Genomic DNA, 57,671 nt, shown 5'->3' with positions numbered 1-57,671 from the left:
AGACAATTAGGTAATATCTGTCGTATTTCTCATTGCCAAAATTTTTTACATCAGCATTTTCACCTCAAAACAAAAAAACGAAAAGACAAAGCTTATTCTGCGCTGTCTTTTCGTTTTCTAAACACTCATATGCAACACAATCGCCAATAACGGGATTTATGTATATGAAATTTTTTTAATCATCAAGGCTTGCGTTGTACTCATCACGGAGCTTTTCCCAATACTTTATATCATCCTCGGTAATCTCTCTGATTACTTTGCATGGATTTCCGGCGGCTACTACGTTTGCCGGGATATCCTTTGTAACAACTGAGCCGGAACCTATTACGGAATTATCACCTATGGTAACTCCCGGATTTATGGTTGTGTCTCCTCCTATCCATACGTTGTTTCCCACGTTGATTGGCTTTCCGAACTCGAGACCGTCGGTTCTTATAACCGGGTCAATGGGGTGTCCTGCGGCGTACAAACTTACTCTCGGGCCTATAAGCACGTTATCGCCTATTGTAACCTTGCACACATCCAGCACGATGCACTCATAATTGCAGTAAAAGTTCTCGCCAACATAAATATTACAGCCGTAATCGCAGAAAAACGGCGGTTCAATGTGGAAATTCTCTCCTGTTCCTCCCAGAAGTTCTTTGAGGATTTTATTTCTTTTTTCTTTTTCGTCCTCTGTTGTCACATTGTATTCAGCAATAAGCCTTTTAGCTTTCTTAAAGTCCCCTCTAAGCTCCTCACCAAAGGCTCTGTAAAGCTTTCCGCCGAGCATTCTTTCCTTCTCAGTCATTTTATCGCCTCCTATTACAATTTTTATTCTCTTTTTAATCTCATAAGTGAACCTGCCGGAACAGGCTTGTCTGTAACCATTTCCAGCTGTTCCATTGCGTGGTTTGCGGCTTCCACATCTTCACCGTTTTTATTTATAAGCTTAATAACCTTTGTGTTAAAGGAAAAACCGTCAGGTGGCAAAATATCAAGTGTATCGCCTACAAAAAATCTGTTTCTCTGGGTAATATGAGCCACATTTTCAATGGAATCGTTGCATACCCCAACAAAGTCGTATTTTCTTATATATCCGCCGTTGTTTGTTACCTGTCCCGGCTCATTTCCGAAATAAAAACCTGTGCTGTATTCTCTGTGGCTGATTTTTTCCAGTTCCTCTTTAATCCATGGCTGTAAATGATAATTTTCGCCCATTGCCATGAAATCGTCCACCGCATGACGGTAGGCGTTTGTTGTAACTGCGGCATAATAAGCGGATTTTGCTCTTCCCTCGATTTTAAGGCTGGAAACTCCGGCTTTTACCAATTCCGGAATATGCTCAATCATACACATATCTCTGGAATTATAAAGATAAGTTCCGCCGTCCTCCTGCTCTACCGGGAAAAACTGACCTTCTCTGTTTTCCTCATAGAGATGATATTTCCAGCGGCAAGGCTGTGCGCAGTCGCCACGGTTTGCATCTCTTCCTGTAAGATAGGCAGAAATAAGACATCTTCCGGAAAAAGAAACGCACATTGCTCCGTGTACAAAACACTCTATTTCCAAATCATTTGGAATTTTGGCTCTAATCTGGGCAATCTCATCCAAAGGAAGCTCTCTTGCCAAAACTACTCTGGAAGCTCCAAGCTGGTGGAAGGCTCTGGCTGTTTCGTAATTGACAATTCCTGCCTGTGTGGAGATATGGCGGTGAACCTTTGGCGCATACTTTGCAGCCATATTAAGAACGCCTATATCAGCTATTATAAAAGCGTCAACACCTATTTCTCCGCAGTAGGTGAGAAAATGGGGAAGCTCTTCTATTTCATTGTTTCTTGGAAGAGTATTGCAGGTAACATAAATCTTTGCGCCCTTTTCATGGGCAAGTTTCACCGCTTTTTGAAGCTCTTCCTCTGTAAAATTTTTGGAAGCAGTTCTCATTCCAAACATATTTCCTGCAAGAAAAACCGCATCCGCTCCGAATTTCAGAGCGGATTCAAGGCATTCCATATCCCCTGCAGGTGAAAGTACCTCGGGTCTAATCATAGTTTATCTTAACCTTTCTTTATTATAGGGTTACTCTTCTACCAAACCTGCCTCAACAAGGTTTCTATTGTGGTCGTATGCATTAGTAGCATAGTAAGCCACAGATGGGCTGTCCTCAGTAGGAGCTGAATGGCAGAAATAATAATAGTTTGTATCATTAGGATAAAGAGCCGCCATAATTGCATCAAGACTTGGGTTACAGATTGCGCCTGCCGGCAAACCATAAATTTCATAGGTATTATAGTTGCTCATATAGTCGCCCATATCCTCAGGTACTGCGCTTTTTGAACGGTAAGGATAATAAACAGTAGAGTCGCAGTCAAGTCTTGAAAGACCCTCGTCAATGTGGGATTCAAGGCGGTTATGAAGAACAGAGGAAACATTGTACATATCCTCAACATCAGCCGCCTCAGCCTGAATGATAGAAGCTATTATCATTATTTCATCCATAGAATACTGACTGTCATTTATCATATCTTCTATGGTTACGTCTTTTTCGTAATTTTCATTTTCGTATTTTGTGTAACAAATTCGCTTTTCATAGTTGCTCAAAAAGCGTTCTATAGTTGTTTCCGGGTCCTCATTTTTGTAGAAATCGTAGGTATCCGGGAACAGATATCCCTCAAGGCGATAATATTTACCCTCGGAAGAAACATTTTGTAAGAAAGGATAGTCCTCGTCATATATATCGCTGTTTAAAAGCTCGAAGAACTTTTCTCTGTCTGTTAAAACTCCCTCTTCCTCAAGTTTGTCCGCTATTTCAAGGGCATTCATGCCCTCGTAAAGCTGAACTGTAACAATATCTGTTCTGTTCAGGTTGCTCTGCATGTAGTTTACTATCTGCTCGTAATCCATGTTTTGGCTCATATCAAAAGAGCCCTGTCTGAATCCGTCGGCAGAACCTGTAACGCTGACATAGAGCTTGAAAAACAGTTCGCTGTCAATTACATGATTTTCCTGCAATATTGAAGCCACTTCATCCAATGTTGGATTAGCTCCGATTTCAACATGAACTGTTGTGTCGTCCTGTCTGTTAACCGCCAGCATATCGTTGAATCCAAGAACCAAAAACTGACCTAAAATTATACCCATAACCAAAGTTGAAAGCAACCAAATATATTTAAAGGTCTTTTTATTCTTTTTCATTCGTTTCTTTTCCAGCTTTTGCATACGCTTCTGCTGTTTTTTTGTATAGCCTTCCTCATAAGAAACAGGGTCGTTGCTGAAATTCATATAATCGTTTTCGTTACGAATATCAGACACAACATCTACAGGTCTTTCTCCGGAATTAGATAATTGCTCACCGTATCCTGCACTGTAGCTGCTGTTATTGTATGAGTCATAATTCTGACCATAGTTTTCTACATATTCGCCATGATTTCCGCTGTTGCTGTAAAGATAATCTCCGCTGTCATATCTTTCATTATTAGGTTTTTCTGAAAAACTATTAAGGTCGTAACTATTCGAGTTAACACCGTTATCTGAAAAGTGTTCTCCTCTTTCCGGGAAATGACTGTTCTCTTCAACCAAATCCAAGGAAGATGAAGGGTTTATTTTCATTTTAAAATTTTCAACTTTTTTCCTTCTGTTCTCCATGAACATCTCTTCGGAATTGTTGTTTAAGTTTTTGTCCTCTGACATTTCTACACAGCCTTTCCTATTGTCTCCTGTTTGCTTTTCTTTTTCTTATGTTGCGGACAAACCTTTCTGTGATTATTAAATCCACAGGTCTGTCAAAAAAACCGTGGGGGAGCTTCCATTTTACGCAGCTGCTGTAGCAAAGTCCGATTTTATCACCCTGAAACAGGGATAAAAAACGGTCATAATAGCCCATTCCAAATCCAAGCCTGAATCCCTCAGAATCAAAGGCAAGTCCTGGAACAATGCAAACTCCCTTGGAAAAATCAGTGACCTTTTCGCATTTATCCGGTATAGGCTCCATAAGTCCGTAGGTGCTTTTCTCCAGCTGGTCAAAAGATTCGATAAAAAAGAAATCCATCTCCCTTTTATCTGTGACACATCTGGGAACAGCAACCCTTTTGCCGTCTTTCAAAACGGCTTCAATAATAGATATTGTGTCTATCTCAATGGGTTTTGATACAAAAGCAAAAACTATGTCGTTGTTTTTGTACTCCCTTGAAGCCAAAAATCCTTTTTTCAGAAGTTCGTCATATCTGCTTTTCTTCTGAGGACTCATATTTTCACGTATTTCTCTGTATTTTTTTCTAAGCTCCCGTTTTACAATTCTGATATCGTTTACGGGCATTGCATAGCACCTTTGAGCTTTTCGGCTCTGTCCTCTCCCAAAAGAAGAGAAACTATCTCAAGACCGAAATCTACAGCACAGCCCGCTCCTCTTGATGTTATTATTTTTCCGTCCCTTGTTACAGGCTCGCCTGTATGCTGGGCGCAGTCAAGTTCACTTTCAAAGCCCGGGAAACATGTGGCTTTTTTGCCCTTTAACACTCCAAGATGTCCCAGAACAGAAGGAGCGGCGCAGATTGCAGCAACCGGCAGGTCGTTCTGCACGCAGTAATTTACACTTGCCGCAACAATAGGAGAATTGTCCAGATTAAGTGTGCCGGGCATACCTCCCGGAAGAATCACCATGTCCATATTGTCTGTGATAACTTCACTTTCCTCAATATCAGCAATGACCTTTATTCCGTGAGAACCTCTGATTTCTTTTCCGCCTACACCTACGGTTACAACTTCAAGTTCAGCTCTTCTCAATATATCAACCGGAGCTAAAGCCTCGATTTCCTCAAATCCGTTTGCCAAGAAACAATAAATCATTGTCGTTTCCTCCTTTATTTTAATCTTTTGTAAGTCCTATATAAATCGTATGGGAAAACTCCACAGACTTATCAAGGACATTTATCATTCCAAATTTATTTTCAGAACAGCAGGGAACCCTTACTGTGATTTTCTTTATATCATCAAATTCAGAAAATACGCTGTTCAGCACTTCTTCCACAGGTTTTTCCGATATAAATTCGGTTGCTACAGTCTCTTTTGAACTGCTCTGAACCGTCATGTAAAAATCTTCACCGGAAACGGAAAAACCATTGTAAATGCTGTTGTATCCCAAAGCATTTTTAACTGTTTTATCGGGAAACTGCATAACCTGAACAGGCTGTTTTGCAGTTTTCCTCAGTTTAATTATATTATCTGTTTTTTCTTTTTCATCATAAATTAAAGGGATTTTTTCCGATTTATGATTTTTTAAAAGCTCATAATCTCTAATCTCAGTTCCGTATAAAGGAACATATCCCAGCTTGCCGTAATAGGAATAAAGACCCTCGTTTGCCGGAAGCAAAACTGAAGCCTTGTGGCCCTCTTTAAAGCTATCCATAAGAGCGTATTCTATAAGGGAAGACATTATTCCTCCTTTTCGGTATTCGGGCAATGTTGCCGCTCCGAAAAGATAATGAACCCTTTGAGAAATTCCATTTTTATCCTCTATTTCACCGTCAATAAGATAAAGAGAGGCACAGCAGATATCGTCTATAAAACAGCAGTAGCATCTGCTGTCAGGATAAATATTTTCAAAAACAAATTTTGTGCCCTCATCTGTATCGAAAAAACACTTTTTCCAGATATTTTCAAGCTGAGGTCTTAAAGCTTGTTTTTCACAGTCAGGTACTTTTCTGTACTGCCTTTCCATAACAATCATTCCTTTGGAATTGCGGCATATCTTGTCAAAACTCTTTCAGGGTAATAGGAAAGCTTTGCTTTTCTAAGTCCCTCAATTCCCATATCCTCTTCACGGTTCAAAAGTTCATAATCCGTATAGGTCTGGGCAAAGCAGTTGTTAATCATTGCATAAGCTCCGTCAAAATTGAGAGCTTTTTCAAAGTTTACGTCGCAAACCTTGTCGTTTATTCTGGACGCCGCAGTCATGGCAACAGGCTCGTCGTTTACATAAAGAACCCCGCCGAACATTCCCAGGGTATCAAAATTATAAAAAGCTCTGTTGATTGCGCAGTATTCAGCGCCGAGGCTTTCTCCGCCTGAACCGGTACAGCCGTTTACCGCACACCACTTAGCCGCAACTGTCAGTGCGTCATCAAAGGTTTCCTTGCCGAGCTTTTCAAAGCGATATTCCGGATAAAGTCTTTTAAACTTTGAGATATGGTTTCTCTTTGCGTGGTACTTCTTTCCGGGCAGGTCAGCCAAATTAGTTCTCAAATAGATATAATCGGCGGAACCGTCCATCTCTTCATAGGTAAATTCACCCGGGTAAAGCTGCTCAAGCTCCTCTTTATTCTCATCTGTGAGCATAGCAAGTCCGATAAATTTTCCGTATCTCTCAATGCTGTCCTGTTTTATGGTTTCGATTACGGATTTTATATCGCCTTTTCCGCAGGGGTAGCTGTATTTCTTGTCGTTTTCTTCTCCGAAAATCTTAATAACGAAACCGTCCTTTACAGCGGCTTTTATTCCGTATCTTTTACCCCACAAATACATTGTGGCAAATGAAGCGTCGGAACCCATATGGCCAGAGCTTTCAAAAATTTTTGTAAAGGCTTCTACATCTTCCAGTTCTATCTCTTTAAACTCAAGCAAACCTTTTTTTAATTCTGTCATAAATTTAAAAATCCTCTCTTGAACGATAATCGTTCGCTCTTTAGATGAAAATATATATCTGCTTTCATCAATCTCTTTTTATTATTAACATTTTCAGGAAAAATAATTGATTATTTTATCAATCATAAAACCGAGTCTTTTATAATTTTCATTATATCTTCGTTTATTTCTGAAATTCCTCTGATTTCACCGTCTGCACAGCAGTTAACTATTCTCCAGTCAAGCTTTTCTGCTGAATACATGGCGGATTTTCTACAGTTTAAAAGATAATTCATATTCTTTTCGTGAATATCTTTTTTAGATTCGTCACCTTTATATCTTTCACTGAGAAGCTTCTGAGAAACCTCAGGCAGTACATCCAGATATATAACGGCGTCAGGAGCCGGAAGCTTCAGCTTATTATATTCAAAATCCTCAAGCCAATAAAGATACTCGTCTTTTTCTTCGTCGGAAAGCTTTGAAAGCTGGTAAATCGCATTTGAAGTGGCATATCTGTCAGCAACAAACACCGTACCGTTTTCATAATCCTCTTTCCAAAATTTCAAAAAGCTTGCCGCACGGTCTACAGCGTAAAAGGATGACGCAGTATAGGCGTTTACATCAGTGGGTTTATCTCCGAACTCTCCCTTTAAATACATTTGAACAAGCACAGAGCTTGGCTGTTCATAGTCGGGAAAGGAAATTTTTCTGACATTTATTCCTGATTTTAAAAGATTATCATAAACCAGCTGTGCCTGAGTAGCTTTTCCGCTTCCGTCCAAGCCCTCTATAACAATAAGCTTACCTGCCATATTTTTTTCTCACTTCCTGCATTTTTCCGCAGCTCATTTTGCCCTCCGGACATTTGCCGAAAAGACATGGCGGTCCGCAGTGTTTAAACAGCTCGGGAGCAACCTCAAGGCACTGCATAAGCATCTGCTCAGCAAGACTTCTTATCTCCCACTGAGCTCTGTTGCAGCATCTGTGGGCAAAGAAGTTTTTGAGACTGCGTGCATTAAATGTGCAAATCATCTTTGTGCAGCAGGCGTTTGGAAGCACAAATCTTGCGTCCTCTATAGCCTTCTTTTCCGCCGCCTTAGCCGCAGCTTTTTCGTCCATACCGGAAGCAATAAACTCATCGTAAGCCTGCTTTTTAAGGATTTCTGCAAGCTTATCGTATTGTTCTTGGTCTCTTTTCATTGCATCAAGAAAGATTTCCTTTGCCTCAGGATTTTTCTCTATCTCAGGAGGCAGAACATATTCAAACTGCTTTTCTGCCACATACCTCTGGCTCTGAACGCTGTAGGAAGCTATTCTGTGTCTTGTTATCTGTGCCAGTAAAGCACGGGAAACTCCCTCTATTCCAAAGGTAAAGGATGCGTGTTCTATAGGGCTTTCGTGTCCTATTTCAGAAAGCATGTCAACAAAAGATGAAACCTTTTCATCGGTCAGTCCCTCTCCGATATCGGAAATCTTTGAGGGTGAGTAACAAAGTTTTGCCGCCATTGCAACCGTTTTTTGAGGGTCGGGAGTATATGCCAGCAATGTTACCTTTAATGCCATTTTTTAACCTCTTTTCTTAAATTTCGTCTGATTTTTCAGTCATACAAATACATATTAAATTTTAGCATATACGCCATTAAAAATCAAGACGACTGATATCCAAAAACAAATGGACACTATTATTAAGATTATATAACAAGCATTGAGTGACTCCATTCTTCAAGCCTCCTGCCAAAGGGACAGCAGTGCCTTGGTAATCCCATGTCTGCTAACATACAGGTTTTTCTTGAAAAATAAATTCATTGTGCATTGACGTTTTATATATTATTTTATATCAATGCCAAACGCATCATAACCAATCTCATTTATAAATCAAAACGTCTATCCCAACCTATAATAAAAGTTCATCTCCTTATGCTGCCCAATGCACGACAGATAAAAAAACAAAACCTAAATGAGAGCGAGCCATTCCAATTTACTCAACCAAAGGTCTCGCCCGACCTGAAACGACGTTTATTTCCAAAATAAACCCATGCAGGTCGGATATAAAAAAATCGGATATAAAAAAGAAACGGCGGTGAGATTAGTCACCGCCGTCGAAATTTATTTTATACAGTTAATTAAAGTCTTGTGATAACTTCATTTTTGAAGAAATCTTCTACAGTATCAGGGGATACTGAAAAAATCTCGTCGTCAATTTTAACGCTGACACCGTTCTGGCAGTTTCCAAGGCAGAAAGCTCCTGCCAATTCAACTTTATCAACCAGGTCGTTGTCATTGATGAGACGCTTAAGACCTTCTACAACTGCTCTGGAACCCTTTACGTGGCATGAACTGCCAATACAAGCCGTAATTTTCACAATGTTTTCCTCCGATTATTCGTAATCGCAAACATTTACCCAGCTGAGAAGGAATTCTCTCTCCTTCTCATTACCCTTTACGGACTGAGAAGCTGCTACGATTGGAAGCCACTGCTGTACATACTGCTTAGCTGTATCGCTCTTCTTGCAGAAGAGATCAAGATACATATCGCCCTCGGCAAATTTGCCCTCGAGATAGAACAGGAGATATGTTCTGGCTGCGTCTGCGGAAGCGTTACCCTGAGTAGCATGTGACCAGTCAAGGATGTACATTGTTCCGTCGTCTTTTACAATAATGTTGCTTGGGTTGAAGTCACCGTGGCAAACCTTATTGTGCTTAGGCATGGACTCAAGACGTGTATGAAGTTCATATCTTGTTGTTGCATCAAAGTCTGTCTCGGAGATCTTTCTCTGCATCTTATCCTTAAGCTTGTTGAGCAAAGGACATCTCTTTGAATGCATCTCAAGCTGAAGGTCAACGAACATGTTCATGTATTCCTCGAGCTTATCAGGATTCTTCTCCATAAGAGTTGCAAGAGTTTTGCCCTCGATAAAGTCGGAAGTGATTGCCCACTTGCCGTCGATTTTGCTAACTTCCTGAACCTTAGGAATGTTAAGTCCTGTTTCCTCTACACGAGCCTGGTTAAGAGCCTCGTTGAGGATGTTTGCCTTAGAAAAGTTCTCGTCGAAAACCTTTATAGCTTTGTCTCCATCCTTATAGACAGTTTTGTTGGTGCGAACGCCAATAACTTTCTCGAATTCCATTATAAATCCTCCCTTAAATAAACTTTTTATAGGGCTTATTTTATCGGGCTTAAGTCGATTGATTACTCGCCGTAATAAGCCTTAAGGTACATCTCCTTGATTTCGCTCATGAGCGGATATCTTGGGTTAGCACCTGTGCACTGATCATCAAATGCCTGCTCAACCATATTATCAAGAGTATCAAGGAAGTACTTCTCGTCAACGCCGTACTCCTTAATTGTCTTCTTAATACCAACCTTCTCCTTGAGTTCGTCGATTGCCTTGATAAGGTTATCAAGCTTCTCAGCATCGTTCTTACCCTTAATTCCGAGATAATCTGCAACCTCAGCATAACGAGCAAGTGTATGCGGATGATCGTACTGTGGGAATGTACCCATCTTTCTGGGAGTCTCGGCAGCATTGAATCTAAGAACGTGGTCGATCATCAATGCGTTTGCAATACCGTGTGGCAAGTGATGGAAAGCACCGAGCTTATGAGCCATGGAGTGGCAAACACCAAGGAATGCGTTAGCAAATGCCATACCAGCCATAGTAGCTGCGTTAGCCATCTTCTCTCTTGCAACAGGATCGTTTGGACCGTTGTCATAGCATCTTGGGAGATAATCAAAGATCATCTTCATAGATCTGAGAGCAAGACCGTCTGTGTAATCTGTAGCCATCATTGATGCATATGCCTCAAGGTCATGTGTCAATGCGTCGATACCGGAAGCAGATGTAAGTCCCTTAGGAGCATTCATCATAACGTCAGCATCGATAATAGCCATCTTTGGAAGAAGCTCGTAGTCAGCAAGCGGATACTTAACGCCTGTCTTCTCGTCTGTGATAACAGCGAAAGGTGTAACCTCGGAACCTGTACCAGCAGATGTTGGAACTGCGATGAAGTATGCCTTCTCACCCATCTTCGGGAATGTATATACTCTCTTACGGATATCCATGAATCTCATAGCCATATCCATAAAGTCAACTTCCGGATGCTCATACATTACCCACATGATCTTACCAGCATCCATTGCGGAACCGCCGCCCAATGCGATAATTACGTCAGGCTGGAATGCTGTCATAGCAGCAGCACCCTCTTTTGCACTTGCAAGTGATGGGTCTGGAGCTACGTTAAAGAATGTTGTATGTGTAATGCCCATTTCATCGAGCTTGTCTGTGATTGGTTTTGTATAACCGTTGTTGTAAAGGAATGAGTCTGTAACGATAAATGCCTTCTTCTTGCCCATTACTGCCTTGAGCTCGTCAAGTGCAACAGGGAGGCAGCCCTTCTTGATATAAACCTTCTCAGGTGCTCTGAACCAAAGCATATTTTCTCTCCTCTCGGCAACAGTCTTAATATTGATAAGATGCTTAACTCCAACGTTCTCTGAAACAGAGTTTCCGCCCCAAGAGCCGCAGCCCAATGTAAGGGATGGAGCAAGTTTGAAGTTGTAAAGATCGCCGATACCACCCTGTGAAGAAGGTGTGTTAACAAGGATACGGCAGGTCTTCATTCTTGCAGCAAACTTCTCGATCTTAGCAACCTCTGTTACCTTATCAAGGTATACAGAAGAAGTATGGCCGTAACCGCCGTCTGCAACAAGTCTTTCTGCCTTGTCAAGTGCTTCGTCAAAGTTAGCTGCCTTGTACATAGCAAGTACAGGAGAAAGCTTCTCGTGAGCAAACTCTTCGCTGAGGTCAACGCTTGTTACCTCACCGATAAGGATCTTTGTATCCTCAGGAACCTCAACGTTTGCCAAAGCTGCGATTGTGTGTGCCTTCTGGCCAACAATCTTAGCGTTAAGAGCGCCGTTGATGATGATTGTCTTTCTAACTTTTTCTGTCTCGTCTGCTGTGAGGAAATAGCAGCCTCTCTTAGCAAACTCTCTCTTAACCTGATCATAAATGCTATCCAAAACGATAACTGACTGCTCAGATGCGCAGATCATACCGTTATCAAATGTCTTGGAGTGAATGATTGAGTTAACAGCAAGAAGTATATCTGCTGTATCATCAATGATAGCAGGAGTGTTACCTGCACCAACGCCCAATGCCGGCTTACCTGAAGAATAAGCAGCCTTAACCATTCCAGGACCACCTGTTGCGAGGATGATGTCAGCCTCTTTCATTACCATGTTTGTAAGCTCGAGGGATGGAACATCGATCCAGCTGATGATGCCTTCCGGTGCACCTGCAGCAACTGCAGCCTCAAGAACAACCTTTGCAGCTTCGATTGTGCACTTCTTTGCTCTTGGGTGTGGGCTGATGATGATACCGTTTCTTGTTTTAAGAGAAATAAGTGTTTTAAAAATTGCTGTTGATGTTGGGTTAGTTGTAGGGATAACAGCAGCAACAACACCGATAGGCTCTGCAACTCTTCTGATGCCGAATGCCTTGTCTTCCTCTATAATACCGCAAGTCTTTGTGTTCTTGTATGCATTATAGATATACTCAGCAGCATAGTGGTTCTTGATAACCTTATCTTCTACAATTCCCATGCCTGTTTCTGCAACAGCCATCTTTGCAAGAGGAATTCTCTGCTGGTTAGCTGCAAGAGCAGCAGCCTTAAAGATCTCGTCTACCTGCTCCTGAGTGTAGGTAGCAAATTTCTTCTGGGCTTCTCTAACTCTGGCAAGAGCCTCTTCAAGTGTTTCAATGCTGTCAACCGTAAGATACTGATTATTAGCCATCAAATCGCCTTCCTTTTTATTAGTCATATGATGTTACCCGATTATATTTACACGGGAGTAGTCTTTGAGAAACTCATGAAAATCAGACACAATAAATCTCTCTTTAACCTTGTTAATATTTTAACAAAGTTACAAGTTGATTTAAAATGTAAAAAATGCATACCTCCATGTAAACACAAACATAAAGCCTAATAACAGATAACGTTCATACGCTGAACGTTGTAATAATTTTACATTTTATTTAGCTAAATGTCAATAGTTTTTATTGCTTTCATATTGAAATCATCGAAATTTTACGTTATTTTTTCAAAAGATGAAAATTCTACAAGAAACTATGAACTATTTTCCTGTTTTTTATTATGTTCATAAAAAATAAAAAAATCCGGCAAAGGCCGGATTTTTGTAGTCTGTTATTTTCAGATGAAAAATCAAACAGGACGAACGTGTGCTGCTCTGAGTCTGCCTGGATTTTTTGTATCTGATTCTGTTTCAAAAGTAACCTTCTGACCCTCTTTGAGTGTTTTGAAACCCTCAACCTCGATAGCTGAGAAATGTACGAATACATCGTCGCCGCCGTCGTCGTTAGAAATAAATCCGTAGCCCTTTGCTTCGTTGAACCACTTAACTGTTCCGTTGTTCATGAGTAGATCCTCCAATATGTAATAAAAATAATTATACTCTACTTTCCCTTCTGATAAAAAATCGCATACTCTTGTAAATCATGTGCCGCAAATGACTTACAAAAGCATGCGAGTTCAGTAAGCACTTTAGAATACAGGTGAATTATACCATGTTTTTCCTTGTATTGCAAGTTTTTTTAAAAATTTTTTAAAAATTTATCTCAAAATCAAAGCAACAGTCATTTTCGCTCACCAAATTAAACGAAAAATCAACAAGGTTTATCTAAATATCCCATTTAGGAACAAATTTTTTATCCGCCGATTTAAGCTCCTGGGCGAAACCATCTATTTCCAAATCATATAAAACATCCAAAACCTTGTTATACTCTCTCGGTGTTATCTTTCTGTTGAGCTTTTCAAAATCTTCGGCTTTTCCCATGGGGATGTACTGTCCCATAAGGCTGACAAGCACATTATCGCCGAATTTTTCCTTGATAATTTCAAGAACCTTTATACTGCTTTTTGTATGGTTTGGAAGTATCAAATGTCTTACGATTACACCGCTTGTTATCATGCCGTTTTCATCAAACTGCACTTTTCCCCTTTGACGAACCATTTCCCCTATGGCGTTTTCGGCTGTTTCAACATAATTGACGGCTTTTGAATATTTCTCTCCCAGCTCGTTAAATCCGTATTTAAAATCAGGAAGATAAACAGATACTATTCCCTCAAGCCTTTTAAGGGTTTCTACCTTTTCATAGCCTCCGCAGTTGTAAACTATGGGAATCTTAGGCATGTATATTTCAAAGCTTTTTATAATCTCATCTATAAAATGGGTTGCCGTCACAAGGTTTATATTGTGAACCCCTTTATCCTCAAGACTGCGGTAAATCTCCGAAAGCTCATAGGCGGTCACATATTTGCCCTGACCCATTGAAGAAATCTCGTAGTTCTGGCAAAATACGCATTTCATGGTGCAGCCGCTGAAAAACACTGTACCGCTGCCGTTTTTGCCGCTGATACAGGGCTCCTCCCAATAGTGAGGTGCCGCCAAAGCTATTTTCGGGATGGTTCCCATTTTGCAGAAGCCTTTTCCGCTGTATTCTTCCCTTTGGGCATTACAATTTCTCGGACATAAATTACATATCATAAAAATCACCAAGAGGATTATAGCATAAATACAATCAAATATAAACCGTATCGCAGTTTAATTTTTATATTGACATAAATTTTATACTACTGTATAATCAGACATATGGTATAGTGTGATATATTTTTATATTTTAACAACGCATTTATATGAATATATTATATTTTTATATCATCATTATTTTTAAAGGGGACATATAAAAATGAAAAGGGTATTGACATTATTTCTTGTGCTTGCAATGGCATTCTCTGCAACAGCTTGTTCGTTTTCTGATTTACAGAAAGAATTAGAAAATGCAATGAAGGAACCTGAGCAAGTATCAACCGACGGCGATTCTGAAGACAACACAAAAGACAATGCAGAAGAGCAGGAAACAGAAAAAGACAACAGCAATGCTTCATCTGATTTCTCAATAGATGAAACTGTTTTGCTGGATCAGGACAATGTTAAAATTACAGCTAAGAGCCTCGAATACGATTATTACGGCGATTTAATTCTCGATGTTCTTATTGAAAACAACACAGATCAAACTTTAAATTTCAGCATAGATCAGTTTGCCATAAACGGATATATGACTGAATACGCTTTCTTGTACGCTACTGTTTCAGCAGGTAAAAAATCCAACGAAACAATAGATATTCCTAAAGATGAATTGGATTTCCTGGATATTAAAACCGCAGCAGATATGACTATGACATTTTCTGTCAGCACAGAAGAATACGATGAATATCTTAGATCAGCTCCGGTTCAGTTAAAGACTTCTGCCGCTGAAACCTATGATTATAAATACGATGACAACGGTGAAGTTATCTACGACGGAAGCAACATAAAGATTGTTGCAAAGGGTCTTTTTGAAAACGCAAAATATGACACTCAGTCCATTTTACTTTACATTGAAAACAATAATGACTTTAACATCACAATGTCTACAGACGATGTTTCTGTAAACGGATTTATGATTGACCCATTCTTCTACTATGATATGCTTCCAAATTCTCACGCTTTGGCAACAGTTGATTTTGACAAAGAAGAACTTGCCAGCAACGACATTTCATCTATCAAGGATGTGACATTGTCATTCCACATAATCGACGATAACTGGGATACAGTCACCGAGTCAGGCGAAATAAACATTACATTCTAATGAAAAAATAGTTTTTCTATCAAACTAAAACTCCGGTAAAAATCATTTGCCGGAGTTTTATATTTTTGCAGTTAAAAAACAAAAATTTATTATTGACAAAAGCTTTATATGGGTGTATTATCAAACTAACATATGAACAGTTATTCATATGTTCAGATACAATTCATTTACGAAAAGGAGGCTGTATTGTGGCTAACCATGAAGAACACAAAAACAAGGTTATGGAAACCATAAAAAATATGCCGGACACCGACACTCTTTTCGAGCTTGCGGATTTATTTAAAATATTCGGAGATACCACAAGAATCAGAATTATGTGCGTTTTATTCCAAGGCGAACAGTCCGTCTGCTGTATTTCCGAAATTTTAGGTCTTGAGCAGTCAACTATTTCCCACCAGCTTAGAATACTCAGACACAACAAGCTTGTTAAGGTGAGAAAGGACGGAAAGCAGAGCTTCTACAGCCTTGCAGACGACCATATACACAAAATATTCAGTTTAGGTCTTGAACACATTAAGGAGTGACAATTATGAGCGGAACAAACCACAATCATCATCACCACAGCTGCGGCTGCAAAGCATGTTCAGCATCACAGGGTTCGGTTTTTACAAGCCATGAGGAACCCTGCTGTTCTCACAGCCACGAACACGAAAGCGATTCGGAAGAAAAACATCATCACAGTCACAGCCATGACCACAGCCATGGAGAAGAAAAACAGAATTATAAATGGCTGATTTTATCTCTTCTGCTTTTTGCGGCAGGAATTGTTTCAAGTATTTTTAATGCCCCTATATATGTTTTGATACCGATTTACGCATTAAGTGCATTGGCGGCAGGACACGAAATTTTTCTTGAGGGCGTAAAAACAATAGTAAAATTAAAAATTGACGAAACCACACTTTTAACCATCGCTGTTATCGCCGCTTTCTGTATAGGTGAATACCCCGAAGCGGCTATTGTAACAATTCTTTTTGAAATAGGCGAGATACTTGAAGCCAAAGCTGTTGCACGTTCAAGAAAAAATATTGCCAAGCTTTCAAATATCAGACCTGACACGGCTGTTGTAATTAAAAACGGAAAGGAAACAACTGTAGCCGCAGAGGAAGTTCTCACTGGAACTGAAATAATTGTAAAGCCACACAACAGAATACCTCTTGACGGAATAATCACCGAGGGCTTTACAACACTTGATTCCTCTGCAATTACCGGAGAAAGCATACCTGTTTCCGGAGAAAAAGGAACTGAGGTTCTCAGCGGTATGTTAAACGGTGACGGCCTTATAAAGGTTAAAACCACAAAGGAGCTTTCACAAAGCACCGCTTCAAGAATTTTAAAGCTTGTTGAGGATGCGGAAAAATCAAAAAGCAATGAGGAAAAGTTCATAACACGCTTTGCCGCTGTCTACACACCTATTGTTCTTGTTGTTTCACTTTTGATAGCTGTTATCCCAATTATTTTAGGCGGCGAACCTTCAGTATGGATATACCGTTCTCTCACCTGTCTTGTGGCTTCCTGCCCATGTGCTATTGTTATTTCGGTTCCCTTGGCTTTCTATGCCGGAATAGGAAGAGCCACTAAGGAAGGCGTTTTAATCAAAGGCGGAAAATATGTTGAAGCTATTTCAAAAGCAGACTGCTTTGCTTTTGACAAAACAGGAACAATAACCACAGGCAAACTGTCTGTATCAAAGGTTATCTCCCATGTACCGGAAGTTACGGAAGATGATATTCTTGCTTTGTGCGCCGCATGTGAGGTCAACTCCTCTCACCCAATGGCAAAGGCTATTTTAGAGTCCGCAAAAAACAAAGGTCTTGTTCTGCCTGACCTGGAAAATTACAAGGAAAAACCGGGATTCGGCGTATACGCAGAAAAAGACGGAAATGTCCTCATCTGCGGAGGAAAACGTATACTTGGAAATCACAATACACCTGCCGATAAAAATTCAAAAGTCTTTCTCATTGAAAACGGAAAGCTGCTGGGTGAAATCAGTTTGTCCGATGAAATAAGAGAGGAAGCAAAATCCGTTATCGGCGAGCTTAAAAGCTTAGGAATAAAAACCGCCGCAATGCTCACAGGAGATTTTCAGAGTTCGGCAAAGCCTATTGCAGAGGCGGTTGGAATAAATCTTCTGAAAAGCGACCTGCTCCCCCAGGAAAAGGTCGAGGAATTTTCTAAAATCAAAAATAATCGTGTCTGCTGTTATGTAGGCGACGGAATAAACGACGCTCCTGTTATGGCGGCTGCCGACTGCTCCTTTGCAATGGGTCTTGGAAGTGAAGCCGCAATCGAAACAGCCGACGCAGTTCTTTCAGGCGGCAACCTCTCACCTCTTCCAAAGACAATAAGGCTTTGCCGAAAGGTTATGAACACAGCAAAAGCAAATATTATCTTCGCTATAGCTGTTAAAGTTATAGTTGTTTCCTTGGGCGTTGCGGGATTTGCTCCAATATGGCTTGCGGTTCTTGCAGACACAGGAGTAAGCATACTTTGCATATTTAATTCAATCAGGCTTTTAAGGACTTAAAAGTCATCCATCCAAAAGCTTTTTACTGTACTTTTCTTTGATTTTCAAAACATTCCTGCAAAAGAAATCAATAGGCAGGCACAAAAGTCCCCAAAGGGTGCTGTACATCACGCACACCTGACCCAAAAGGTTAAAGGGCAGGTTTGAGTAGTTCCAAACCTCCATTCCCAGCCAAATGTTAACTATACAGCCCGCCGCAAACTCAATGGCTGTAATAATTGCGCTTCCTATTACGCATTTTTCAGGAATTGTCAAATCCTTATTTTTGCCGGTGTAAAGTTCAAAGAGAATTACAAAACATATACCGCTTACAAAAAACATTGACCAGTGGGAATAATGGCGCCAAAGCAGTTCTATGCCCACATAGGCACTTCCCCCCGATGTCATAAGCAAAATTCTTTTCAGTGTTTTTTTAACAATAACCATAGGAAATCACCCCGCCATGTTATTATTGCCACTGTCAGATTATTTATTTCATTTATTTTCTTAAAATCTTTCAAAACCCACAGCGATTTATCATTGCCGCTGTGGGTTTATTTTTTGCACAGAAAAATTTTTAAAACCTATTGACAACAGAAAACAATCTGATTATACTATAGGCAAGATAGTTAGTTACTAAAGTAACTAACTAACAAGGAGTGATGTGGTTGAAGATAAATACAAATATAGATAAACCCATATTCATACAGATTGCAGAACAGCTGGAGGACTCAATATTTACAGGTATTTTTCCTGAGGAAACAAAAATCCCCTCCACCAACGAAATCTCCGCTCTGCTGAACATAAATCCCCACACGGTTTTAAAGGGAATGAATATGCTGGTTGACGAAGAAATCATTTACAAAAAGCGAGGACTGGGTATGTACGTAAAGGACGGGGCAGTTAAAAAAATCAGACAGAAAAGACAAAGTCAATTTTACAATCAGTACGTCGCCGCCCTCATCGAAGAGGCTTCAAAGCTTCAGATGACAAAGGAGGACGTAATAAAGCTTATAGAAAGGGGTTACGAGGATGGACTCAATTCAGATTAAAAACATTACGAAAAGATACAAGGACGTCACAGCTCTTGATAATATCTCTTTTTCCTTTGAATACGGAAAAATATACGGCTTGCTTGGAAGAAACGGCGCCGGCAAGTCCACCTTGATAAATATAATCGCCAACAGAATTTTTCCTGACAGCGGCGAAGTCCTCATCGACGGTATTCCCACAAGGGAAAATATGGCGGTACACGAGAAAATCCACTGCATGAGCGAACAGGATTTATACAACACAAGTCTTAAAGTAAAAGAGCATTTTATGTGGATGAACCGTTTTTACTCATGCTTTGATATTGAAAAGGCTTACGCAATAGCTGAAAAATTTAATTTAAACACAAACAAAAAATTCAAACAGCTTTCAAAGGGATATCAGTCCATATTTAAACTCACTGTGGCTATTGCCTTAAACGTCCCCTATCTCATCTTTGACGAGCCTGTACTGGGACTTGATGCCAACCACAGAGAATTGTTCTACAACATTCTTTTAAACGATTACGAGGAAAATCCAAGGACAATAATTTTTGCCACACATCTTATCGAAGAGGTTGCAAACATCATTGAGGACGTTGTTATAATCGACAAGGGAAAAGTTCTTTTACAGGATTCAGCCGAAAATCTTTTGGAAACCGGCTACTGTGTTTCCGGCGTTACAGCAGAGGTTGACAAATTCTGCGCAGATAAAAAGGTTATCGGTGAGGATATACTGGGCGGTATGAAGCTTGCCTATATTTTAGGCGAACGAGAAGAGCTGCCGCAGAACAGCAATCTCCAGATTACAAATATGAATTTACAAAAGCTCTTTGTAAAGCTTACTGAGAAAGGTGGTATCTGACATGAAAAAACTTCAAACCGCTATACGCTATGAATGTTTAACCTCAGTGAAATACATATGGATTTTTTACACAATAATGCTTTCCATTGTAGCGGCTGTTTTTATTACTCTGAAGCTGTGCCTTGGAAACAATGAAAATATAAGTATGAGTGCACTGGAAAACAGCAGTATTATATATATAGGCATACTGGGAGTTATGGGGTTTACAGAAGACTTTAAAATGCTTATACAAAACGGATTTACCAGAAAATATATTTTTATTTCAACAATTTCCATGTTCATGTTTATAGCTGCGGTGCTGGCTTTTTTTGATACAATCATCGGTTCGGTAGCCCCTCTTGTGATGACTGAATATAAAAATTTTTTCGGTTTAATTTACGGCATTAAAAATCAGTATCTTTTGAACTGGCTTCTGCTGTTTTTAACCTACACCTTTGTTTCAAGCGTAACCTACTTTTTCGTAGTGCTCTTTAACAAAATAGGAAAGTATTTCTTTATCGCTTTTATGGTTGCACTTGGTATAATTCTTGGTTTTATAGTTCCTTTGCTTTTTGTCTATGTTATTCCGGAAAATGTAATCCAAAATATTTTTACTTTTCTTTCAAGAATAGCAGGATTTACCTCCGACGGAACAATAAACTATCTCTACCCAATAGCTTCATTGATAATAGGAGCTGGAATATTCGGAGGAATTACATATCTTATTTTAAGACGCACAGAGCTTAAAACCTGATGAAATCTCTGTATCTTCTACAAAAACTCACATAAGAAAAACGACCGTTTCCCTTTTGGGGATAACAGTCGTTTTCTGTTTTGTATTAAAATACGCAGTCAGGTCAAATCAATAGTTGGTAGCCTTAATTCTGAAATATGCCTTTGGATGGAAACATACTGGGCATACCTCCGGAGCTTCTTCGCCAACGTGGATGTGACCGCAGTTGCCGCATTCCCAAATAACGATGCTGCCTTTCTTGAATACTTCGCCCTTCTTTACATTGCTGAGCAATGCTCTGTAACGCTCTTCGTGCTCTTTCTCAATCTTAGCAACGCCTTCGAACTGCTCTGCAATCTCGATGAAGCCTTCTTCTCTTGCCTCTTTAGCGAATGTTGCATACATGTCTGTCCACTCGTAGTTCTCGCCGGCTGCTGCATCCTCAAGGTTCTCTGCTGTTGTGCCGATTCCGTGGAGAAGCTTAAACCAAAGCTTTGCATGTTCTTTCTCGTTGTCTGCTGTTGCAAGGAAAAGCTCTGCGATCTGGTTGTAGCCCTCTTTCTTAGCCTTTGATGCATAGTATGTGTACTTGTTTCTTGCCTGTGACTCGCCTGCGAATGCAGCCATCAAGTTAGCTTCTGTTTTTGTTCCCTTTAAGTTCATGTGAAATTCCTCCTTAACATTGGTTGTAATCTTTAAATATCTGATAAATTGGTTCCTAAAAGTCTGACAAAAACGGTTATCCGTAAGAAAAATGATAATCATTCTTGTTTCTGTTAATATAATACTATATTTCCCTTAAAATGTCAAGCAAATCTTTTTTGGAATAGAAACAATTTAACACTGCAAGAAAAGCGTTTGCGGAAAGATAAGTGGGCATACCAAGCTTCTTTAAAAGCTTTTCTCTGAGCTTTGCGGAGTTCTCTTTTCCGCTGAGTCCCAGCTCGTAAAAATCCGCCTTGGTAATCTCTTCAAATTCAGTTTCGGCAGATTTTGAACAAATATTCACTCCGCTTCTCTCCAAAGCTTCAATAATTGTTTTTTCGTCCAGACCCTCAACGCCCAGATATCCCTCTTTTGACACTTCAGCCTTTCGTTTTTCCTTGCCTCTTATCTGCGGGATATAGCAGTGCTTTATTTTTCCGGCAGGCACAATTCCCCTTAAAAAGTTTCTTATTACAAAACCTGCGGAATCGCTGTCTGTCATTATTATTATACCACGGGTTTCTGAAAGCTTTCTGATAAGCTTCTGTTTTTCTTTGTCTTTAAAGACACGAAAACCGCCTGTTTCGATTATTGGCGCATCTATAAAACCACGGAGAAGAATTTTATCGTATCTCCCCTCAACAATAACCGCTTCATTAAGCTTTATCATCTTTCAGCCCCCTTATTCGTACTTTGCAGAAGCTATGGAAAGCAGCTTGACCACAAGCTTTTCCGTAAGGATTTTTTCGTCTATTGTAACTGTTCTCATAGCCGAGGAGGTTTTCATTATCTCTTCCAAACTGTCACGCAGTGCGTCTGTTGAAAGCTTTGAGGTTTTTGTCTGAGCCTTTCCCAGCACAAAAGCTCTGTTTCTGTAGTTAAATATTTCTGCGGCTGTGGTTGTTGGCTCTCCGCTTTCGGCGCATACCCTTGCCCTGTAAAAATCCGTATAGGCTGTGGCAAGGGTTGCCACAACAGAGCTTGCCTCAACTCTCTGATAAAAAAGTCCGTTTAAAAGCTTTAAAGCCTTGTCGCTGTTTCTCTGAACAATACTGTCAGCCAAATTGTAAATGTTTGTTTCAATGCTTGGAGCCACTAAAAGCTCCACCATTTCCAATGTTATTTCTTTACCGTCCGCATAAGCTGTAAGCTTTAAAAGCTCGTTGTTAAGTCTGTTTAAATCAGTTCCGCAGATGTCCACTATTTTCCCTGCCAAAGCTACAGAAAGATTGCAGCCAAGCTTTCCTGCACGGGCGGCAAGCTGCTTTGAAAGCACCGCAGGTGACCTGTAATCAAATTCCGTAACAACCCCGTCGGCAGATTTAGAAATAAAATCATGCACCTTTTTAAATTTCTGGGATTTTTTCAGATTTATATCAACCGAGGACATTTCAAAGAGCAAAACCGATGTATCGGGAACTGACTTTAATATCTCCATCATCTTCGAGGTATAGTCGGCTTTCAAACTGTCAAAGTCCATATTTTTTACCACAACCATATTCAGGTCGCTTAAAAAAGGAACCATGCCCAAGGCGGCGTATATATCGTCTGGAGAAGCTTCTCCGTCGAAAACATGCATATTAAATTCCGGCGGTTCTTTTCCCATTATTTTTTCCACCGCCATTTGTGAGTATTTTTTTACAAGAGCCTTTTCCTCGCCGTACAAAAAATAAATTCTCTTAAAATCTCCGGAAGTAAGCTGCTTTTTTAATTCTGTTTCATTGGCTATCAAAAAATCACCGCCTGTATATAATAGTCTTTATCCGTTCAATTAACAAAGGGCAGACAGCAAACCGCCGCCTGCCCGATTTATTATTTTTATTTATAGAAAAGAGGAAGCTTCTCAAGGAAGATAATATCGTCTCTGTCAGCAGCTTCGCCCTCTGCCAAAACAGCCGCCTTGCCCACTACATTGGCTCCGGCTTTTTCTGCCAGCTCCTCAAGGGCTTTCAGGCTTTCTCCTGTTGAGATAACGTCATCAATAATCAAAACTCTTTTTCCTCTTAATTTTTCCACTCTGTCACCGCTGAGATAGAGTCTCTGTACCTGGGCTGTTGTTATGGATTTAACCTCAACCCCTATATAATCCTTCATATATGTTTTAATGCCCTTACGTGCCACAACATAGTCACGGCAGCCTATTCTTGCCATCTCATAAACAAGAGGAATTCCTTTTGCCTCTGCTGAAAGCAAAATGTCATGCTCAGGGCATTTTTTCATAAGCTCCTGTGCAACCTTCTCTGTAAGCTCTACATCTCCGAACATGATAAATGCGGCAACGTCAATATGGTCGCTGACTTCACAAAGGGGCAGCTCTCTTACACAGCCGGCAACATTAAGTGTATAGATATTATTCATAAAATCATAAATCCTTTCAACAATTACTTTAATCCATTCCTCTTGGTCTTATGCCATATTTACATTGAGTTTCTTTCCGCCGAGAATATGGAAATGGAGATGGAAAACAGTCTGTCCGCCGTCCTCTTTACAGTTGTTAACTATTCTGTAGCCGTTTGTAAGTCCCAGCTTAGCTGTGATTTCAGGAATTTTTGAGAAAATATAGCCAACAACAGCGGAATTCTCGCTGTTAAGAGCATCTGCACAGCAGATATGTTCCTTTGGAATTACCAGAACATGTACAGGAGCCTGAGGCTCAAGGTCATAAAAAGCAAGAATTTTATCGTCTTCGTAGACTTTATTTGAGGGAATTTCACCGTTTGCAATTTTACAGAAAATACAATCCATTTTCATTATCTCCTTTGTTAAAATTCTTTATTCTGCTCTGTTTAAAACATCAAAAAATAAATACCACAGAGCACCTCTGTGGTATATTTTATAGCTTTTGAATTATTTAGTCAATATGCAAGTTAAGAGCTTTGTTTCTTTTTACTTGTAATTTTCTTTTCTTCGCCTCTGATAAGACGTCCTATGTTCTTTCTGTGCATTATAATTACCAGCAATCCGATAAGTACTGCAAAGCCTGTTGTTATCATAACATAGTCCATGCTGATTGGATATTCAGTATTCAAGCTTCCCAGGTAGTCGAACATGTAAGCAAAATAGTATGTATATACAGGGAAAAGAACTGCACAGACAAGTGAAGCTAAAGAGATTATTTTCTTTATAAGGAAAACAATCAAAAATGTCAAAAGCACAAGGGCAAAAACTCTTATATCAACAACAGCCATCAAAGCTGCTGAAGTTACAACGCCTTTTCCTCCCTTAAAACCGAAGTATACAGGGAACATGTGACCGAGGATACAGAAAAGTCCGCCGATATAAGCACCGTATCTTGCGTACTCTGCCAAAAGCTGGGGATTTGCGGCAGTTACGAAAGAGTAAACCAAAACGCTTCCTGCCACTGCTGACAAAACGCCCTTGATAAAGTCAAAGGTGATTGTAAAAATAGCAGGACCCTTACCAACAGAACGCAGAACATTTGTAAATCCTGCGTTTCCGCTTCCCATTGTTCTTATGTCGGCATTTTTCATAACCGCTCTTGTAATAAGAACCGCAGAGTTAACGCTTCCCAAAAGATAACCAATAACAGCAATGATAATAAGCAGTACAATGTTTGATGTAAAAAAGTCCAACATTACTTATCGCCTCTTTCTCTGATAACGAATCTTATAGGTGTGCCCTCAAGACCGAATGTTTCTCTTATTCTGTTTTCAAGATAACGCTGATAGGAAAAATGGAACAGCTCCGCATCGTTGCAGAAGCATACGAATGTAGGCGGCTTTGTGCTTGCCTGAGTCATGTAGAATATTTTCAGTCTTCTTCCCTTGTCTGTAGGAGGCTGAACCCTTGTGGTAGCCTGAGCCAAAAGCTCGTTGAGCATACCTGTCTTTATTCTCATGGAGTTCTGGTTTGCAACGTGCTTGATAAGCTCGAAGAGTCTGTCAAGTCTTTGACCTGTCTTTGCTGAAATGAAAACCATAGGAGCATATGACATAAAAGCAAACTCTATGCCAAGACGCTTTCTGAACTCGTTCATTGTCTTGTCGTTTTTCTCAACTGCGTCCCATTTATTTACAGCTATAATACAGCCCTTTCCGGCTTCATGGGCAAGACCTGCGATTTTGCTGTCCTGGTCGGTATAGCCAACCTCGCCGTCTATCATAATAACGCAGACGTCGCATCTCTCTATAGCCATTTTAGCTCTGATTATGCTGTATTTTTCAATATCGTCGTCAACCTTGCTTTTTCTTCTAAGTCCGGCTGTATCTATAAAGTTAAACTCGCCGAATTTATTAACAACTCTTGTGTCGATACTGTCTCTGGTTGTTCCAGCGATATTTGAAACAATGCAGCGTTCCTCACCGGTGATTTTATTTATAAGGGAGGATTTTCCCGCATTAGGCTTTCCGATTACCGCAACGCTTATAACTTCGCTTTCCTCTTCCTCGTCTGTTTCAGGAGGGAGAAGGTCGTACACAGCGTCCAGCAAATCGCCTGTTCCGTGACCGTGAACAGATGAAACCTGTATTGGGTCGCCTATACCCAAATTGTAAAACTCGTAAAATTCAGGCTCAGGCTCGCCTATTTTGTCGCACTTATTTACACAGAGTACAACAGGCTTGCCGCTTTTCAAAAGCATGGAGGCAACCTCCATGTCGGTGGCAACCATTCCTGTGCGTATGTCGGTAACAAGCACTGTAACATCTGCGGTATCTATGGCAAGCTCTGCCTGTCTTCTCATCTGAGAAAGTATAATATCATCAGAATGAGGCTCAATTCCGCCTGTATCGATTACGGTGAACTTTCTGTCACGCCATTCGCACTCGCCGAAAATACGGTCTCTTGTAACGCCGGGCTTATCGTCAACAATGGAAAGTCTTTGTCCCACAAGCTTATTAAAAAGAGTGGATTTTCCCACGTTAGGTCTGCCCACAATAGCAACTATGGCTTTTGCCATTTAATCACTCCTTCCTGAAGAAATAACAGCGTCCAGCAAATCTTGTCCGCCGTTATTGACCGGAAAAACAGGAACGCAAAGCTCCCGTTCAACATCCTCCAATGTGGTGTCGTCAAGGAACACCTCGCCGTCAAAGCGAAGCATTACCGATGGAATTAAAAGTCTGTCGCCGATATCCACATTTTTAAGTGTATCTATCAAATCTCTTCCAACCACAAGTCCGGAAACATTTACTCCGCCTCCGAAAAACTTATTTTTAACAGCCACCACGTTTATCTGTATATTTTCAAAAACATCTCTCACAACATTTAACATATCGTCAAGAAATGGTCTAACGCTTTCTCCGCAGGCAATGGTAACTTTTCCCTTTACCTTTGCCGCTTCTTCCTTATAGTTTTCTGCGGTTTCTGTGTATTCCTCCACCGCATAGGAAAGCTCGTCCTTTAACAGGGCTATAAGTCCAACACCGTTGTCGAGAGCCGGAAAATCCTCGTAATACTCCGCAGGCGGAATTTCTCTTCCCGCCTTTATATAAAGCTCATCGGCGGCATAAAAAATTCTTCTGCCGTATTTTTCCACACACCTGTCCCCGAAGCTCTCTATTATATCAAGAGTTTCCCCGGCGGTTTTGGGATTATACGGAGTAAGCTCAAAAAGTCCCTCTCTGTAGTCTGTAAGACCAACGGGAACAACTGCCGTCATGTTTACATTGAGCTTTTCCAAATCTGTGAGGGTTCTCACAAGCTCTTCCCCGTCGTTTATTCCCGGGCAAGCCACTATCTGACAATTAAGCTGTATTCCCGCATCGGCAAGACGCTTTAAAATTGAAAGGGACTCCCCTGCAAAGCGGTTTCCCATCATCTTTACCCTAAGCTCCGGATTAGTTGTATGGACGGAAACATTTATAGGGCTTATATGCATCTTGATAATACGGCTTATCTCATGCTCGGTAAGGTTTGTAAGGGTAACATAGTTTCCGAAAAGAAAGGAAAGTCTGCTGTCATCATCCTTAAAATAAAGGCTCTCCCTCATTCCCTTTGGAAGCTGGTCTATAAAGCAGAAAATACACTTATTTCTACAGCTTCTCTGCTTGTCCATAAGATAGGTTTCAAACTCAAATCCTATTTCATCGTATTCAGGCTTTTTTATTGTTACATTTCTTGTTTCGCCGCTTTGGCTTCTTATTTCCAGATTAAGCTCACGGTTTATCTGATAGAACCTGTAATCCAGAACATCCATAATTTCGTTTCCGTTTATGGAAACAAGGTACTCGCCTGAAAGTATCCCGTGTTTTTCGCCGTGACTGTTTTTTGTCACAGCTTTAATTAGTACAGCCACCGCAATTCCTCCCGAGATTTTATCTGTAAATTTATTATAACCAAAAATAATAAACTTTTCAAGACAAACAAAAGGGCGGCAGCGTGTTTTTTGTCGCACGCCTCCGCCGCCTTAATTCTTTTGTAAAGCCTGAATTAAGCCTCTTTTACGATAACCTGTCTGCCTCTATACATACCGCAGTTTCCGCAAACCTTATGCGGAGCCTTGAACTCGCCGCAGTTTGGGCATACACAGAGTGCCGGAGCCTGAAGCTTCCATACGTTAGAACGTCTTTTATCTCTTCTTGCTTTTGAAAGTTTTCTCTTAGGTACTGCCATCTCAAAGACCTCCTTCTTTTTATATCAATCAATTAACTGCTTTAGAATCTCGAGCCTCGGATCCACAGAACCCTTATCACAGCCGCAGTCACCCTCATTGAGGTTTTTTCCGCACTTCATGCACAATCCCTTACAGTCCTCACTGCAAAGAAATTTTGCCGGCAATTCCAAGATAATATCTGTTTTTACTACCTCATCAAGCTCAAGTTTATAGTCCGGTGTTTCGATATAGTCTTCATCGCTTTCTGACATAAGGCTTACCGCCAGTTTATGGTCAAACTCATAATGCATGGGTTTTTGTAGCAATTTAAGACATCTGTCACATTGTCTTGTATAGATAAAGTCCACAATTATCTTTAAATCAACAAGACTTGCTCTGTTTTTCGCCTCGGCATGAACCTTTACAGGAGTTTTGAATGGACAAACCCCGTAAAATTCAACGTCGTTCATTGGCAAATCATAGTCAACAGAGATGCTCTCCCCGTCATTTTGAAAGACCTTCTTCAGTTCCAGAAGCATAACAACACCTCAAGACAGGCAAATTTTTTTAAACGCCTTGAATTATTATAACCAAACAGGGACACTTTGTCAATAAAATATTTAAATTTTCTCGGTCTTTTTCAGAATATAAGAGCATATTTAAAAGGCTTCATCATTTTAACCTGTTTTTTTGATTTTTACCCCGAAAAAAAGCGAAAACCTCATGTTTTTGCACAAAAAGAAACTAAATCCAATCCCTTAAAGAGAAAAATTTTGGGACCGCTTTGCGATCCCAAAACTTTAATTTATTCCATTATGTCTGATTATTTATCAAAGAACCTCGCAGGTTGCCTTAACATCGTCCGGAATATCGTTTGCATCAGCAGAAATAAGAACTGTGAATTTAACGTCGGATGCCTTTGCAAGTGCGTCAATCTTGTCGATGAAAGCTGTAAGACCGCTCAAGCCTTCCGGGCAAATCTTGAATGTTGAATCGATAAGGATATCTGTAACATCATAGTTGCCTGCGCAGATACCGCTCAAGAAACCGAAAAGTACATCGTATCCTGCAATATTGTATTGATCTGTATCTATAAGTCTTGCCTTATGTGTAACGTCGTATGTAAGCTTTGCGCCCTTCTCGATAACAACTACGTTTCCTGAAGATGCCGCAACAGCCTCGTTAGCAAGTGAAATCAATTTTTTTGTTTTACCGGAACCTTTTTTTCCAATCAATAAAGTAACCATTTTGATAGTCCTCCTTAGGTATTTATAAATTCTGAAATCTAAATTTTATTTTATTTGAGACGAGCTTCAAGCTCTGCTTTCTGAGCTTCATATCCCGGCTTTCCGAGAAGTGCGAACATGTTCTTCTTGTAGCTTTCAACGCCAGGCTGGTCAAATGGGTTAACGCCCAGGAGATAGCCGGAAATTGCACATGCCTTCTCAAAGAAGTAAATAAGATATCCAAGCTCTGTTTCTGTCATTTCCTCAACATTGAGTACGATATTAGGAACTCCGCCGTCTGTATGAGCAAGCACTGTTCCCTCAAATGCTTTCTTGTTTACAAAATCCATTGTTTTGCCGGAAAGGAAGTTAAGTCCGTCAACATTTTCAGGATCTGTGCCAAGTGTTATCTCTCTCTTGCACTTATCGAAAAGTACAACTGTTTCAAAGAGATTTCTTCTGCCGTCCTGGATGTACTGTCCCATTGAGTGAAGGTCTGTTGAAAAGATTACGCTTGCCGGGAAAAGACCCTTGTTATCCTTGCCTTCGCTCTCTCCGTAAAGCTGCTTGAACCACTCGTTCATAAGTGCAAAAGCAGGCTCATAGGAAACGAGGATTTCAGTTGACTTACCCTTTCTGTAAAGGATATTTCTCAAAGCTGCATATTTATAGCAATCGTTTGTCATCAGGTCGCTGTTGTCAAAATCACTTTCAGCCTTTGCAGCACCTGCCATAAGAGCGTCAATATCTGCGCCTGCAACTGCTATCGGAAGCAAACCTACAGCTGTAAGAACTGAAAATCTTCCGCCTACATCGTCCGGAACTACAAATGTTTCATAGCCCTCTTTTGTTGCAAGCTCTTTGAGTGTGCCTCTTGCCTTATCTGTTGTGCAGAAAATTCTCTCTCTTGCGCCCTCTTTGCCGTATTTCTTTTCCAAAAGCTCACGGAATACTCTGAAAGCTATAGCAGGCTCTGTTGTTGTGCCTGATTTTGAAATCATATTTATAGAAACATCTTTGCCCTCGCAAATCTCTATAAGCTCTGAGAGAGCATTTGAGCTGATGCTGTTTCCTGTGAAATAAACCTGTGGAACATCCTTTGCAAGCGCATTGTAGTTAGGTGATTTGATAAACTCGATAGCTGCTCTTGCGCCAAGGTAAGAACCTCCGATTCCGATTACCACAAAAACATCGGTATTCTTCTTGATTTTTTCAGCGGCAGCCTTAATGCGTGCAAACTCTTCCTTGTCGTAATCAGTGGGAAGGTGAAGCCATCCTATAAAATCATTTCCCAGACCTGTTCCTGCGTGCAGCATTTCATGAGCTGTTTTCACGTAAGGAGCCATAGCCTCATACTCTTTGTCGGAAATAAAACCTTTTACATATTTGTCAGTAAGCTTTGTCGCCATTGTAACTTCCTCCCTTATTTTTACCGGATACATATTGTCCGATACTTCTTATTGAAAACATTATACAATATTTCGGGCGGCAATGCAAGAAATTTTTGTTGTTTTCATTTATATTATATCAGATATTTAAGCTGTCATCATATTCTGTCACATTATATTCATTGTAAGTGTTTTATGTAGTAAACAGATTTTTTATCATAAATGCGAATATGTCTTGAAAATTCACCTCTTTTGATGACCCACCGGACAAAATGGGATATTCTGCTATTTTTTCTTCACCGGAATAAAAGCTCACAGTTCCTAATGACTGATTTTCTGTAACCGGCGCTTCAATCTCTTCCGGAAGCTCTACCTTTGCTTCAAGCTGTGACTTTGCGCTTTCGGTGATTATATCTTTTGGAATTTCATATTTAAGCTGTACGCTGTTTTCCATTCCGTTTTTCACTTTGATTTCCATTGGCGCATCCTCAGGCAAGGTCAATTTTGTCTTTTTATAGTTTGCAAATCCGTAATCCAAAAGAGTTGCCGCCGCCTTAAATCTGTCAGTACCTGTTTCGCTTCCCAGCACCACCGCCACCAAAGACAGTCCGTCCCTTTCCGCTGTTGCGCTGATACAGCTTCCCGCCTGGGAGGTTGTTCCGGTTTTCAGTCCGGTTATGCCGTTGTAGGATTTTAAAAGCTTGTTGGTGTTCACTATCTGGGTTTTTCCGTCACGGAGTTCGTCCATCCAAATTGATGTAAACTCAAAGATTTCCTCGTGCTTTATAAGTTCGCAGGACATAAGGGCAACATCGTAAGCGGTTGTAAGGTGTCCCTCTTCGTCAAGTCCGTTGCAGTTTTTGAAAACCGTGTTTTCCATTCCCAAAGCCTTTGCCTTTTCATTCATCTGTCTTACAAATTCATCCTCTGTACCGCTTACCGCCTCCGCCAAAGCTACAGCGGCATCATTAGCAGAAGCCACAACCGTAGCTTTTACCATGTCCCTTACCGACATCTGTTCCCCCTCTTCCAGCCATATATCAGAACCTCCCATTGAGGCGGCGTGGGCAGAAGCGGTTATCATTTGGTCCCAGCTGAGCTTTCCCGAGTCTATGGCCTCCATTACCAAAATAAGGGTCATAACCTTTGTGACCGAGGCACAGGCTCGCTGTTCGTGAGCGTTTTTCTCATAAAGCACCTTCATAGTTTCAGGTTCAATTAAAACTGCGCTGGGCGCTGTCACCTCGTCGTCTGACAAAGCTGAAACCGAAACTATATTAAGTGGCAGTAAAAAAACAAAAGCCAACACCAGAGAAAGGATTTTTTTCATAGATTTTCACTCCCATACAAAATATATCAATAATTGATATTCAGGGAACTATATGTTTATTACCTTATAAAAAGCAAGACTGCGGCAAAAATACCGCAGTCTATTTTCTTTAATTATTGAGTTTTGCTCAATGGGTATCAGTTTTTGGAAGAAGCAATCATTATTTGAACTGCTGTGGCATCTGCAATGGAAATTATATTGTTTCCGTCTACATCGGCAAGCTTTTCATCAAAGATTTCGCCTGTAAAATCCATCTTGGTGATATACTTCTGTATCATTGTAACATCCTGTACGTTCAAAAGTCCGTCGTGGTTTACATCTCCCATTTCAAATGCTTCTTCTGAGGAAGCGTCCTCGTAGAATTCCAGCATAGCCGCAGACATAAAGCCTCCAACGCCTTCTGTTGCCACAAATTTCACATACTGAGCTTCAACCGGAGTTTCAAACTCTATTGTTTTCTTTTCAGCGTTATTTTCCCAGCCATAGCCGGAAGCAGAAAGTTTCCAGTCTTTTCCGTCAAGGCTTGTATATACTTCATATGACAAAACTCTTCCGTTTCCTGAGTCCTGTCTTGGTGTGTACTCAAAGGCTGAAAGCTTTACAGCCTCGTCAAATTTAATTGTTATATATCTGTCTGTGTCGGAACCGTCCCAGAGGGTATGCCATATAGTATTTATATCGCCGTTAATAGCATTTTGCGCCATATTCTCATGTGATGCTTCCTCGCTTGAAACATCTTCAACTGTAATTCTGTCAATGGTTATATATTTTCTGTCTGTGCTTGTATTGTCAGAAAAACTAAAGGTTTTTTCAGCACTTTGAGTGGTTGTTTCATGAGCTTTTATTCTGATGGTTACATTTATATCCCCGTCAAATCTTATATCCTCTGTCAAGTCTTTCCAGATACCGTCGCCTGTGTGATACTCCAAAGGCTCGTCAATACCGTAAAACTTGTTTTCGTTATCGTTGAGATATGCTGTATTTGGCAATTCTCCCTGTGTGATATCTATTGTGTAATAATTTGTTGTACCCTGCAATCTCACAAGTATATTGTCATTATCATTTACCTGTGCAAGCTGTTCTTCTGTAAGCTGTATTTCTGTTACAGTTCCTGCGTTTATCCAGCTTTCCTCGCCGTCGCCGCTTATGCTGTAAAGGAGCTGGTTTTCGCCGCTGTACATATCGTTCAAAACTATTTTTCCGGCATTTTCACCGTCAAAGGAGAATGTAGCCATAGGCTCTGTATTTCCAAGCAAGTAATTTGCCATTGTTTTGGCATCGTTAGGCTGTAAAACATCCTCTGATGTGGCGTTTGCAGCATCGTTTAAGGAAGCCTGAATGTAGTTGTCAATCTGTGAAAGTGCAATTTCATCTTCCACATACGATGAAAGCAGATTTGACAGGATATCGCTCATTGGCAGAGGATAGTATTTAAGATTTTCTGAAATTCTCTCTGCAAGCTTTAAAAATTCATCCTCGCTCTTGTCGGCGTTTCCATAGGCCTTTATAAGTCCTTCCCAGGAATCCAGATTTTTATTTTCTATTGCAAGAGCTTCTTCATAAATCTCAATCTGGGTTTCAGGGTCATCTGAATAAACCTTGGCAAGCTTGTTGAGCTTATTGGATTTATAATATGTTTCCTCGTTGTTGAGAACATCCTGAGCTAAAAGCACATAGCTTGCATAGTAGTAGCTTGCCCATTCCTGATTTCCCCAGCCTATGAGCATTCTTCTGTCCTCTCTTGTTGGGTCCTCTTCTCTTCTTGACTGACTCCATCCGGAAACATCGTTTCCTATGCTCCATACATATTTGCCGTCTTCATTTCTTTCCATCTGGAGATATGCAGCATGTCCCGGCTGTCCAACAACAACTCCCGGAACTCCGAAAGCTGCCAAAAGGTTTGTTCCGGTCTTTGCAATTCCTCCGCAGACTGAGCCCTCTTCAAAAACTATCCAAAGCTTTGGATGTCCATCCTCATAAGCCACATTTATATCATAGACGCTGGCTTTTCCGTTTGTTTCTTCATCGGAAAGCTTATATTCGTTTGTAAGCTTCCATTTTTCCTGCCATGCCGCTTTATTCTCTTCTGAATAATATTCAGGCTTGAGGTAATCGTATCCGAACTGATATGTAATAAAATAATATGGACCCGGTGTAAAGTTATCAATTGTCAGTTCTCCCATATCTTTTCTGTCTGTATGGAATCTTACATAGTAATTGAGCCACTCTATCTGGTCGTCGCTGATGAGATTGTTCATTACCCAGCGCATTTCCTCTATGTTTAAATCCTCAAAAACATCATTTATAAGAAGCTCATTATCATAAAGCTTTTTATAAATTTCATATCTTTTAACAGGGTCTGAAATCTGATTTCCGTCCTCCCAGAAAGGAACATTTATAGAGTGTGTCAAAGACAATGTCACCATCATCTGTCTGTAAAGCTCGCCGTGTTCAATATCCTGCAAATCCTCTCCATGAGAGCTGAGAAGTGCCTTTAGAACATCAAGGGCTTTATCATAAGAAGCTATTGAATCTCCTCCCTGCATATAAAGCTCCAGCAATTCATTGTCTTCCATAACCTGCTTTAAAAACTCTGCATTTTCCTCTGTTTTGCAGTAATAATTCAAAACAGAATATCCTGCCATATCAACAAAATTTTTTTTAAGCAGAAGATTTTGAAGCTCCTGGTTTTCCTCAACAAGCTGTTCAAAGGATTTACCAGGATTTTGGTTAACTACATCCTTTATCATTGCGTCGTACTCATCAAGAGTTTTTATAACCTTTGAAGCCTCCGGAACATAGTCATCCTTTATAAGCTTTGCATCTGCAATAACTGAATGGTCTGCACCGTCGTTTTCGTTTTCAAATGATTCTATTTTCAAATATCTTTTTCCGGTCAAGTCAATATCCACAAATACAGACTCGGTGGTTCCTTTTAATGTTCCTGTTTCAACAACTGTTTCCCATACTGAATTGTCGGAGGATACGGAAACCTTAAAGGTCACACCGTCTCCGCTGTCCCATCTGGAAAAATCAACTCCGAGATATGCGGTAAATCTGGTCATATCCTGATTTTCTACATAATCACCCAAATCGTAAACAAGTATGGACGGTGCATGTGCTCCCAATCCCTTGTCAAAATAGAACCTTTTACCGTTTACCTTCAGGGAAATCTGATCTCCCTCTATGTTTTTATCAAACATCAGATTACCGTAACCAACGCTTGATTTTATAAGCGCAGTACCTGAAATATCCGACAAAAACACTTCCTCGTTGCTTACATTAAGCTCTGTTATGCTTGCTGTTTCTGTATCATGTGTATAACTCTGTGCCGAAACAGAGGTTACAACAGAAACCGTCATAAGAACAGAAAGTATAACAGACAAAATTTTTCTGTGCAGTTTTTTCATACCAATACTCCTATCTGTGATTTTTTTAATATTTGCTGTAATATATCTTCTTTAACAAGTATATCATACATAAATAGACTTAACAAGCATAAAAAAATTCATAAATTTCACTTAATTGTTCTAATAAAAAATCCTTGGCTTTTACACCAAGGATTTTTTCATTTATCTATACATCTTCATGAAGTATAGAAGTTTATTATTAAATTTAAACACTTAAGAATTTCTCAATAGCCTGTGAGCAAGGCGCAAACTTCACTACGTTTACTGTAACAATTTCAGACTGAATATCCTCTGAAACTCCGTCGTTTACAGAGGCTACACAGTAGAAGTAGCAAACGCCCTCGTTACAGTCACCGTAAATAAGCTTGTTAGGCTCGGAAGAGGTTGTATTGATTTCTCTCGGGTTTGTTCCCTGAGCATCATCGCATATATACCATGTATATGTAATGTTATCAGCTCCTGTTGCCTCAACTTCAAGCTCAAGCTGTGTTCCGGCAAAGATTGTCTTATTTATCGGAAGATTCTTTGACCAAGAAAGGTTCACAACATTACCGATTTTTACGTTATTGCCCTCAGCATAGGATGTATATCCTGATACTGTCAAAGTCTCAGCCGCCGCCTTAACAAATTCGGTATTGGAAACATTAGCAATAACTCTTCCGGCTGTCATGTTTGCACCTGTAACGGAAATCTTATCTGCACCTGCAAGGTTTGCCTGTACGGAAATAGCCTTTCCGCTTGGAAGGTAGATTGTATTATCAGACAATGATGGTTTGCCGGTAATCTTTACTGTACCGTTATTATTGTGAACAGCTGTTCCGCCGTTTGCAATATTTCCGGACATTGTAACATTGCCGATATTAACTGTACCTGAACCGTTCATATAAACATTTCCGGTTCCGTTTGTCTTATTATTCTTTACAGTTCCACCATTGAAAGTTGCGCTTCCGTTTGAAAGCCAAACAACGCCGCCGTTGCTCTGTCCGTTGTTATTGTTTATTGAACCGCCGTTCATAACGAATACTGAGCTATTATCAACACAAATTGCTCCACCAACATCACCTGACTGGTTTCCGGAAATTCTTCCGTCATTCATAGTCAAGTATGATATGTTATTCATATAAATAGCGCCGCCAAAACGTTTTTCATAGTTATTTATAATTGCGCCGCCGTCAATAATAACCTTTGTATTGTCGTTGCTTATTCTCATTGCACTGCCGAATGAATTGCTATAATTATCATTGCAGTTATTCTGAAGTACAGCATTGTCGGAAAGTGTAAGTGAACCACCGGTTACAAGAACCATTGTTTCCTGAGAGGATATTCCTCCGTTGTGTACATTTCTTTCCAAGACACCATCGTAATTTAAATCCCAAATAGCACCGCCGTCGATTGTAATATTTTCAAATACCACATTTCCTGCTGTAATTTGGAACAATGGTACATTTCTTGTATTTGATGTACGTTTTACCTGCATTCCTGAAAGTGTTATGCTCTTGTTGATTGTGATAGAAGAATCAAGGTTGATATTCTTGAGTATTTCAATTCTATCTCCGTCCTCAGCTGCGGTTACAGCCTCATGCAAGGTACTATAACCTACGCCGTCAATTTTTGCAGTGTAATTTCCAACGTCAACGCATACAATGTCACTTGTTACGGAAATCTCTGTATTTTCGTTTCCGTTGCTGTCATTGTTTGAAACAACTACATAGTAGAATGTTTTTACATCGTTTGTAGGCTTATATGTTGATGCAGTAGCTCCGTCAATCTTTTCAGCTCCCTCTGTTGATTCAGTAGTATTTGAGTACCACTGGTAGCTTATGTTACCACTATCGCCGATTGTTGCTTCTACTGTAAGAGCATCTTTTTCAGCGCCCGTTGCATAAACATTACCTACCGGCTGTTTTGTAATTTCAGGTGTTGCCGGAATTACTCTTACCGGGAATGTATATTCAATTACAGTATTATTAAGTGTAACTGTAATATTTTTATTTCCTGCTGTTGTGCTGTCTAAGTCTGAAACAGTGTACAGTGAATCTGCCAGCTCAATTTCCTGTCCATCTGCTGTTACACCGATAACCTTCATTCCTGTAAGGTCAAGGCTTTCACCAAGATGATAGTCAAGCTTATCAGGAAGTGTAACATTGATTGATTTAATATTATTTGTAACTGATTCTGCTGTAAAGTATTTGAGTCCCTCAACATTGCCGCCCGCTGCAATCAATCTGTTAAGCTCTGCTGCATAGGCGTCTGTAGCAACATAAATCTTTCCTCTGTTGTTTTCATCATTTGCAAAAGCTCCGTTTTCAACAACGAGGTTTGCAAAATCTGTATGCTCGTTGAGGTAGATTTCTTTAAGGTTTGTACAACCCTTAAATGCATCTGCCTTTATGTCTGTAACTGTAGCAGGAAGGTTTATTCCTATAATGTCAGTTTGATTTTCAAATGCGCCTGTTGCATTTGCACTGTCTTTGCTAATACCTATTACGGTAAATTCAAGGTCACCAACCTTTACAGTTGACGGAATTGTAACAACTGAATTAGGCTCTAATTCATCTGCTACGCCGCTTACATAACACTTATACTCATTATCAACAGACTCATAGCGCAGACCGTTGTATGTGATATAAGGATAAACAAGTACTGAGAATGTTGTGGAAATATCAGCAAGTCTCTGATATTCAACTGTAATCTTCTTTGTACCTGAGGTATTGCTAAATCCTGAAGACTTAACAATATAATCGTATGACTCAAGCTCTTCAACTGTGCCGTCGGTATATTCTACTGATACAGCTATACCTGTTGTATCCAGTGCGTCTCCGAGATAATATATAGCCTTTTCAGGCACCTGAGAAACTATTATGTTTTTAACATTTTTTGTAACCTCAACATTAAATGTTGCAGTCTTTGTTTCATCAGCTGTGTAGGTAACTGTTACCGGAATTTCACTGCCGTTTTCAGTAAATGTGTTCGGAGCAACAGTATACTGATTATCAAAGAGATATCCCTGTGAACCGTCTGTGTAGTTTGCTTTTACAACAAGTCCATCGGTTACGATATTATCTCCCACAAAGTAACGTGTCTTTTCAGGTAAATGGCTTACGAAAATATCGCTTACAACCTTTGTATTTTCTGAAACATTTACAGTAAACTCTGCTGTTGCAGCGCTATTCTGTGAAGATGTAACGGTTATTGTTTTCTCTCCTATTGAGTCGAAAATAGTAGGACTGAACTTGAGGAGTGAGTTGCTTATGATACTTTGTGTTCCGTCGTCAAAGGTAGCCATAACCTCAAGACCTGTTGTATCCAGCTCATCACCAACAACGTATTCTGTTCTGTCAGGCTTTGTTGTAATTGCAATGCTTTCTATTGCCTTATTCTCAACAGTAGTATCTTCGAAGAACTCAAGCATTGATGCTGAACCGAAGTTTCCTACTGCCTGAGCGCCTCTTACCTTTATATACTGAGTATATACCGGGTTATAAAGCTCAAGAGATTTTTTGTTTGCATTATTACCCCAGCCTGTAGCACGTCCGGACAATGTCCATGAGCCGTCCTCACCGGTAAGGCTTGTATAAATTTCGCATGTCTGGAATCGTCCGTTTCCGTTACCAGACTGAACAGGTGTGTAATCAAAACCTGTAAGGTAAACCGGCTCGTCAAGCTTTACAATAATATATCTATCATTGTCGCCGCCTGCCCACCAGGTATGCCAGTATGTGTTTATATTACCGTCAAGAGCATTTTTAGCGCTTCCGCTCTTGTCTACCTGTTCGGAAGAACATCCAATATATTCAACTCTGTTTAAAGGAATATATTTTCTGTTGTCAGAATCCTTGTCATAAGTAAATGTAAACTCTGTTTCACCACTCTGCAAGGATGTTCCTGCTGCTTTCTTTCTTACAGAAATTGTAACGTCACCGTTAAATCTAACGTCACTTGTCATATCATGCCATTCTGTTTCGCCTGATATTTTATATTCCAGATTAGCTGTATTGCCTGTAATTCTGTTTTCATTGTCGTTTCTATACAATCCGCTCGGCAGTGAACCTGCTGTGATATCTATTGTATAGTAACTTGTTGTACCCTGAAGTCTTACGTGAATGTCGTTTTCAGGAGTTATCATTGCAAGCTGCTCGTCTGTGAGCTTAAACTCTTTACCTGTGCCGAGATTTATCCAGCTTGCTGATGATGAATCACTTGGGTTACCGTTGAGGCAAATCAAAACTTCATTTCCGCCTGAATACATCTCATTAAGTACAAGTGTATTTGCCTTGTCACCGTCAAATGAGAATGTAGCCATCTTAAAGTTATTGTTGCCCAAAAGGTGGTTAGCCATTGTACGGCATGCAGTATCCTGGAGTGTATTTGCGCTTGTAGCATTTTTAGCTCTTGTAAGAGCCATTGTCTGACAGCTTGAAACTTCACCACGATAAAGTTCGCTTGAGCCTACATTTGGCTTTATAAGTCTTTCAAGTACGTCCCACATTGGAAGCGGGAAGTAAGTAAGAGCATCAGAAATTTCAACTGCAAGCTGTGAGAACTCACTTGGACTCTTTCCAGCCTGCTTGTAAGCATCAATAAGAGCTATCCAAGCATCAAGGTTGATATCCTGAACCTCTAAAGCCTCTCTGTAAATTTCAATTCTCTTTTCAGGGTCGTCCTTATACATATCAGCTATCTTAATGAGCTTTTCAGCTTCATAATACTTGTCAGGCTGGTTCAAAGCTGCCTGTGCAAGAAGAACATAGCTTACCTGATATGCGCTGTCCCAGCTGTAGCTGCCCCAACCGTTGAGCATTCTTTCGCCCTTTTCTGAACCAGTCCAACCGGAAATATCGTTGTGAATTCCCCATGTACCGGTTGTATTGTCAGAGGTTGTGGCAAACTGCAAGTATGCTGCGTGTCCAGGCTGACCGATAACAACGCTTGGGATACCGAAAACAGTATTGAGGTTTGAACCTGTCTTTGAAATACCACCGCAAACTGCGCCGGCTTCAAATACAACCCAAAGCTTAACCTTTCCGTACTCAACGTCTATATCGTATACGTCTATCTTTCTCTTATCCTGAACATTGCTTGATGAAATGCCTGTTCCAAGATACTGATTATCAAGCTTCCACTTTTCTTCCCAGGAAACCTGGTTTTCAGCAGAGTAGAATCTCGGCTGATTATAGTTAAAGCCCATTGTATATGTTATGAAGTAATAAGGACCAGGTGTATAGTTGTTTTTATTTATCTGTTTATTACCTATATTGGTATGATATCTTACATAATAGTTAAGCCATTCAATCTGGTCATCACTGATTATGTTGTTCATAACCCAGCGCATCTCTTCTACTTCAAGGTTTTTAAATACGTCTGTTATAAGCAGCTCGTTATCATAGAGTTTCTTATAAATTTCGTATCTTCTTACTGGGTCTGATTTCTGTGAACTATCCTGCCAGAAATAAACGTCGGCAGAATGTGTCAAAGACAATGTAATCATCATCTTTTTATAGAGAGAACCGTTTACAGGGTCTGCCAAATCCGCCTTATGTTTTGTATACAAATTCTTCAAAACATTAAGTGATCTGGTATATGAACCGTCCGGCTTACCTCCGCCGATATAAAGGCGCAATGCCTCAATATCATTCATGAACCACTGAAGTGTTTCGATGTTTTCCTCATTATAAAGGAATGAGCTCAATACTGCGTATGTAGCATTGCTTACGAAAGTTCTCTGGAGAAGAAGAAGTTCATATTCTTCGTCCTTCAAAAGCTCTGTATAGGATGTTCCAGGATGCTCTGCTTCATAAGCCTTCAGCTTTTCATCGTAGTACTCTACTCTGTTTATAAACTCGCTTGTATCAATCGGCTCATAGTCAACTGTTGCAAGCATTGCATCAGCTACAACTGAATGGTCGGAAGCATTATTCCAGTTAGCTCCTATTTCAATTTTGATATAGTTTACTCCTGTCAAATCCAGGTCAACATATACAGCCTCAGATGTACCCTTGAGCACTCCTGTGGTCTTTACATTCTTCCAAACTGTATTATTGCCGTCATATGTTTCGGCTGTGTATATTTTGAAAATAACACCGTCGCCGTTAGAACCCTGTGAAAAGTCCAAACCAAGGTATGCGATAAATCTGTTGTAATGGTAATACTTTACATAATCAGATACATCATAAACCATATTGGCAGCTGCGTGTGCGCCAAGTCCCTTCATGAAGTACTTTCTCTCTCCGTCAACCTTAAGAGAAATAGTGCCACCAGATATATTTGTATCATATTTTACTGAACCGCCGTAGCCTACGCTTGAAGTTATCAAGTTAGCTTTCGGCATATCTGTAACATAGATATGATCACCACTTGCTTCAGGATAGGTTCCTGCTTCTGCTACCTGCCATGCAACTGAAACCAATTCTCTTGATGACTCTGTTACAGTGATAGCTACTCTTATATATTTATTGAGGTATTCTTCTGTTATTGTAAACTCTGAATAAGTAGCTCCGTCGATATCTGTGAATTCTCCATCTTCGGTATCGCCTACCTGCCACTGATAGTGTACAGACTCTTTATATCCGCTGAGGGATGCTGTCAGAACACTGCCTACCTGTGGAACACCTGTCATGATAGCCTGAACATCAACAAAAACAGGCTCTGAGAATACATAACCGCTTAAGTCAGTCACATCATTTTTTGCATTTGATGAATCATCATATTTAATACCAACTCTTATGTAGCTGTTGATATCAAATACACTTATATTGTATGTGGATGAGTAATCCTGGAATTCTATGTTGACATAATCGCCTTCTGCGCTTTTTCTCTGCCATACATACTTAAATGAAGCATTTTCCGCAGTATAGTTTGTCTTAGCTGTAAGGGTAGTGCCTATTACGCCCTGTCCGTCCAGGTGAGCTTCAAACAGTCCCTTATATGAGCTTGATATGATTGTTCCTGAATATGTTTTTGATTTATCTCTCAAAACAACTCTCAGGTAACCGTCTTTATCATTATCTTTTATTGTATAAGTACTTTCTGTTGCGCCTTCGATATTTGCAAATGTTGTACCGTCTTCGCTGTACTGCCACTGATATGTAAATTCTTCGGCATTTGAATCATACACATTCACACTGAGTTCCTGTCCCGGAACAGCATTACCTGAAATAGTAGCTCTTCCGTCGAGAACAGTGCTCTCATCTCTCAAAAGAATAAGTTCAGATGCACTTGCCCAGTTACCGAATGTAGATGATGTGAATTCAAATCTCATTTTGCCTTTGAATTCAATTGTTTCAGGTAATGTAAACATAACATAACCTGAATTTTCTGAGGATTTTGCAACACCTACTTCAACATAGTTCTGTTCGTCCTCAGCCATATAAATTGTAAGGGTTGTAGGATATCCTCTGCCCTTGTAGCCGTCCTGACGTGTTGCATAAAGTATTCTGTCTACTTTTACGGAATCAACAAAAGTAAATTCAAGGTAGTTGTTAACTCCGCCTCTGTTTGTTTCCCAGAAAGTATTCCAGTTTCCGTCAAAAGCTTTTTCAACTGTATTATTTCCATAGCTTCCATAGCAGCTTGCTACATTTCCGATATAACCGTCTGCGCTACTAGTTGTTTTATAACCAACTGCGTATTTATCCCAATATGCAGGTGTCATAACAACATCATTGGAACCAACTGTTGAAACAGTTATTCTATTATGGCAAACAAGCTTTGCAACATTACTTACTGCATTTGATGTAACTATCTCGCCCTTTGTATCGGTAATTGTATTTGTAGCAATTACATAATAATAGTATGTTCCTGCCTTTGAAGTATTTTCGCAGTAGCTCGCTTCTGTTGCTCCTGCAATAGCTTCATCGGTTTCAGGGTTTACAACATTATCTGTACTTCTGTACCACTGATAAGTAACTGTACCCAAGTCAACTGTTGTTGCATTTGCAGTAAATACTGCGTCATCACCTACAAAGCAGTCAACATTGTTTGGTTGTGTGTTAAATGTAGGTGTAGCGGCAACATCCTTAGAAATCAATTCAACTCTTGCAGTTTCTGATTTTACATCAGCTGCATTACCGCCGCTTACAATACAGAAGAAGTTGTAAATGCCAAGTTCTCTGTCATTTGTATTCAATGTGATTGATGATGAAGTTGCACCCTCAATCTTTTCAGCCTTATTTGTAGAGCTGTTTATTTCATACCACTGATAATTAAGAATTTCATCAATAATAATACCATCATTATCAGAAGCTATTTCAGCTGTTACTGAAAGAACATTTTCATCTTCTTTATACATTACTCCGCCTGTTGGCTGCTGTGTAATTGTAATTGTATCTGTTGCTGTTCTTTCCCAATGTGCATAAAGATTATGGTTTGACTTTGTTATAACACAGGAACCGTCCTCAACCTTATTTCCGCCTTCAGCAGCGTCAAACCAACCGAGGAACTTGTATCCGTTTCTTTGGAGTTCCGGTAAATCGTACTGTCCCATAAAACGAACGCTTTTGGCTATTGTTTCACCGTCAATTCCTGTATGCAAAGTTACAACAAATGTATGCTCAAAATAAATTGCGTTGTAAAATGCTTCATCATTTGTTGCATTAGCAATGATATTTCCCAGGTTGGTGCTTCTTGTAACATAAACATTACTTAAAGTTCCGCCATTTTCTCCTGTAACTACACTCTTATTGTTTTCAAAAGTTATCTTTGTAAAGTCTGCGTCTATTCTGCCTGTGCCGTTATCTGTGCTTCTGTAGATAGCACCGCCGTTTCCTACAGCACTGTTACCTGAAAATCTTCCGCCGTTTACAACAAGATTTCCGCCTGTAGCGGCAATACCACCGCCGTTTGTTCCGGCATAGTTGTTTGAAATAACGGCATTATCAGAAATTGTAACAGTTCCGACAAGTGAAGAAATACCGCCGCCAAATGATCCGGATGTATTACCGCTGATAGAACCGCCGGAAATTTTAGTTGTTCCTCCGTTTACAATCATACCGCCGCCGTTTGTTCCGGAATAGTTATTTCTGATTTCTCCTCCGGTCATATTGAATGTACCGTTTGTGAACATACCGCCGGCACGTCCTCCGGTGAAGTTTTTCTCAATAACACCGCCGCTGATATTAAGGATTGTTCCTGTATCTGCGCAGATACCGCCGGTTGATGAACCCCCCTGATTTCCGCTTACTACACTGTTTCCGGTGATATTGATTCTACTGTTTGAAGATGATGAATACAATGCACCGCCGTGGGAGCTTGCATAGTTATTAATAATCCGGCTGTTGTCATTCATATTAAATGTGCCGTTAGTCATTACAACAGCACCGCCGCTTATACCGTTTGCAACGTTATTCTGGAGAGATGCGCTTCCGTTTAATGTTACAGTACCGCCGCCGGTTATATTGATAAGAGGCTTACCTGAGCTTCTTCCGGTATTTCTTGAACCTCTTCCGAGATATGTTTCATAATACATACCGTTTTCAACCCAAACTGCACCGCCGTCGATAGCAACGCTGTCTATTGTAAGAGTACCGCCGTTTACAATAAACGCTTCATTTCCGAAATTATTTGCCAAAACAATTCTTGGAACAACGCCGTCAACCGGAGTTGCTGTAACAGTGAGATTAACACCGCTGTTAACATTTATTGTTTCTGTAAGTGTTACATCCTTGTAGATTTCCAGAGTTCCGTCATAACTTGCTGCCTTCAAAGCAGTTATCGCCTCTGAGAAGTTTGAATACTTAACACCGTCAAAAGCAGCAACAGCGTCTGTAACAACTATTTCTGCTCTGTCTGACTCAATTGAACGTGCTTCTTTATCGCCGTTTTTATTTGTAACAACGCAGTAGTAGTAATATGTACCTGAAACCTCATTGTCAACTGAGATTATCGCAGTATTCTTTCCTTCAAGCAATTTGCCTTCGGACTCACCGTCGTTAACAACATACCACTGATATGAAAGTGTTCCATTATCTGTAACCTTTGCTTCAACGGAAAGAGCAGCCTGCTGTCTGATATCATAGGTTCCGCCCTGTGGCTGTGAAACTATCATAGGAATTTCTGACAAGCTGTCGTCTACAACTCTAACAGCAACAATGTCAGAAATTGAATTCTGAGCCTTATCGGCAGAAACTTCGCAGTAATAATAGAAAGTACCCTCAACATTTGTATCAGGATTGTATTGTTTCTCTGTTGCGCCCTCAATCGCTGTTGGGTTACTTCCCTCTGCGTCGTCGCATCTATACCACTGATAATGAACCTCAGTTCCTGTCAAAGATTCAGCTTCAATTGACAAGGATGCCGGTTCATTCATGCTTACTTTCTCTATTGACTGGGGCTGAGTGTTGATTTTTACAGGTGCGTACTTTACAACAACCTTTGAATTTACAAACTCAGATACCATTCTTTCATCAACAGACTTTATCTTTTCTGCATCAGTTGCCTTAATTGTGTATCCTGAACCTGTGAACACGGTTGTTCCATCAGTTGCAGGCTCTCCGCCATAGCTAAAACCAACTGAACCTGTAATAGCTCCGTTTACTATGAGAGATTTTCCATTTGGAATATATATATCTCCTACTGTTATGTTACCTCTAAAGCTTACGTGGTTTGTGCTTGTGTATATATCGTTTCCGGAAGTTGTTGCAGTATTTCCGGTAATTGTACCGCCTGTTAATTCCAAAATTCTGGCAACAGTATTAGGACTATTTTCTCCATAAATACCACCACCGTTAGCTGCGCTGTTGCCGGTGATTGTACCACCGCTTATGGTGGTTTTACCGTCTGCCCAGAAAAATCCGCCGTTTCCTACAGCTGTATTTCCAGAGTGATTACCTCCGCTTATGGATGCGACACCGCCGCCGTAGTTATAGATACCGCCGCCATTTCTGCCTGCGCTATTGTCGGAAATTTCAGAGCTTGCATATACATAAGTAAAACCGTTGCTGCATATAGCACCGCCGTCCACATCGGTATGGTTTCCTTTTATGGTACCATAAATGTGTATCTGTGAGTTGCCTCCGGCACTTGTATAAACAGCAGCACCGCTATTTTTCGAGTTATTATTTCTGATAACACCATTGCTGTTCAGATAAAATCTACCGTTTTCTACTTTTACAGCACCGTATGCAGAAGCTATGTTTCCACCATCAATAATAACCTTACCGCTGGCTGTTCTGGAAACATTGAAATTTGCTCCGCTTTGAACCTTAAACATAAAGTCCCCGGTAAAGTTCTGGCTTCTTTTGAGAACAACTGTTGTTCCTGCTTCGGCTTCAATGGTAATATTTTTGCTAATAAGTATTGTTGATGAAATCTCCTGATCTCTCAAAACATATACAACACTGCCTACTGCAGCCGCTTTAATGGCAGAATCCAAGTCATCGTAAGCTGTACCGTTAACCATTGCAGCAGCTGTTCCGTGACCTGCCATAACTATATCACTTATAATGCTTATACCTGTTTTAGTGTTTGTAACCTTTACAAAATAGTACTTCTTCTGACCATGTTCAAGGTTAACAACATAACTGCTTGATGTTGCTTCGGCAATTTCAGTAGCTCCGAAAAGTGAATTTTCATTATTTTCGTACCACTGATAATTTAATTCAGCGCCGTCAGAAGTTGCCGTAACACTGAGAGTAATGTTACTGTCACTGTAACCACCCTTAGGCTGTGAAGTGATTTCAGGTCTTGTAGCTATATTCTCGTAAAACTCTATTTCAGAAGCTGATGCAAAGTTATTGTCCTTTACAGTTTTGTTGGCAACAAGCTTAACATATTTAGCTTCAACAGGAGTTATAAACTCAATAATCTGCTCTCTGTTCGGATTTGACCAGGTCCAAGAGCCTGTCGCTGAAGCTTTCCATTCCCCTTCTTCAGTGTTTTTAGTGTAAACTGTATAGTTAAGGAATGTTCCGTTGTCCTCATCATAGGCACGGCGGATATACTTAATTTTTGTAAGCTTAACAACGTCGTTAAACTCAAATGTAATATACTTTTCCTGGTCATTTATATTCCACGCAGTATGCCACATTGTGTTTAAATCGCCGTCAAGTACGTTTTCTTTTTCTCCGCCATAACCTATAGCCTGACCGGAGCTTCCGTTTGCTTCTGAAGAAGCTCCTGTAACTTGAATTCGGTTACTGTCGATTTTGCCGCTGATTATTTCTACAGCTTCTTCAACCTCAGTAGTTTCTTCAGCGGAGTATTCATCTATCTGAGACGATTCAAGAGAATTTTCCTCTTCGGAAGCCGCCTGAGTTGTCTCTTCTGCAGTCGTCTCCTGAGTCTGGGACTGTGTTGACTGCTCTTGAGATGTTTCGGTTGTCACAGTTTCAGAGGCTTCTTCTGCTGACACGGAAAATGCCGGAATTGATGTTGAAAGCATTGTTACCGCCAGAATTCCGGATAAAACTTTCTTTTTCCAGTTGCTCAATTTTTTACTCCATTTCCTTTTATTTACAGTGTTGCGGTACACCGCATAAAACCTGCCTGCCAAGCTTTTCCTATTTTCCTACAAGAATAATAGGTATTTATTCCCAATAAAAAGGAAACCACAATCACTGCGAGATTAAAATATACAACAACCCATTTACTCAGAAAAATCTCAAAGCAAAAGTAATTTCCGTATTCGAAATAAAACAGCCTTTCAGGTTAACAAATATACTAACAATAGCGTAAAAACCGCTGTTGAAAAGAATATCGTCATAAGGCAAATAAAATACCTTTTCGCTCTTTTCTGATAGAGTATATCATAACAGATTTTTTATTGCAAGTACAATTAAATGATAAATATATCCATTTTTTATATCTATTTACTTGTTTTTTACGTTATTGTAGAAACCTTTAAAAAAATCACCAAATTTGAATTTTATTGGTAAATCAGTCACAAAAATTACCGTTTTCTCTTTTTAAAATTTTCCCTTAATTTAACAGAATTATTTTGTGACATTGCACAAAGAAGAAACCGAGAGAAGATCTCCCGGTTCCTAATAAACTATAGATTTATATTAATAATCAAATACTTTTAAACTTTTCAATAGCCTTTGAGCATGGATAGAAGTCAGTAACCTTTACTTCGCAGGTTGTTGAAGTTTTAGGTCCAGCTGTACTCTCATCACCATTGTCAATTACACAGTAGTAATATAAAGAGCCTTTCTCAAGATTATCAAGAGTTAACATATTAGTTGTCTGTGCTTCTAATAACTGAGCATTGTTACCATCCGCATCACATGAATACCACTCATATGTGACATCCGTACCTGTTGTTTCAACTGTAAGTGTTGTGCTTGTGTTTCCGTTCGGATTTAGCATAACAGTCTTTGTTTCATCAAGTCCGCCGTCTGTAAATGCAGCTGCCTGTCCAACTTTAACATCATTTCCGAAACGATATGTAGTTTTACCATCCACTTTTATAGCCTTTACAATATTAGTAGTATCTACGCCCTCATCTATTGCTGCAACTTTTGTTCCGTCAGTGATACTATTACATATAATTGTAATGCTGCTATTTTCAGCTACATCGCCTACAATCTTTATCGGATTATTAACATTATTAAAATCAATATTTTCAATATTAAAGTTTCCGCTAAGGATCATTTGATTATTATTGGAAAAACTAATGTTGTCACTATTTCTTCCAGCTTTGTTGTTTTCTATAGTTCCACCATATATACTCAAATAACCATTACCATACAACTGAATTCCTCCGCCAACACCGGCATCAGTACCACCTAAAGCTGCAAAGTTTCCTTTAATAAGAGCACCTTCATATATGGAAAGCTTACCATTAGTTACAATGCCTCCGCCGTTGCAGTATGTATTATTGATAGTTTTATTATTTAAAATTTTACCATAAATATTTAAAATTCCTGATCCTGAATCTGCTATTATTGCACCGCCGCCACTGGAAACACTTTCATTATTTTGAAGTATAGCGTTTGAACCAATTGTAAGCTGTCCATCTCCATTTACACGCACTATTGAGCTACCATTTCGTTCGCTGCTATTTGTTGCCCCTTCTGCCGGAGTAGAATTTCCCCACTCAGCACCGCCATCAATTATTATGTTATCAAGTGTAAGATTACCGGTTGTTTCAACCGTGAACATTTCATTGTTATTACCAGCGGTTCTTTTTATGGTAAACGGCTGTGTTGCTCTAATCAAATTATCAACACTCTTTATGTTTATATCCTTATTTATATTAATATTAGATGTTAAATCAATATTACCAACAATCCAAACTGTACCGCCAGCCGGTACGGCATTTATAGCATTTGTCAACGTATTATAATATTTACCATTAACAAGCGCAATGTCATTATCACTATTGTTATGCATTGAAACAACGGCTATATCACTGTATACATTTGCACCTGTAGAATTATCGGTAACTTTTACATAGTAATATGTTGTTTGATCAGAAGTTAAAGTTGGTGTATACGTATCACTTGTAGCATTTCCAATTACAGTTCCGTTATAGTCGTCTGTATTACTTTCATACCATTGATATGATACATTATCACCACTTGCAGAAGAATTTGCAGAAACAGTTAATGCATTTACTGTCGCATCAGGCGCATAAACCGCAGATTTAGGTTGTTCTGTGATAGTAGGATACTTACTCATGTCCTTGTAAAGCTCAATTTCTTTAGCACAAGCATATGCATTAGTATTACTTGTACCCGCTCCATAAGTTTCGGATGCATATATTAAAATACTGTCTACAAAAACAGGTTCAAAACTTAAAGTTTTCCAATTTGCATCATTTGCCCATGTTTCAGATTTTGCATATGGTGTATCACTCCAAGTACCATCTAAATCTTTTATATATATTTCACAAATTTTAAACTTTCCGTTTTCTTCTCCCCCACTTGTTCCCGATTTAGGGAGATAGCTTAGCTTACTTATCCATTGAAAATCTTTAAATTTAACAACTACAGCTCTTTTTTTCTTCGTTCCTTCGATAAAACTATCATATCCATCACCAGTAGTATTCCATTTTGTATGCCAAAAAGTATCCTTATTTCCATCAAACGCACGTCCTATTTCATCAGGGTCATGTTCTGACGATGGGGTCAAATTTGCTATTTCATCACGGGTGATTTTTACTTCTTGAACAGGTTCTTCTGTTGTACCTTCCTCACCCACGGCAAAAGCGAAAGATGATGAGGTCAGCAATAAAGACAGGACAAGCACTGCCGATAATATTTTATTTCGCCATTTTTTCATGCTTTTTACTCCTTACTTTTATTTTTGCTTATGAAGCCTATTTTTCATACACAAAGCTCCATAAATATTTTACTAACTGTTTATTTGTTTTATTTTAAGCACAAGCACTTCATATCCAGTTATATATCTTAATATGTAACATTTATAATAACTGTTTCTTATTCCGACATTCGGACACAACAAAAAAACCTGTTTTAAGGATATTTTTTACAACAACCAACCTATAACCCCCGGAAATTATCCCTTAAAACCTGTTTAATTTTACCTTATCTCAGCTTAAAAACACATACATGCTGCATATTGCACTATTGTTATAAAAGAAGATGAAGTTCTTTAATATATATTTTATCACAGCGTTATGGAAAATTCAAGAATATTTTGATTTTTCTCCGACATTTTTCTTACTTTTAAAGCCAAAATATTCCAAAATAAAACAATTTGTACCTGTATGTCAGATAAAAAATATTTTAAACCACTGCAACAAAATAATCTGTTGTTTGCCATTATTTAACTTTTCTGAATATATTTGAAAAAAATAAAAAATCCCTTGATTTTTTTTGATAATACAGTATAATATAGGTATACAACAACCTTCTTAATACTCGGAAATTATTGCAATTTTTTTGACGAGAATTTAAGGAGGATTTTTTTATGAAGAAAAACGAGAAAAGAACGTATCTTTCCCCAGAAACCGAGGTTGTGAGATTTAACGCTGATATTATTACAACTTCTTCGGTTGATAATAACGGTTCTGTGGTTGAAGATGATGTAGTTACATACACCGAACCAGACCCATTCAACTAAAATAAATCAAGTATGTATAAAAAAGTAAAGGAGAAAAATTATGTTAAAAAGTAAAAATAAGCTTTTACATAAAGCTCTTGCCTTTGTGTTAACCTTTTCTCTGCTTGCCACACTTATTTCTTTTAATTTCACTGTAAGTGCGGCTGGTGGAAATTACGGAGGTGGTAATGGTACAGCAAATGATCCATATATTATTGATGATGTTACAGATTTAAATACATTTGCTTCTTTGGTAAATAGCGGCACCACTAATGCTTGTGCAAAACTCTCAGATAGTTTTAACGTAGGAGCAATATCTGATTGGACACCAATCGGAAATGCAGACCATAAATTTACCGGTGTATTTGACGGAAACAATAAGACAATTACTTTTAACGGAAGTATTACCGACGGAGATTATGTAGGTCTTTTTGGTATAAACGAAGGTACAATTAAAAATGTTAAGATTGTTGGTACTATAAGCACCAACACAGAGTTAGCCTTCGTAGGCGGTGTTGCAGGACTTAACAGAGGTACAATCACAAACTGCACAAACAGCGCAGAAATAAGTGCTACAGGTGCAAACTCATATGCCGGCGGTATTGCAGGCGTTATGCAGAACGGCACAATTGACAGCTGTAAGAACACTGGTGCAATTACTGTTACTGTACCCAATAATAGTTCTTCTGATGTTACAAATCACGAAGCATCTGCCGGCGGTATCGTTGCTTTTAACTACAACGGTACAGTTAAAAAATGTGAAAACACAGCTAATGCTACTATTACAAATAATGAAACATACGGCTACACAGGCGGTATTGTAGGCAATAATGACGGTACTATCAACAACTGTCTTAACGGCGGTATTGTTTCTAACACTAATGAAGATGCTGCAAATTATGCCGGCGGTATTGCAGGTAACCTCTTTACAAACAAAGATACAGGTTCTACAGCTACAATAAGCAACTGCCTTAATACAAATGCTTCCGGAGAGGTTGTTGGAACTAACGGTACAGACTCCAATGCTGGAACAGTTACAAACAGCTATTATTTATCTACAGTTGCTGGAGAGAATAATGGAGCTACTTCTGTTACAAATGATCAACTTAAAAGCGGAGAAGTAACATATAAGCTCAACGGCAATACAGCTGCAAACCCTGTTTGGGGACAGACAATTAGCGATAGCAATACTTTACCTACAATCGGTGCTACTGATGACACAACAGTATATCCAACCACAGAGGGCAACGGATATACAAATGAAAAACCTGAATCTTGCTCTGATGGACATACTTATAAAAACGGTATTTGCACTAAATGTTATGATGTAGCAGCTAAAGTTGCCGGATACAGTGTAACACTTGACGGAACTATTGGATTGAATTTCTACTTTGATATTAAAACAAATATAACAAATAAAGCTACTCAGATATCTTATCAGAAAGATAAGATAAGCGGAACTGCAAAATTAACAGAAGCGTCTAATCAAGATGGTGTTACAGATGGATATACACGTTATGTCGCTACTGTACCAGTTGATTCAGACCAAATGAATATTGATGTTGTTACTACACTAAAATATAGTGATACTATCGATGATACAGTGATTTCAAAAGCTTATAACGTTAATAAATACCTTAATACTATATATTCAGATCCTACATCTGTTTTAACAAACGATATAACTAAATCGAATGAATTAAAAGCTCTTTCTCAGACAATGTCTACATATGGATATTATGCAAATGAATATTTTGGAGATTACAACAAATACGAGCCAAGCATTAAAATGAATGATCTTTCTGTCACTGCCGAGAATCTGTCAACATATAAAATGTCTTATCAGGATACAGAAAATCCAAATTACACATTAAAGCATTATGCAACTTCATTCCAGCACTTACAAACAATAGCTGGTGTATTCTATGTAAAAGCTATCGACCCTCAAACAACAACTCTTGAAAATGTTTATATGGGATACAAAATACAATCCGAAGGTGAATATTTGGCAGGAGATGCAGATTCTTATTCCAGTACACCTGTTAGTATTGATAAATCAAACAACTATGCATTTGCACTTACATCACAAATTCCAATATCCAAATTATCATCGGCTGAATTCCAAGTAACTTTTGGAAATATGACAGATAATACATATACCCCAGCTTCAAATATCAAAATTTATTCTCCATATTGCTACATCCGTCAGGTACTTGTAAAATATGGACAGGATACTACTGATTACAAGCTTGCACAGGCTCTCTATCACTACAGTGAGGCTGCTGCTGATTACTTTCCTTCTCAAAATTCATAATCTTAAAATCAACTAAGGAGTGACTTAATTGTTAAAAAAGAATAAGAACATAGTTTTAATATGTTCGGCTTTGGTTATTATAATTGCCGTAGTTGCTATTGTAATTTTCGCTATGCCTAAGGCCGGTAACGGTGACGCTGACCCTTCTTCTACATCTCAGAGCAGTGAAAACGGTTCTGAAAATCAGGAGGAAACAAGGGACGCTACCATGGAAATTCTCCTTGACGAAGACATAATGGAAAATCAGGGTGATAACGGTTCAAACTCAAATTCCGGCGACGGAAGCTCGTCTTCAAACAACGGCGGTTCCGGCTCGGGTTCTGGTTCCGACCAAGGCAACGGTTCTGACTCAAACAACGGCGGCTCCGACAATTCTCAAAATTCAGGAAGCAACGGTAATTCCGGAAACAACAATAATTCCGGCGGTTCAAACTCTTCCGATAATTCCGGTAACAACGGAAGCGGCGACAACGGTGATTCAAACGAAGACAACACCAGTGAGATTATTCCGGACAATCCGGACGGCGGCAACAACGGCGACGGTGATTCCGGAAATAACTCTCAGGGCGGCGACGGCGACTACGAACTTCCATTTATCCCTGCTGACTGATAACTGACAAAACTAAACACCATGCAGATTTTTTATAATACTGCATGGTGTTATTTTTTTACCTTTTTAATCTGTGAAAATTCCTGTGTTTTTATGGAGGGTATTTATTTGTTTGGCTTCTTCCTCGCTGACATTGGCTGTGTTTGAAAACACGTCAAGGTTCTTTCTTCTATGAACAAGGACTGCGCCGAATCTCATGGGGTAGGACACTGGCAGTAGCCAAGGATATTTTTTAAGCCATCTATACTGGGTTTTCATTATATAAAGGGGCGGAAAACATCTTTTCATTACATTTGAAACCTTACTCTTAGCAAGGCTTCCTTTATAGTCTTCCGAAACTCTATTGAGTATCTCCCCTGTTCTTGTTCCGTATGTTCCGCTTATCATTACATAAGCTCCCATTTCATCATAAAGGGGCGTTGACTCCATATCGCCGAACCAAACCTTTGAAAGGTTTGAAATGTGTTTGAAAAATTCATCCAGCTTTTGTTCTTTAAGGATATTCAAAAATCTTTCAGAGGAAACAAGCTCAGGCTTTTTCTCGCACAGAACATAAACGTCAAGGACCGAGCGTATTCCTGTGCCGCCGCCCCTATAGTGTTTTGAGGTGTGGGCTATAACATAGGCATATGCCTCCTCGTCGCTTATATGTCTTCGGCGGGTTTTGCTTTTTTCTGAAAAAAGCTTTTTTGCAAACTCCTTATAATAGTCAACGGAGTTCTTCATAGCTTCCATAAAAAGGTTATTGTGTATCTCCACATTCATAACAGGGGGCTTGAAATAAACGTCCTGCACTCCCCCGTCGTAATGCTCCACTGTGTAGCCTATTTTCACCATTGCGTCTCTGGCATTTTGGGCTTTGTCCGGCGGTATCAAAATATCAAGGTCGCTCATAGCTCGCATATCGCTTTTTGGGTACAGCTCCTTTAACACAAATCCTTTAACCGGCAGGTGGTCTATTCCCTCCTGCTCAAAGGTCTTGCTTATGAGATTAAGCTCTATCCTTTGTACCACGTCTTTAAGCTGTGCCTTGTCGTATTCCTCTTTCCACTTTTTCAAAAGCTCCGGAGAGAGGTTTTTCATATTTTTAACGGCATAATAAGCCATATTCGCCACACTGTGGAAATGAGCTATTCTGAAAACCGTTTCCATATTCACGTTTTCCGGCGTTTCTTCAACCGGCAAGCCGTGAAGCACAGACTTTAAAAGGGAAATCAAATATTTTTCGTTTTCATTAAGACTCTTTCTCATATATTTCTCCGTTCTCCATATTAAGATGACGGTTGCAGATTGCAAGAGCCGCCTTTCTGTGGGTTACTATAATAACGGTTTTATCACGAAGCTTTGAAAGATTTTCAAGCATTCTAACCTGGGTCATTTCATCCAGCGCCGAGGTGGCTTCATCAAAAAGCAAAACTCCTGTTCCGCTTAAAACCGCACGTGCAACCGCAATTCTTTGGGCCTGTCCCTGGGAAATTCCGAATCCGTTTTCTCCCAGCATTGTATCGTAACCCATTGGGAAATCCTTTATAAACTCGTGGGCGCAGGCGATTTTTGCGGCATTTTCAATCTCTTCCATTGTGGAATTTTCTTTCATAAAGCCTATGTTTTCAAAAACCGTACCGGAAAACAGGCTGTTTCCCTGGGGCACATAGCCGATAATTCCCCTCGCCTCTGTGGGAGTGTAGCTGTTTCCCTTTGTATCGTAAAATATTATTTCGTCTTTGTGGGTTTTGTATGCTCCCATAATCAGGTTAAACAGCGTAGTTTTTCCTCCACCTGAAATTCCTGTAAGAGAAAGAAAATCCTTTTTATTTAAGGTAAAGGAAACATTGTTTAGCACGTGGTTTTCACCATAGGAAAAGGACAGATTCTTTATTTCAAGTCTGTCAAAATCCTTGTATGAAAGCTTTTTCTCCGGCTCTTTTTCCTCGGGAAGATTTTCTATTTCAATTATTCTTTCTGCGCTGGCTATTGCGGAATACATCCTGGGGAGAAATCCCGAAAGGTTTGCAAAGGGCGCCTGAAGCTGTCCTACAAGCTGTAAAATTGCGCTTAAAGTTCCGTAGCTCATGGTTCTGTCCATTATTGCAAAGGCTCCCCTTATAAGGGCGTAAAGATAGCCTATTCTGAAAACCAGTCCTATTCCCGCATTGGCTCCTATTGTAAAGGAACGGCGTTTCATTCTGGCTTTGAAATGCTCCTGCTGTAATTCCGCTGTCCTTTTCTCCGACTTTTTTCTCACTCCGAAAAGCTTTATCAAAAGTATGTTTTCAACGGTTTCCTGCATATAGGAGCGCATTTTGCCCTCTTTCTGCTGGACTTCCTTGTGGAGGCTTTTGAGCTTTCCACGAAACATCCTTGTTACAATGAAAAGCAGTATTCCCGAAACAAGAAACACAAGGGCAAAGGTCACGTCAAGTATTATTAAAACTGCGGCGGCGCACACAAGGCGTGTAACCATATTTAAAAGTGAGGGAAGTATTCCCACCACTCCGTCGGTTACAACCGTCACATCTGAAAATATCCTGTTGAGCATCTCTCCGCTGTGATATTTTGAGGTCTGGCTGAAATCCTTTTTCATAAGATTTCCTATTATGTCCTGCCTTAAATCCATTGAAACTCTGGCGGAAACCACCTCGTACACACTGTCGATTAAGATTTTCAACGAATACTGCACAAGGGAAATCACACCTAATATTATTCCCGAATACACAAGTCCCTGAAAATTTCCTGCAACTGCACTGTCTATTACGCTTCTGCACTGCAAGGCAAACACGGTTGCAAGGGCGGCAATGACAATATTGGCAACAGCAAGGACTGCTATATACCACAGTCGTTTTTTTGTTTTTCCGTAAATCCACAAAAGGGTTTTCCGGTCGCTTTCTTTTCTAAGCTTCACACTCACCGACCCTTTCCTTTAATAAGTCTTTTCATTACGCTTTTCACACGTAAAAGAAAAATTCTGTAGGATTTTCTTCCGCCCCAAAGCATAACGTACAGCTTATATTTTTTATCGTTTACAGAAAGGAATTTTCCGTCACGGCTTACCCCTGTCATAACTCCGATTATGTGTCTGTCGGTTATTCCCTCTTCCATTCCTGTGCGGTTGTCGCCGCATATCACATAATCGTTTTCCCTGACCTTTAAAATTCTGTGAAGAACATATTGTCCGTTGTCACGCTTGTAAAGGGGAACATCGTATTTTTTCAATCTGCCCTCAACCTTAGATATGTGGATTATATCACGCCTTTGTCTGAGCAGGGGCATCATACTGTCGCCCACATTGGTGAAAATTCCGGTGCCGTGCTTCTCGATTTCCGCTTCTATGGTTGAATACTCGCTCATTCCAGAAATCCTTCTCTTTTAAATGTATCTAAAAGCTTTTTAACGTCTTTTCTTGCGGTCTTTTCGTCAACGTCGTATTCTTCAAGGATTTTATTTACAATTTCGTCCTCTGTAATTTCGTTTTTCAAAAGCTCGGCAATAAATGCGGCTGTTTCATTGTTTCTCACTATTCCGTTGAAGCTTTTTCCTGCTTCGCCTGTAGCTACCAGCAGATTTTCATCTCCTGTATTGTATGCTATAAATCCGTCTTTTAATTTCATTTTTATTCTCCTTGTATAATAAATTTAGGTTGATAAGGGAGCCTATCTCCCAAAATCAACTGTATAATTATTCAACATAATGTTGTATAATTGTAGTTATTAGATAGAG

Annotated in this window: 44 protein-coding genes; 9 read left to right on the top strand and 35 right to left on the bottom strand. The window is 39.7% G+C overall.

The features are described 5' to 3' along the window. Positions 1-175 precede the first annotated feature (175 nt). The 14 genes from B5F08_RS07270 to B5F08_RS07205 form a co-directional block, all read right to left on the bottom strand. Positions 176-790: a sugar O-acetyltransferase gene (locus B5F08_RS07270; protein ID WP_087377854.1), complete on the bottom strand. Its 615-nt coding sequence runs from the start codon at positions 788-790 to the stop codon at positions 176-178. Positions 791-813: 23 nt separating this feature from the next. Further along, positions 814-2,028 carry a peptidase U32 family protein gene (locus B5F08_RS07265; RefSeq protein ID WP_087377852.1) on the bottom strand — a complete coding sequence of 405 codons (1,215 nt, stop codon included), beginning with the start codon at positions 2,026-2,028 and terminating at the stop codon, positions 814-816. Positions 2,029-2,058: 30 nt separating this feature from the next. Next, on the bottom strand, positions 2,059-3,669 hold the full coding sequence (gene mltG / locus B5F08_RS07260; RefSeq protein ID WP_087377850.1) for an endolytic transglycosylase MltG: 1,611 nt from the start codon (positions 3,667-3,669) through the stop codon (positions 2,059-2,061). 16 nt (positions 3,670-3,685) lie between these two features. Next, on the bottom strand, positions 3,686-4,294 hold the full coding sequence (locus B5F08_RS07255; RefSeq protein ID WP_087377848.1) for a 5-formyltetrahydrofolate cyclo-ligase: 609 nt from the start codon (positions 4,292-4,294) through the stop codon (positions 3,686-3,688). After that, positions 4,285-4,824, bottom strand: coding sequence for a DJ-1 family glyoxalase III (locus B5F08_RS07250; protein WP_087377846.1), 540 nt, complete (start codon positions 4,822-4,824; stop codon positions 4,285-4,287). The genes B5F08_RS07255 and B5F08_RS07250 overlap by 10 nt, the downstream gene beginning before the upstream one ends. A 19-nt stretch (positions 4,825-4,843) precedes the next feature. Further along, positions 4,844-5,695, bottom strand: coding sequence for a GNAT family N-acetyltransferase (locus tag B5F08_RS07245; RefSeq protein ID WP_158096245.1), 852 nt, complete (start codon positions 5,693-5,695; stop codon positions 4,844-4,846). Between the two features lie 5 nt (positions 5,696-5,700). Next, on the bottom strand, positions 5,701-6,618 hold the full coding sequence (locus B5F08_RS07240) for a DUF2156 domain-containing protein (protein ID WP_087377842.1): 918 nt from the start codon (positions 6,616-6,618) through the stop codon (positions 5,701-5,703). A gap of 122 nt (positions 6,619-6,740) precedes the next feature. After that, complete coding sequence (locus tag B5F08_RS07235; RefSeq protein WP_087377840.1) at positions 6,741-7,409, bottom strand: dTMP kinase; 669 nt, start codon at positions 7,407-7,409, stop codon at positions 6,741-6,743. Then, positions 7,399-8,160 (bottom strand): FAD-dependent thymidylate synthase, encoded by a 762-nt coding sequence (gene thyX, locus B5F08_RS07230; RefSeq protein ID WP_087377838.1) that lies wholly within the window; start codon positions 8,158-8,160, stop codon positions 7,399-7,401. Before thyX ends, B5F08_RS07235 begins: the two co-directional genes overlap by 11 nt. 560 nt (positions 8,161-8,720) lie before the next feature. Further along, positions 8,721-8,960, bottom strand: coding sequence for a (2Fe-2S) ferredoxin domain-containing protein (locus B5F08_RS07225; RefSeq protein ID WP_087377836.1), 240 nt, complete (start codon positions 8,958-8,960; stop codon positions 8,721-8,723). A gap of 15 nt (positions 8,961-8,975) precedes the next feature. Beyond that, positions 8,976-9,725 carry a phosphotransferase gene (locus tag B5F08_RS07220; RefSeq protein ID WP_087377834.1) on the bottom strand — a complete coding sequence of 250 codons (750 nt, stop codon included), beginning with the start codon at positions 9,723-9,725 and terminating at the stop codon, positions 8,976-8,978. Positions 9,726-9,787: 62 nt separating this feature from the next. Continuing rightward, positions 9,788-12,394 (bottom strand): bifunctional acetaldehyde-CoA/alcohol dehydrogenase, encoded by a 2,607-nt coding sequence (gene adhE / locus B5F08_RS07215; RefSeq protein WP_087377832.1) that lies wholly within the window; start codon positions 12,392-12,394, stop codon positions 9,788-9,790. Between the two features lie 428 nt (positions 12,395-12,822). Continuing rightward, positions 12,823-13,035, bottom strand: a complete 213-nt coding sequence (locus B5F08_RS07210; RefSeq protein ID WP_087377830.1) for a cold-shock protein — start codon at positions 13,033-13,035, stop codon at positions 12,823-12,825. A 262-nt stretch (positions 13,036-13,297) separates the two neighbouring features. Beyond that, positions 13,298-14,164 carry a radical SAM protein gene (locus B5F08_RS07205; RefSeq protein ID WP_087377828.1) on the bottom strand — a complete coding sequence of 289 codons (867 nt, stop codon included), beginning with the start codon at positions 14,162-14,164 and terminating at the stop codon, positions 13,298-13,300. A 202-nt stretch (positions 14,165-14,366) separates the two neighbouring features. Between B5F08_RS07205 and B5F08_RS07200 the strand changes: the two genes are divergently transcribed. The 3 genes from B5F08_RS07200 (at position 14,367) to B5F08_RS07190 (ending at position 17,832) form a co-directional block, all read left to right on the top strand. Then, positions 14,367-15,308: a hypothetical protein gene (locus B5F08_RS07200; protein WP_087377827.1), complete on the top strand. Its 942-nt coding sequence runs from the start codon at positions 14,367-14,369 to the stop codon at positions 15,306-15,308. A 188-nt stretch (positions 15,309-15,496) separates the two neighbouring features. Then, positions 15,497-15,832 (top strand): ArsR/SmtB family transcription factor, encoded by a 336-nt coding sequence (locus B5F08_RS07195; protein ID WP_330395808.1) that lies wholly within the window; start codon positions 15,497-15,499, stop codon positions 15,830-15,832. 5 nt (positions 15,833-15,837) lie between these two features. Beyond that, complete coding sequence (locus tag B5F08_RS07190) at positions 15,838-17,832, top strand: heavy metal translocating P-type ATPase (protein ID WP_087377825.1); 1,995 nt, start codon at positions 15,838-15,840, stop codon at positions 17,830-17,832. 3 nt (positions 17,833-17,835) lie between these two features. Here B5F08_RS07190 and B5F08_RS07185 read toward each other — a convergent pair whose 3' ends face one another. Next, positions 17,836-18,258 (bottom strand): putative ABC transporter permease, encoded by a 423-nt coding sequence (locus B5F08_RS07185; protein WP_087377823.1) that lies wholly within the window; start codon positions 18,256-18,258, stop codon positions 17,836-17,838. A 221-nt stretch (positions 18,259-18,479) separates the two neighbouring features. Between B5F08_RS07185 and B5F08_RS07180 the strand changes: the two genes are divergently transcribed. The 3 genes from B5F08_RS07180 to B5F08_RS07170 are packed head-to-tail and all read left to right on the top strand — an operon-like array spanning position 18,480 to position 20,437. Beyond that, positions 18,480-18,863: a GntR family transcriptional regulator gene (locus B5F08_RS07180; RefSeq protein WP_087377821.1), complete on the top strand. Its 384-nt coding sequence runs from the start codon at positions 18,480-18,482 to the stop codon at positions 18,861-18,863. Continuing rightward, positions 18,844-19,704 (top strand): ABC transporter ATP-binding protein, encoded by an 861-nt coding sequence (locus B5F08_RS07175; RefSeq protein WP_087377819.1) that lies wholly within the window; start codon positions 18,844-18,846, stop codon positions 19,702-19,704. The genes B5F08_RS07180 and B5F08_RS07175 overlap by 20 nt, the downstream gene beginning before the upstream one ends. Position 19,705: 1 nt before the next feature. Then, positions 19,706-20,437 (top strand): hypothetical protein, encoded by a 732-nt coding sequence (locus B5F08_RS07170; protein WP_087377817.1) that lies wholly within the window; start codon positions 19,706-19,708, stop codon positions 20,435-20,437. A 108-nt stretch (positions 20,438-20,545) separates the two neighbouring features. Here the strand turns inward: B5F08_RS07170 and rbr are convergent, their stop codons facing one another. From rbr to B5F08_RS07090, 16 genes are all read right to left on the bottom strand, one after another. Beyond that, positions 20,546-21,079 (bottom strand): rubrerythrin, encoded by a 534-nt coding sequence (rbr, locus tag B5F08_RS07165; RefSeq protein ID WP_087377815.1) that lies wholly within the window; start codon positions 21,077-21,079, stop codon positions 20,546-20,548. Positions 21,080-21,203: 124 nt separating this feature from the next. Further along, complete coding sequence (locus B5F08_RS07160; protein WP_087377813.1) at positions 21,204-21,791, bottom strand: toprim domain-containing protein; 588 nt, start codon at positions 21,789-21,791, stop codon at positions 21,204-21,206. Positions 21,792-21,803: 12 nt separating this feature from the next. Next, complete coding sequence (gene holA / locus B5F08_RS07155) at positions 21,804-22,853, bottom strand: DNA polymerase III subunit delta (protein WP_087377811.1); 1,050 nt, start codon at positions 22,851-22,853, stop codon at positions 21,804-21,806. An 86-nt stretch (positions 22,854-22,939) separates the two neighbouring features. Further along, complete coding sequence (locus tag B5F08_RS07150; protein ID WP_087377809.1) at positions 22,940-23,479, bottom strand: phosphoribosyltransferase family protein; 540 nt, start codon at positions 23,477-23,479, stop codon at positions 22,940-22,942. 48 nt (positions 23,480-23,527) lie between these two features. Then, the gene (locus B5F08_RS07145; protein ID WP_087377807.1) at positions 23,528-23,866 is read right to left on the bottom strand and encodes a histidine triad nucleotide-binding protein; all 339 of its coding nucleotides are present in this window, start codon (positions 23,864-23,866) and stop codon (positions 23,528-23,530) included. A 122-nt stretch (positions 23,867-23,988) separates the two neighbouring features. After that, positions 23,989-24,717 carry a glycerol-3-phosphate 1-O-acyltransferase PlsY gene (gene plsY, locus B5F08_RS07140; RefSeq protein ID WP_087377805.1) on the bottom strand — a complete coding sequence of 243 codons (729 nt, stop codon included), beginning with the start codon at positions 24,715-24,717 and terminating at the stop codon, positions 23,989-23,991. Beyond that, positions 24,717-26,039, bottom strand: coding sequence for a ribosome biogenesis GTPase Der (der, locus tag B5F08_RS07135; RefSeq protein ID WP_087377803.1), 1,323 nt, complete (start codon positions 26,037-26,039; stop codon positions 24,717-24,719). Before der ends, plsY begins: the two co-directional genes overlap by 1 nt. Beyond that, a complete protein-coding gene (locus B5F08_RS07130) occupies positions 26,040-27,377 on the bottom strand; it encodes a DUF512 domain-containing protein (protein WP_087377882.1) in 1,338 nt (445 codons plus the stop codon). 134 nt (positions 27,378-27,511) lie between these two features. Beyond that, positions 27,512-27,694 (bottom strand): 50S ribosomal protein L32, encoded by a 183-nt coding sequence (gene rpmF, locus B5F08_RS07125; RefSeq protein ID WP_087377801.1) that lies wholly within the window; start codon positions 27,692-27,694, stop codon positions 27,512-27,514. Positions 27,695-27,718: 24 nt separating this feature from the next. Beyond that, entirely contained in the window at positions 27,719-28,213 is a 495-nt protein-coding gene (locus B5F08_RS07120) for a YceD family protein (RefSeq protein ID WP_087377799.1), read from the bottom strand. Positions 28,214-28,504: 291 nt separating this feature from the next. Then, entirely contained in the window at positions 28,505-28,921 is a 417-nt protein-coding gene (locus tag B5F08_RS07115) for a hypothetical protein (protein ID WP_087377797.1), read from the bottom strand. 50 nt (positions 28,922-28,971) lie between these two features. After that, the gene (locus B5F08_RS07110; protein ID WP_087377795.1) at positions 28,972-30,309 is read right to left on the bottom strand and encodes a glucose-6-phosphate isomerase; all 1,338 of its coding nucleotides are present in this window, start codon (positions 30,307-30,309) and stop codon (positions 28,972-28,974) included. A 172-nt stretch (positions 30,310-30,481) separates the two neighbouring features. Continuing rightward, a complete protein-coding gene (locus B5F08_RS07105; RefSeq protein ID WP_087377793.1) occupies positions 30,482-31,618 on the bottom strand; it encodes a D-alanyl-D-alanine carboxypeptidase family protein in 1,137 nt (378 codons plus the stop codon). Between the two features lie 137 nt (positions 31,619-31,755). After that, complete coding sequence (locus B5F08_RS07100) at positions 31,756-35,028, bottom strand: discoidin domain-containing protein (RefSeq protein WP_087377791.1); 3,273 nt, start codon at positions 35,026-35,028, stop codon at positions 31,756-31,758. Positions 35,029-35,233: 205 nt separating this feature from the next. Next, positions 35,234-47,452 carry a discoidin domain-containing protein gene (locus B5F08_RS07095; protein WP_087377789.1) on the bottom strand — a complete coding sequence of 4,073 codons (12,219 nt, stop codon included), beginning with the start codon at positions 47,450-47,452 and terminating at the stop codon, positions 35,234-35,236. Positions 47,453-48,033: 581 nt separating this feature from the next. Then, a complete protein-coding gene (locus B5F08_RS07090) occupies positions 48,034-50,247 on the bottom strand; it encodes a hypothetical protein (protein WP_087377787.1) in 2,214 nt (737 codons plus the stop codon). A gap of 651 nt (positions 50,248-50,898) precedes the next feature. Between B5F08_RS07090 and B5F08_RS13375 the strand changes: the two genes are divergently transcribed. From B5F08_RS13375 to B5F08_RS07080, 3 genes are read left to right on the top strand one after another with little or no spacing between them, the layout of a single operon-like run. Next, entirely contained in the window at positions 50,899-51,051 is a 153-nt protein-coding gene (locus B5F08_RS13375) for a hypothetical protein (RefSeq protein ID WP_204245167.1), read from the top strand. A 40-nt stretch (positions 51,052-51,091) separates the two neighbouring features. Continuing rightward, on the top strand, positions 51,092-53,344 hold the full coding sequence (locus B5F08_RS07085; RefSeq protein WP_087377785.1) for a hypothetical protein: 2,253 nt from the start codon (positions 51,092-51,094) through the stop codon (positions 53,342-53,344). Between the two features lie 28 nt (positions 53,345-53,372). Then, the gene (locus B5F08_RS07080) at positions 53,373-53,954 is read left to right on the top strand and encodes a hypothetical protein (protein ID WP_087377783.1); all 582 of its coding nucleotides are present in this window, start codon (positions 53,373-53,375) and stop codon (positions 53,952-53,954) included. A gap of 66 nt (positions 53,955-54,020) precedes the next feature. Here B5F08_RS07080 and B5F08_RS07075 read toward each other — a convergent pair whose 3' ends face one another. The 4 genes from B5F08_RS07075 to B5F08_RS07060 are packed head-to-tail and all read right to left on the bottom strand — an operon-like array spanning position 54,021 to position 57,562. Then, a complete protein-coding gene (locus tag B5F08_RS07075) occupies positions 54,021-55,205 on the bottom strand; it encodes a nucleotidyltransferase domain-containing protein (RefSeq protein ID WP_087377781.1) in 1,185 nt (394 codons plus the stop codon). Further along, positions 55,189-56,856 (bottom strand): peptidase domain-containing ABC transporter, encoded by a 1,668-nt coding sequence (locus B5F08_RS07070; RefSeq protein WP_158096244.1) that lies wholly within the window; start codon positions 56,854-56,856, stop codon positions 55,189-55,191. Before B5F08_RS07070 ends, B5F08_RS07075 begins: the two co-directional genes overlap by 17 nt. Positions 56,857-56,858: 2 nt before the next feature. Beyond that, positions 56,859-57,302, bottom strand: coding sequence for a S24/S26 family peptidase (locus B5F08_RS07065; protein ID WP_087377777.1), 444 nt, complete (start codon positions 57,300-57,302; stop codon positions 56,859-56,861). Further along, positions 57,299-57,562, bottom strand: coding sequence for a PqqD family protein (locus B5F08_RS07060; protein ID WP_087377775.1), 264 nt, complete (start codon positions 57,560-57,562; stop codon positions 57,299-57,301). Before B5F08_RS07060 ends, B5F08_RS07065 begins: the two co-directional genes overlap by 4 nt. Between the last annotated feature and the right edge of the window lie 109 nt (positions 57,563-57,671).

Origin of the sequence: Anaeromassilibacillus sp. An172 (genome assembly GCF_002160515.1) — a bacterium.
Classification (GTDB): domain Bacteria; phylum Bacillota; class Clostridia; order Oscillospirales; family Acutalibacteraceae; genus Limousia; species Limousia pullorum.
Note: the sequence above shows the minus strand (reverse complement) of the source record. Positions and strands in the feature narration are given on the sequence as shown.

What these genes read in the sequence shown, in the direction of transcription:
- B5F08_RS07270 (WP_087377854.1), bottom strand. Translation starts at nt 790, where the DNA reads ATGACTGAGAAGGAAAGAATGCTCGGCGGAAAGCTTTACAGAGCCTTT.
- B5F08_RS07265 (WP_087377852.1), bottom strand. Translation starts at nt 2,028, where the DNA reads ATGATTAGACCCGAGGTACTTTCACCTGCAGGGGATATGGAATGCCTT.
- mltG (WP_087377850.1), bottom strand. Translation starts at nt 3,669, where the DNA reads ATGTCAGAGGACAAAAACTTAAACAACAATTCCGAAGAGATGTTCATG.
- B5F08_RS07255 (WP_087377848.1), bottom strand. Translation starts at nt 4,294, where the DNA reads ATGCCCGTAAACGATATCAGAATTGTAAAACGGGAGCTTAGAAAAAAA.
- B5F08_RS07250 (WP_087377846.1), bottom strand. Translation starts at nt 4,824, where the DNA reads ATGATTTATTGTTTCTTGGCAAACGGATTTGAGGAAATCGAGGCTTTA.
- B5F08_RS07245 (WP_158096245.1), bottom strand. Translation starts at nt 5,695, where the DNA reads ATGGAAAGGCAGTACAGAAAAGTACCTGACTGTGAAAAACAAGCTTTA.
- B5F08_RS07240 (WP_087377842.1), bottom strand. Translation starts at nt 6,618, where the DNA reads ATGACAGAATTAAAAAAAGGTTTGCTTGAGTTTAAAGAGATAGAACTG.
- B5F08_RS07235 (WP_087377840.1), bottom strand. Translation starts at nt 7,409, where the DNA reads ATGGCAGGTAAGCTTATTGTTATAGAGGGCTTGGACGGAAGCGGAAAA.
- thyX (WP_087377838.1), bottom strand. Translation starts at nt 8,160, where the DNA reads ATGGCATTAAAGGTAACATTGCTGGCATATACTCCCGACCCTCAAAAA.
- B5F08_RS07220 (WP_087377834.1), bottom strand. Translation starts at nt 9,725, where the DNA reads ATGGAATTCGAGAAAGTTATTGGCGTTCGCACCAACAAAACTGTCTAT.
- adhE (WP_087377832.1), bottom strand. Translation starts at nt 12,394, where the DNA reads ATGGCTAATAATCAGTATCTTACGGTTGACAGCATTGAAACACTTGAA.
- B5F08_RS07210 (WP_087377830.1), bottom strand. Translation starts at nt 13,035, where the DNA reads ATGAACAACGGAACAGTTAAGTGGTTCAACGAAGCAAAGGGCTACGGA.
- B5F08_RS07205 (WP_087377828.1), bottom strand. Translation starts at nt 14,164, where the DNA reads ATGATATGTAATTTATGTCCGAGAAATTGTAATGCCCAAAGGGAAGAA.
- B5F08_RS07200 (WP_087377827.1), top strand. Translation starts at nt 14,367, where the DNA reads ATGAAAAGGGTATTGACATTATTTCTTGTGCTTGCAATGGCATTCTCT.
- B5F08_RS07190 (WP_087377825.1), top strand. Translation starts at nt 15,838, where the DNA reads ATGAGCGGAACAAACCACAATCATCATCACCACAGCTGCGGCTGCAAA.
- B5F08_RS07185 (WP_087377823.1), bottom strand. Translation starts at nt 18,258, where the DNA reads ATGGTTATTGTTAAAAAAACACTGAAAAGAATTTTGCTTATGACATCG.
- B5F08_RS07175 (WP_087377819.1), top strand. Translation starts at nt 18,844, where the DNA reads ATGGACTCAATTCAGATTAAAAACATTACGAAAAGATACAAGGACGTC.
- B5F08_RS07170 (WP_087377817.1), top strand. Translation starts at nt 19,706, where the DNA reads ATGAAAAAACTTCAAACCGCTATACGCTATGAATGTTTAACCTCAGTG.
- rbr (WP_087377815.1), bottom strand. Translation starts at nt 21,079, where the DNA reads ATGAACTTAAAGGGAACAAAAACAGAAGCTAACTTGATGGCTGCATTC.
- B5F08_RS07160 (WP_087377813.1), bottom strand. Translation starts at nt 21,791, where the DNA reads ATGATAAAGCTTAATGAAGCGGTTATTGTTGAGGGGAGATACGATAAA.
- B5F08_RS07150 (WP_087377809.1), bottom strand. Translation starts at nt 23,479, where the DNA reads ATGAATAATATCTATACACTTAATGTTGCCGGCTGTGTAAGAGAGCTG.
- B5F08_RS07145 (WP_087377807.1), bottom strand. Translation starts at nt 23,866, where the DNA reads ATGGATTGTATTTTCTGTAAAATTGCAAACGGTGAAATTCCCTCAAAT.
- plsY (WP_087377805.1), bottom strand. Translation starts at nt 24,717, where the DNA reads ATGTTGGACTTTTTTACATCAAACATTGTACTGCTTATTATCATTGCT.
- der (WP_087377803.1), bottom strand. Translation starts at nt 26,039, where the DNA reads ATGGCAAAAGCCATAGTTGCTATTGTGGGCAGACCTAACGTGGGAAAA.
- rpmF (WP_087377801.1), bottom strand. Translation starts at nt 27,694, where the DNA reads ATGGCAGTACCTAAGAGAAAACTTTCAAAAGCAAGAAGAGATAAAAGA.
- B5F08_RS07120 (WP_087377799.1), bottom strand. Translation starts at nt 28,213, where the DNA reads ATGCTTCTGGAACTGAAGAAGGTCTTTCAAAATGACGGGGAGAGCATC.
- B5F08_RS07115 (WP_087377797.1), bottom strand. Translation starts at nt 28,921, where the DNA reads ATGGTTACTTTATTGATTGGAAAAAAAGGTTCCGGTAAAACAAAAAAA.
- B5F08_RS07110 (WP_087377795.1), bottom strand. Translation starts at nt 30,309, where the DNA reads ATGGCGACAAAGCTTACTGACAAATATGTAAAAGGTTTTATTTCCGAC.
- B5F08_RS07105 (WP_087377793.1), bottom strand. Translation starts at nt 31,618, where the DNA reads ATGAAAAAAATCCTTTCTCTGGTGTTGGCTTTTGTTTTTTTACTGCCA.
- B5F08_RS07100 (WP_087377791.1), bottom strand. Translation starts at nt 35,028, where the DNA reads ATGAAAAAACTGCACAGAAAAATTTTGTCTGTTATACTTTCTGTTCTT.
- B5F08_RS07090 (WP_087377787.1), bottom strand. Translation starts at nt 50,247, where the DNA reads ATGAAAAAATGGCGAAATAAAATATTATCGGCAGTGCTTGTCCTGTCT.
- B5F08_RS13375 (WP_204245167.1), top strand. Translation starts at nt 50,899, where the DNA reads ATGAAGAAAAACGAGAAAAGAACGTATCTTTCCCCAGAAACCGAGGTT.
- B5F08_RS07085 (WP_087377785.1), top strand. Translation starts at nt 51,092, where the DNA reads ATGTTAAAAAGTAAAAATAAGCTTTTACATAAAGCTCTTGCCTTTGTG.
- B5F08_RS07075 (WP_087377781.1), bottom strand. Translation starts at nt 55,205, where the DNA reads ATGAGAAAGAGTCTTAATGAAAACGAAAAATATTTGATTTCCCTTTTA.
- B5F08_RS07065 (WP_087377777.1), bottom strand. Translation starts at nt 57,302, where the DNA reads ATGAGCGAGTATTCAACCATAGAAGCGGAAATCGAGAAGCACGGCACC.
- B5F08_RS07060 (WP_087377775.1), bottom strand. Translation starts at nt 57,562, where the DNA reads ATGAAATTAAAAGACGGATTTATAGCATACAATACAGGAGATGAAAAT.